A 55,488-nucleotide genomic window follows, 5' to 3' on the forward strand; every position below is an offset into this window, starting at 1 on the left:
CCCCCACCCTCCTCTCCGCCATGCGACGCGACCTGGGGCTGACCAAGTCCCAGGCCAAGGCGCGACTGGCCGACGAGAAGGCGGCGGCAGTCGTCGAAACGAAGGCGCGACGGATCGCCGGAGCGGCATACGGAGGCTCCTGGTTCGACGCGGAGAGCGGCAAGTTGACCGTCGCCGTGACGGCCGCCGCCCCCGACGCCACCGTCGACGCCGTACGAGAGAGCGGCGCGAACGTCCGTACCGTCACCGTCAAGCACAGCGCCCGACAGCTCGACGCGGTCAAGGCGCGTATCGACAGGCTGCCCGCGCCGGACGGCGTCAGCGGCTGGCATGTCGATCCCAGGACCAGCGCGGTCGTCGTGGGCGTCATCGGCGCGCAGCGCGCCGACAACGATGTCCAGGAGTTCGTCGAGCGGGCCCGCGCCGCAGGTCCCGTCACCGTCGAAGAGACCGCCGAGGCGCCAGAGACCTTCGCCGCCGGCACGGTCGGCGGCGACCCCTACTACACCGGCAACGTCCGTTGCTCCATAGGCTTTTCGGTACACGGCGGCTTCGTCACCGCCGGACACTGCGGCCAGGCCGGAGCCGCTGTCAGCGGCTGGGACCGGTCGCACATCGGCAACTTCCAGGGGTCGTCGTTCCCGGAGAACGACTACGCCTGGGTCAACGTCGGCAGCGGCTGGTGGACGGTGCCCGTCGTGCTCGGCTGGGGCACCGTCCCCGACCAGCTCGTCCGCGGCTCCGCCGAGGCACCCGTCGGCGCCTCCATCTGCCGGTCGGGGTCGACCACGCACTGGCACTGCGGCACCGTGCTCGGCAAGAACGAAACCGTCAACTACAGCCAGGGCGCGGTCCACCAGATGACCAGGACCAGCGTCTGCGCCGAACCGGGCGACTCCGGCGGCTCGTACATCAGCGGCGACCAGGCCCAGGGGGTCACCTCCGGCGGTTCGGGCAACTGCACCAGCGGCGGCACGACCTGGTACCAGCCGGTGAACGAGATCCTCAACCGTTACGGCCTCACCCTGCACACGGCATGATCGCGCGCACGCCCTGATCCAGCGCACCACGGTCAACGGGCTCCGTCACCGAGCCGGTGACGGAGCCCGGAATCGGACGGAACGCCCGATTCCGGAGCCAAGCGGGCCGGTCCCATAAGATGGGCATTCACCAGCCGGTGCTGCGGTGAAGGCCGCGCCAGGACGCTGACCGCTCGGGTGGGGAGACGTATGGCACAGGGCACCGAAGCAAGCCGGACCGTCATCCTGACCGTGGACGACGACCCGGGGGTCTCGCGTGCCGTGGCCCGCGACTTGCGGCGGCGTTACGGCGAGGGGTACCGGATCGTGCGCGCGGAGTCCGCGCAGAGCGCTCTGGAGGCGCTGCGCGAGCTGAAGCTGCGCGGCGATCTGGTGGCCGTGATCGTGGCGGACTATCGCATGCCGCAGATGAACGGGATCGAGTTCCTGGAGCAGGCGCTGGACGTGTACCCGGCCGCGCGCCGGGTGCTGCTGACCGCATACGCGGACACGAACGCGGCCATCGACGCGATCAACGTCGTCGACCTCGACCACTATCTCCTCAAGCCCTGGGATCCGCCGGAGGAGAAGCTCTATCCCGTACTGGACGATCTGCTGGACGCATGGCGGGCCGCCGATCACCGGCCGGTGCCGATCACGAAGGTCGTCGGGCACCGCTGGTCGGCGCGTTCGTCGGGGGTACGGGAGTTCCTGGCGCGGAACCAGGTGCCGTACCGCTGGTACTCGTGCGACGAGCCGGAGGGCCGGCGGCTGCTGGCCGCCGCCGGGCAGGACGAGCAGCGGCTGCCCCTGGTCGTCACCGCGGACGGCACCGCGCTCGTCGAGCCGGAGGATCCGGAGCTGGCCGACCGGGTGGGTCTGGCCACGACGCCGACGGCGGACTTCTACGACCTCGTCGTCATCGGCGGCGGTCCTGCGGGGCTCGGCGCGGCCGTGTACGGCGCCTCGGAGGGGCTGCGGACCGTGCTCGTGGAGCGGACGGCCACCGGCGGACAGGCGGGACAGAGCTCCCGTATCGAGAACTATCTCGGCTTCCCGGACGGCGTGTCCGGCTCCCAGCTCACCGACCGGGCCCGGCGTCAGGCGACGAAGTTCGGGGCCGAGATCCTGACCGCGCGCGACGTCACCGGTCTTGAGGTCAACGGTGCGGCGCGCACCGTGCGGTTCTCCGACGGCTCCGCGGTCGCCGCGCACTGCGTGATCCTGGCGACGGGCGTGACGTACCGGCAGCTGGCGGCGCCCGGAGTGGAAGACCTGACCGGATGCGGAGTTTTCTACGGCTCGGCACTGACCGAGGCCGCCGCCTGCCAGGGACACGATGTGTACATCGTGGGCGGCGCCAACTCCGCCGGGCAGGCCGCCATGCACCTGGCCAAGGGCGCCAAGTCGGTCACCCTGCTGGTCCGCGGCGCCTCCCTGTCCGACTCGATGTCGCACTACTTGATCCAGCAGATCACGGACGCGCCCAACATCTCGGTGCGTACGGGCACGGTCGTCGAGGCGGCGCACGGCTCGGGCCATCTGGAACAGCTCACCCTGCGCGACGTCGAGAGCGGGCACACCGAACTCGTCGACGCGCAATGGATGTTCGTGTTCATCGGCGCGGCCCCGCTCACCGACTGGCTGGACGGCACGGTGCTCAGGGACGACCGCGGGTTCATCGTCGCCGGGCCCGACCTGACCGCCGACGGGCGGCCACCGGCGGGCTGGGAGCTGGACCGGCCGCCGTACCACCTGGAGACCAATGTGCCCGGGGTGTTCGTGGCGGGCGACGCGCGCGCCGAGTCCGCCAAGCGTGTCGCCTCCGCCGTCGGAGAGGGAGCCATGGCCGTGATGCTCGTCCACCGGTATCTGGAGCAGTCGTGAGCGGGCAGCCGATGCCATGCGACGCGGCGGAACTCGGCACGCTGTTCCTGTTCGAGAAGCTGGACGCCGATCAGCTGGCGCGGCTGTGCCGCGAGGGCCGGGTGGAGCGGTTCGAGCCCGGCTATGTGTACCGGGAGGGTGAGCCGGCCACTTGCTTCTTCGTACTCCTCGAAGGCACGCTGGTGATGTCCCGGCGGGTCGGCGCCGACGACGTGGAGATCAACCGCACGTCCCAGCGCGGGGTGTACGCGGGCGCCATGCAGGCCTATCTGGCCATGCCGGATCAGTCGCGCTACAAGGGCTCTCTGCGGGTCACCGAACCCTCGCGGTTCTTCGTCCTGCCCGCCGAGACGTTCGCGGCGATCCTGGCGGACTGGTTCCCCATGGCCGTACATCTGCTGGAAGGGCTGTTCTTCGGCAGCCAGAACACGCAGCGGACGATCAACCAGCGCGAGCGGCTGCTGGCGCTCGGCTCGCTGTCCGCGGGGCTGACGCATGAGCTCAACAATCCGGCGGCGGCCGCGGTGCGGGCCACCTCGACGCTGCGGGACCGGGTCGCGCACATGCGCCACAAACTAGGGGTCATCGCCTCGGGTCCGTACCACCGTGAGGCGTTGAAAACGCTGATCGACATCCAGGAGAGCACGGCCGAACGGGTCGCCAAGGCACCCGCCCTGAGCCCCCTCGAAGCCTCCGACCGCGAGGACGCGCTCACCGACTGGCTCGACGATCACGGCATCGACGGCGGCTGGCAGATCGCCCCGACGTTCGTGCAGGCCGGGCTCGACACCGACTGGCTGGAGCGGGTCGCGGCAGCCGTCGACCCGGAGATGCTGCAAGGGGCCGTGGGCTGGCTCAACTACACCATCGAGACCGAGCTCCTCATGAACGAGATCGAGGACTCCACGACCCGTGTCTCGAACCTCGTGAACGCGGCCAAGCAGTACTCCCAGCTCGACCGGGCGCCCTACCAGATCTGCGATGTGCACGAACTCCTCGACAGCACGCTGCTGATGCTGTCCGGGAAGATCGGCTCGCGGATCACGGTGGACAAGGAGTACGACCGTACGCTGCCGAAGATTCCCACGTACCCCGGCGAGCTCAACCAGGTATGGACGAACATCGTCGACAACGCGGTCTCCGCGATGAACGGCGTCGGTGGCGAAGGCACGTTGACCGTGCGGACGGCCCTGGAGCGGGAGCAGTTGCTCGTCGAGTTCCGCGATACGGGACCGGGGGTGCCGGAGGAGATCCGCGGCCGTATCTTCGATCCGTTCTTCACGACGAAGGCCGTGGGCGAGGGCACCGGTCTCGGTCTGGACATCTCCTGGCGCATCGTGGTGAACAAGCACCACGGGCACCTGGAGGTGCACTCCGTGCCCGGCGACACCCGTTTCCGGGTCTTTCTTCCGCTCACGGCCGCGGATCCCGAGGCCCCTGCCGTGGATTCCGGGGCCTCTGCCGCGGATTTCGAGACCCCTCAGGAGGCGTCATGACCACTGCGGCCGGAATCGACCCCGCCGCTGTGCCGAGCGGCACCGGATGCGTCGAGTGCGGTGAGGTCGGCGGCTGGTGGGTCCATCTGCGGCGGTGCGCCCAGTGCGGCCACATCGGCTGCTGCGACAGCTCCCCCGCGCAGCACGCCACGGCCCACTTCCGTACCACGGGCCATCCCGTCGTGCGCAGCTTCGAACCTGGTGAGGCCTGGTTCTGGAACTACGCGACCTCCGAGCTGTACGAGTCCGGCCCCGCCCTCGCTCCCCCGGTCAGCCGCCCGCCGGACCAGCCCTCGCCCGGGCCCGTCGGCCGGGTTCCGGCGAACTGGGCGGACACGCTGCGCTGATTGAGAGAAGGCCGCAGGGATGATCGATCCGCCACCTCCGCAACAGACACCGTCGTACCCGGGATCGGCCGGGTCCGCCCGTTACCTGCCCATCGCCGAGCACGGGCTGATCGGCGATCTGCGCACCGTCGCGCTGGTGGGCACCGACGGCACGATCGACTGGTACTGCTGTCCGTCGTTCGACGCTCCGAGTGTCTTCGGCTCGATTCTCGACGCGGACCGCGGCGGGTCCTTCGAGCTGGCCGCCGCCGTACCGGCGACGACGAAGCAGTTCTACTTCCCGGACACCAACGTGCTCATCACCCGCTTCCTCACCGAGGACGGGGTCGGCGAGGTACATGACTTCATGCCGGTCGCCGACGAGACGACCGCGGCGGCCGAGGCCGACCGGCACCGGCTGATCCGGCGGGTGGTCTGCGTACGGGGATCCATCCCGTTCCGCGCCCGGATCGCGCCCAGGTTCGGCTACGGAGCTCAGCCGCACACCCTGCGGCAGCTCGACGACGGGGCGCTGTTCGAGTCCGAAGACCTCTCGCTCGCGCTGACCGCCACCGTTCCGGTCGAGTGCGACGACCTCGACGTGACCGCGGAGTTCAAGCTCAGCCAGGGCGAGAGCGCGGTCTTCGCGCTCGACCGGGTCAACGGCGGCATCGAGGCGCGCGGCTGCCCGCACTTCGAGGCGGAGGAGCAGTTCGCCGCCACGGTGGCGTTCTGGCGGCGCTGGCTGTCCGCCTCTCAGTACCGCGGCCGGTGGCGGGAGATGGTGCACCGTTCCGCGCTGACCCTCAAGCTGCTCACGTACGCCCCGACCGGCGCGATGGTGGCCGCCCCGACGACCAGCCTGCCCGAGCAGATCGGCGGCGAACGCAACTGGGACTACCGCTATCTATGGGTCCGGGACGCCGCCTTCTGCGTCTACGCACTGCTGCGGCTCGGCTTCACCAGCGAAGCCAAGGCGTTCATGGACTTCCTGTCCGAGCGCGTCGACCGGGACTGCGACGGGCCCTCGGGCCCCCTGCAGATCATGTACGGCATCGACGGACGCACCGAGCTGCCCGAGCGCGAACTGCACCACCTGGAGGGACACCGAGGCTCCGCACCCGTACGTGTCGGCAACGGCGCGGCCGGCCAGCTGCAGCTCGACATCTACGGAGCCCTCATCGACTCGATCTACCTCTACGACAAGTGGGGCGAGCCCATCTCCAGCGACCACTGGGACGCGGTCTGCGCCCTGGTCGACTGGGTCTGCGAGCACTGGGACCAGCCCGACGAGGGCGTCTGGGAGACACGCGGCGGACGCAAGAACTTCCTGTACTCCCGCCTGATGTGCTGGGTGGCCATCGAGCGCGCCATGCGCATCGCCAGGCGCCGCGGCCTGCCCGCCGATCTGTCCCACTGGGGGCGGGTCCGCGACACGATCTACCGGCGGATCATGAAGAACGGCTGGTCCACGACCCGGCAGGCGTTCGTCCAGCACGAGGACGACCATGTGCTCGACGCCTCGGTCCTGATGATGCCGTTGGCGAAGTTCCTCTCCCCCAGCGACCCGAAGTGGCTCTCCACGCTGGACGCGCTCAGCGCCGACCTGGTGTCCGACTCGCTCGTCTACCGCTACGACCCCTTGGCCAGCCCGGACGGTCTGCGCGGCGAGGAGGGCACCTTCTCCATCTGCTCCTTCTGGTACGTCGAGGCACTGACCCGGGCCGGCCGGCTCGACGAGGCCCGGCTGACCTTCGAGAAGATGCTCACCTACGCCAACCATCTCGGCCTGTACGCGGAGGAGATCAGCCACACCGGCGAGCAGCAGGGCAACTTCCCGCAGGCCTTCACCCACCTCGCCCTGATCAGCGCCGCGTTCAACCTCGACCGGGCGCTGGGCTGAATATTCGCCGGGCCGTGTCAGAGGCGCGTGCCAGGATGGTTCCGTGCCGACCACCGCATTCACCACGCCGTTCATCGGCCGCGAGGACGAACTCGCCCGTCTGACCCGGGTATTGGAGCGTGCCCGGGCCGGTGAGGCGCATGCCGTGCTGGTGGCCGGGGACGCCGGTGTGGGCAAGACGCGCGTGCTGGCCGAGGCCGCCGGGCACGCCGCGGAGAGCGGCATGACCGTTCTCACGGGGCACTGTGTCGATCTCGGTGACGTCGGCCTGCCGTATCTGCCGTTCACCGAGGTCGTCGGCGTGCTCGCCGCCGACGACCGGTTCTCTGCCGCCCTGGCGAAGCATCCCGTGGTCGGCCGACTGCTCGGCGACGGCGGCGGTGCCGTACGGGACGCGGGCAGCCGGCCGCAGCTGTTCGAGGACATGGCCGCTCTGCTGGCCGACCTCTCTGAGGTCAGTTCCCTGCTGCTGGTCCTTGAGGACCTGCACTGGGCCGACCAGTCCTCCCGCGACCTGCTGCGCTTCCTGCTCAGCCGGGGCATTCTTCAGCGGGCTGCGGGCGGCTCCCCCACCCACCGCCTGGCACTCTTCGCGTCGTACCGGGCCGACGATCTGCACCGCCGCCACCCGCTGCGCCCGCTGCTGGCCGAACTGGTGCGGCTGCCCGCCGTCGACCGCCTCGAACTGCGGCCGATGCCCGATCCCGAGGTGGCCCGGCTGGTACGCGCCCAGCGGGCCGCTCCGCTGCCGGACGCCACCGTCCGCCGTATCGTCGAGCGCGCCGAGGGCAACGCCTTCTACGCGGAGGAACTGCTCGCCGCCACCGCCGACACCCTGCCCGGCCCCGGCGGGTCCACTCCGGCATCCGCCGTGCCCAGTGGCCTCGCCGACGTCCTCCTCATCCGCTTCGAGCAGTTGTCCGGCACCGCCCAGCAGGTACTGCGCACGGCGGCCGTCGCCGGGCGCCGCGTCGAGCACGAGCTGCTGCGCGACGCCGTCGGCCTGCCCGAGCAGGAATTGGAGTCGGCGCTGCGCGAGGCCGTCGGCCGACAGCTCCTCGTCCCCGGCGAGGACGACACGTACTCCTTCCGGCACGCCCTCATCCGCGAAGCCGTCTACGCCGATCTGCTGCCGGGCGAACGGGTGCGGCTGCACCGACAGTTCGCCCGGCTGCTGGCCGCGCGGGGCCACAAGGCCGAGAGCGCGGCGGAGCGCGCCCACCACTCCCGCGAGAGCCACGACCTGGCCGACGCCCTCGCGGCCTCACTCGAGGCTGCCGACCACGCCGGGCGGATCGGCGCCCCCGCGGAGGAACTCCGCCACCTCGAGGCCGCCCTCGATCTGTGGCCGGCGGTGCCCCGCTCCGCACTGCCGGAGGGCGCCGGCGACACGGTGGCGCTCACCCTGCGTGCCTCGGCCGCGGCAGCGCACGCCGGCGAGACCCACCGGGCGGTCGCGCTCACCCGTTCCGCGCTCGCCCGGGTCGGCTCAGACACGGACGCCGAACTCGCCGTCCGCGTCCGGTACACCCTCGCGGGCAATCTGATACGGGCCGACAGCCTGAAAGCGGCGTTCAGGTACAGCAGCGAGGCACTCGACCTGATCTCCGCGGAGCCGGAGTCGCCGACCTGGGTGTGGGCCGCGGCCACCCATGTCAAGGCGGCGCATCAAGTGGGCGAGTACGAGGTCGGCCGCCAGGTCGCGCGCCAGGCCCTGCGCGTCGCCGAGGAACTCGGCGTGGCCGACGCGCAGGCCGATCTGCTGATCTCCCTGACGAGTCTCGAAACACACAATCGCCGCACTCCGCAAGGGCGTTCCCGGCTACGGGAGGCGCGGGAGCTGGCCCGTCGGGCCGGCAACGTGCCCGTCGAAATGCGCGCGCTGTTCAATCTCGCCATCGGTTCGTACGAATCCGGCGACCCGGACGAGTGCCTCGCCTGGCTCTCCGACGGACTGGAGCGCGCGGAGCGCACCGGGCTCCACTACTCGCCGTACGCACTGGAGATGCTCTACCTGCGCACCGTGGTGCTCTACACCCTGGGCCGCTGGGACGAATGCGTCCAATCGGCGGCCACAGAAGCCGAACGGCTGCCGACGGCGAGCGGTTTCGCGATCGGCCCCGCGCTGTACGTTGCTCTGGCCCGCGGCGACCGGACGGCCGCCGAGCGGGCCCGCGCCCTCCTCGACGGACCGTTCGACTGGATGGCCACCCTCGTCGCGGGCATTGTGCTCACCGACACCGCGGCCCAGCGAGGTGAGCCGGAAGCGGCCGTCGAGCGGGTGCGTACGACGCTCGAAGCGCTGACCGACGAATCCGGCGCGGAGCGGCCCGATGTCGCCGTCCGGCTCGCAGCCCTCGCCCTGTCCGCCGTCGCGGACGCGGCCGTTGAGCTGCGGCTGACCGGCGACGAAGCGGCCGCTCTCCGCTGGACGGACACGGCCACGGAACTGGTGGAGCTGGCCCGGGCCACGGCTACCAAGGGAGAGGACGGTGAACGGCAGGGCCCGGAGGGTCTGGCCTGGCTGGCCCGCGCGGAGGCGGAATGGGCACGGGCCACCAGCGGGCCGGATGTCGAAGCCTGGGAGAAGGCCGTCGCCGCGTTCGGCTACGGAGATGTCTACGAGCGGGCCCGTTGCCAACTCCGCATCGCGGAGGCGCTGTTGGCGGCGGATCGCCGTGAAGAGGCCGCCGAGCAGGCGCGCGCCACGCGGGACACGGCCGACCGGCTCGGCGCCGTTCCGCTGCGCGACAGTGTGGACGCACTCATCCGGCGGGGCCGCCTCGCGGAGACCCCACCCACGGCAGCCGGGGCCCCTGCGCTGACCGCCCGCGAGAACGACGTCCTGCGGCTCCTCGCCCACGGCCGCACCAACCGCCAGATCGGCGAGGAGCTGTTCATCACCGGCAAGACGGCGAGCGTCCATGTCTCCAACATCCTCGCCAAGTTGGGCGCCGCCAGCCGCACCGAGGCCGTGGCCCTCGCCTACCGCGAAGGTCTGATCGAGCCGGGGACGACCACGTCAGGCTGAACACTCGGACCGTCGGTGGCGCGAACGGGCCGCCGTCCCATCCCAGTTCATGCCCCGTGACGCAGCATCCGCATCTGCTCTTCCAGCGGGGCCAGACCGACATCCCGGCGACGTTCGTCGAGGGTGTCCGGGCAGCGGGTCGGGTACGGGCGGAACGTCGCCGGGTCGATGCGCGTGCCGTAGTACTGCGGCTGGCCCAGCTCGACGGCGCAGTGGTCGGCGATGTAGGCGTGGTGCAGCGCGGGGCAGCGGCCGTCCGCCGTGGCCTGGGCGATCAGGTCGCGGCAGCTGAGCTGGAAGTCGAGATCCGGGGCGTGCAGCAGGATCATCAGGGCCGCCGTCGACGCCTGAGCGCCCACCAGGTCGGCGGTCGGCCAGCCGTGCCGGCGGACGATCGCCTTGAGCGCCTCGGCGTTGTCCTTGCGGCAGTCGAGGATGCTGCGGCGCAGGCCGGGCGTGCGATTGCGCTGTGCCTGCCGCATGAGCCGCTGTTCCTCCTCCGCCCTGCGGACGAGTTCGCAGGCGAGGGCGGAGGCCAGCGCGGGAAGCACTGCCGTGCCCGAGCCCTGAGGTGCGTCGTGCGCCAGGCCGGTTTGCTCCTCGTGTGGCGCGTCCTGGGTCAAGTGCCTTGAAGCACCGATGCCGTTCATGAGGGCTCCCGAAGCGTCAGCGTGAACCACACGCTCTTGCCCGTGGTACCGAGGGCGGGCCGTGCGACACCCCAGTCGTCGGACAGCGCGGCCACGAGGGCGAGTCCGCGCCCGGACTCCTCGGCCGCACCCACCGCACACAGCCGCGGCAGGACCGGCGAACGGTCGGCGGTGGAGGCACGCGACGGCTGGGCGGGGACCACGGTGCGCAGAGGGCCGGCAGGCTCGCCGACCGCGACCGGGGCGACCTCCTCGGGCCGTGCCCGGCGGGCCGGCTCACCGACCGGGAGCGCTACAGACGCGGACGAGCAGCCACCCTCCAAAACGGCGGCGGCCAGCACCTTTTCGGCCCCCGCGGGGCCCTTGGCCGGACTCCTTGATTGTCCGTCGGTCACGGTGGCCATCCCGGTCTCGCATCACGGTGCGCGGCATCCCCGTACCTGCCGGGCGATCAACTCCCGTACTGCCGAGCACGGTTGACCGCCGTCGCCGCTGACTGTGCGACAGGTCACTCCGTCACTATGACGGCATCCACGCACAACTCGCAACACGCGTTCTGATAATTTCAGAACTATCCGCAACTCCCTGTCTCTGTCAGTGCCGACGTGGCACACTGCTGGCTGTGACGGCCGTTCCGGGAGGGTGGACGTGAGCGACAACCGCTCTGGCGGCAACGCGCCGACAGTCCTGCGGATGGTTCTCGGCAAGCGGCTTCGGCAGCTGCGGGAGCAGGCCGGGGTCTCGTTCGAGGACGCGGCACGGGCCATCGAGGTGACCCCTCTGACGGTCCGGCGGATAGAGAAGGCCGAGGTCGGCCTACGCATCCCGTACGTAAAGGAGTTGCTGCGCACCTACGGGGTTCCGGCGGCGGAGATCGACGACTTCCTCAACCTGGCCAGGGAGGCCAACCAGCCCGGCTGGTGGTACAAGTACCGCGACGTACTGCCCGAGTGGTTCAGCGCCTACGTGAGCCTGGAGAGCGAAGCCAGCGTCATCCGCCTCTACGAACCCCACTACGTCCCGGGCCTGTTGCAGACGCACGACTACGCCACCGCACTGATGCGGGTGGGGTTCCCCAACGAGTCGAAGGAGGACATAGAGCGCCGGGTCACCCTGCGCCTCAAGCGTCAGGACCTGCTCGCCAAGCCGGAGTCACCCGCCATCTGGGCCATCCTGGAGGAGTCGGTGCTGCGCCGCCCGGTGGGCGGACGCCAGGTGATGCGGGCTCAGATCGACCGGCTGGAGGAGGCGCTGGACCTGCCGAAGGTCCGGATCCAGATCATCGGCCTCGACACGGGAGCACATCCCGGCGCATACGGCCCGTTCCACTACTTCCGTTTCGGTTTCTCCGAGCTTCCCGACGTCGTCTACACCGAAAGCCTCGCCGGCGCGGTCTATGTCGATCAGCCCGCCGACGTCGTCACGTATCTCGAAGTTATGGACCGGATGTCCGTGCAGGCGGAACCGGTCGCTCGAACCAGGGACATCCTGGGTAAATTGCGCAAGGAGTTGGACGAATGAACGCCAAGGGCCCCATCTACAGCGGCATGCCGGCCACCGACCTGGGCACCGAGGGCTGGCACAAGCCCTGGAGCGGCACGAACGGCGGGAGCTGCGTCGAAGCCAAGCGGCTGCCCGACGGCAGCGTCGCCGTCCGCCAGTCCACCGACCCGGAAGGTCCCGCACTGATCTACACCCGGGACGAGATGCTGACGTTCCTGGAGGGCGCGAAGTCCGGCGAGGCGGACTTCCTGGTCGCCTGAGGCCACCCGGGAAACCCGCACGCGGACTCCCCTCGTGCGGGTCGCCCGGCCACACTGAGGAAGTCGGTCGTCCGGAGGGAGTGGTATGCACACGCTCCATCAGGCCGTCACCCAGTGTCGAACGCTGGTCGTCGACGGCCCTGAGGGCATCGGCAGGAGCCGTCTGCTCACCGAACTCGCCCGCCACGGATTCCTCATCAGACATGCAGGGGTACAGCCGCACCAGGTGGACCCCTGCCGCCCGTACCGTGAACTCCTCGCCGCACCGGGCCTGTTGGCGGTCGACGGCAGCATCATCCACGAACTCGTCTACGGGCCGCTGCGCCGGGGACACTCCCGGGTGACCTGGATCCAGGCCCTGGATTTCGCCGAGGCGATCGCCGAACGAGACGGCGCCCTCGTCCATCTGACGGCAGCTCAAAAGCAGACGGCGCCTCAGAACCAGCAGGACACGGAAGGCGCCCAGGCGGTCAGCGCGTACGAACGGGCATTCCGCACCCTCGCCCAGCACGTCGCCGTCGTCACCGTGGATGTCGGCGGCCTCGGCCCTCCGATCCGTGCGCCTGACTCGTCCCCTTTTCAACTGGGGCGATGCGCAGGGAAGTTGACGGTAAGTTGAGCACAGACCCGTGACGCACGGCAGGAGAATTCTGATGGCAGAAGCCCAGTCCCACCCCGACCAGGACGCCCTGTCCAAGATCGACACCACGGTGCCGCACTCGGCCCGCATCTGGAACTACTGGATGGGCGGCAAGGACAACTACGAGATCGACCGGGTGGCGGGCGACGCCTACCGCGAGACCGCGCCGAACATCGAGACCATGGCCCGCGCCTCCCGTGACTATCTGATCCGCACGGTGACCCTCGTGGCCGGCGAGCTCGGCATCCGCCAGTTCCTGGACATCGGCACGGGACTGCCCTCGTACGACAACACCCACCAGGTCGCGCAGCGTGTGGCACCCGAGTCCCGCATCGTCTACGTGGACAACGACCCGCTGGTGCTCCGCCACGCCCAGGCCCTGCTGACCAGCACCCCCGAGGGCGCCACCAACTACATCGACGCGGATCTGCGCGAGCCCGAGAAGATCATCGCGCAGGCGGGCGAGATCCTGGACTTCACCAAGCCCGTCGCGCTGATGCTCATGGGCATCCTCGGCCACATCCAGAAGTACGAGGAGGCCAAGTCGATCGTCAGCCGCCTCCAGGCCGCCCTCCCCTCGGGCAGCTACTTCGTGCACTACGACAGCACCGACACCGACGCCGCCCTCAAGGAGGCCCAGGAGGGCTACGACGACACGGGCGCCATCCCGTACGTGCTGCGCAGCCCGGAGCAGGTCTCCGCGTACTACGAGGGTCTCGAACTGCTGGAGCCCGGCATCGTGTCCTGCCCCCTGTGGCGCCCGGAGCCCGGGACGTCGCCCGAGCCCACGGACGTCTACGGGGGCGTCGCCCGCAAGCCGTGATGCGGCACGCTGATTGATCATCAGCCCCCGGCCGGCTGGATGTTCTGGTTGAGCCGGAACAGGTTCCCCGGATCACGGTCGGCCTTCACGCGGGCCAGTCGGGCGTAGTTGTCGCGGTAGCTCGCACGTACGCGCTCCTGACCCTCGTCCATCATCATGTTCACGTACGCGCCGCCCGCCGAGAACGGGTGCAGGGCGTCGAAGTAGTCGACCGTCCAGTGCTTGATGGCCTCGGCATTGGCCGGGTCGGAGTCCACGCCCGCGTAGACGGACGCCCAGCGTGCGTCGCGGTAGCTCCAGGCGGTGTCCGTCGGTGCGAGGTCGTGGACGGCGCCGTCGATCGGGTACAGGTGCATCGTCGACTTCCAGGTCGGCAGTTCGGCGCCGAACTTGGCGTGCGGGCCGATCGCGTCGCCGGGGATGTCGTTGACGAAGTCCGCGCGCCAGTACCACTGGTCGCCGGGCGGGTAGAGGCCGTCGAACGCGGACTGGATCGCGGGGTGCGGCATCGGCGCGGGGGCGTGCAGCAGGGGCGTGGGCAGTGCGTCGAGCAACGGTGCCATGACCCGTGCCGCCGCGTCCGTGTCCTCGCCGGCGTAGTACCAGACGACGCCGGCGATCTTGCGCAGGTGCAGTTCCTCGGGGAACGGCGGGGCCGGCGGGACGGAGCCGAAGAGGAAGAAGGCGTTGAGGTCGCGGGGCGCGTGCGGGATGAAGTCCCGGTAGGCGGTGAGGACTTCGGCGCCGAGTTCCACGGGCCAGAAGGTGGGCCCGGCGACGACCGTGCTCACCTCATGCAGGCGGAACAGGAACGAGGTGACGACGCCGAAGTTTCCGCCGCCGCCGCGGATCGCCCAGTACAGGTCGGTGTTCTCGTCCGCGCTCGCGCGCACGTGCGCGCCGTCGGCCAGGACGAGTTCGGCCTCCAGGAGATTGTCGATGGTCAGCCCGCACTTACGGCTGAGATGACCGAGGCCGCCGCCCAGGGTGAGACCGCCGACGCCGGTCGTGGAGATGATGCCGCTCGGCGTGGCCAGACCGTGCTCGTGGGTGGCGCGGTCCACTTCACCCCAGACGCAGCCTCCGCCGACGCGGACGGTACGGGCCCGTGGGTCGACCTCGATGTCCTTGAGCGGGGACAGATCGACGACCACACCGTCGTCGCAGGTCCCCAGGCCCGCGCCGTGGTGCCCGCCGCCGCGCACCGCGAGCGGCAGTCCGTGGTCACGGGCGAAGCCGACGGCATGGGAGACGTCCTTGGCGTCACCGCAGCGCGCCACGAGGGCGGGCCGCCGGTCGATCATCGCGTTGTAGACGGCGCGGGCCTCGTCGTAGCCGGAGTCGTCCGGCCCTACCAACTGGCCTGTGAATCCGGTGAGTTCCTGACGAGCTGCTTGTGCCGGAGTCATGGACATGCGTGTCCCCCGTTCCGGGTCAGGGGCCCTTCGACGGGCCCGATCCGCATGTTCTAGTCCGGCGCCCGGGACGCGGATATCCGTGACCGTCACCCAGCTCGGCGACGGCGGCTACCTAGGTCTCGGCGCTGGGGAGCAGGCCCAGCTCTGTGGCCTGGACGGAGACCTCGCGTCGGGTGCGGGCGCCCAGTTTGTCCAGTACGGCGGAGACATGGTTGTCGACGGTACGGACCGACAGCACGAGCCGCTCTGCGATCTCGGAGTTGGTGAGCCCCTGGGCGAGCAACCGCATGACCTGGAGCTGGCGCTCGGTGAGACCGGCGGGATTGTCGCGGGTCGCGGCGAGCGGACCGCGCGGGATGTGCCGTACGCCGAGCCGGCGCAGCTCACCGCGGAGCAGCCGGGCGAGCGGCCGCGCACCCAGCGCGTCCAGGGCGGACAGCGCGGCCAGCTTGCCCTCCGGTTCCGGGCTCTCGGCGAGCGCGGCGGCGTGTTCGTACGGGCAGCCGGCCGCCCGCCAGGCCCGCGCCGCCTCCCGCCACCGGCCGGCGCTCTGGAGGGCGTACGGATGGTCCGAGCCGTCCGGCGGGATGGGATGTCCGGCCTTGGTGAGCCAGTATCCGAGCTCTGCCCGGTACGGTGCGGCGGCCAGTGTGCGCGCCTGCTCGAAGGCTTCAGCGGCGGCGTCCACGACCGCAGGCCGGTCTCCACGCAGCCAGGCGGCCTCGGCCCTGGCCGCCGCGACCGGTCCGATGCGCTGGAGCTCACGCGTGTGTACGGCGATCTCCCATGCCTGGTCCAGCAGTTCGCCGGCGCCGCTCCCGCCGCGCCGGATGCGAACCCGCGCGAGAACGGTCAGTGCGGGGCAGCGGGCGGGTACGAACTCGTGGGCGCCGAGTTCGGCGTGCTGCTCGGCGTCGTCCCAGGCTCCGGCGGCGAACCGGCGCAGCGCCAGCTCGACGTGGAAGTAGCTGAGGAAGCCGAGGTGTTCGGCCCGGTCAGCCAGTTCCATGGCCGGGGCAAGGAAGCGGTCGGCCTCGGCGTACTGCAGGTTTTCCAGGAGGGACCAGATGAGGTTGGCGTACGAGCGGCAGGCGTGGTCGATCTCGCCGGCGGACAGGGCCACCTTCAGGCTCTCCTCCACCTGGGCGCGGCCGAGGGGGTCACCGGACCGCCAGCGTGCGGAGCCCACGTTGTTGAGGGCGTGCGCGAGGATCGCCGGGTCGTCGGTGCGGTGGGCCAGGGCGATGGCGCGTTCGCCGAAGTCGATGGCCTCGGCGTGGCGCTCGGAGAGCATGTGCAGCTGCGAGGTGTTGCTGAGGGCCAGGGCGAGCAGCCGGTCGTCGCCCGCCCCCTCGCCCACGACGATGGCCTCCCGCGCGGCGCGCTGCGCCTCATCGGCGTCGCCCGCCCACCAGTGGATCCGGGACAGCCAACGCAGGTCGGCGCCGAGCGCCCGGGTGTCACCGAGGGACCGGCGCAGGTCGACCGCGTCCCGCTCCGCGCTGACGGCCGCCTTGGAGTCCGCGATGGTGTAACTCTCGACGGCGTACCGCTCGAGCAGGGCGGCCAGTTCGGCCGCGCCGAAACGGTCGCGGTGCCGCAGGACGAGCCGCAGATGGGCCGCTGCTTCGCGGTGCGCTCCCGCCTCGGCGGCGTCGCGTGCCGCGTCGGGCCCGTACCGCACGACGGCTTCCTGATCGCCGGCTTCCGCCGCGTGGTGGACGACGCGGGCGGGGTCGGAGCCGGGGGCGGCGACGAGTGCGGCGAGCACGGCCCGGTTGAGTTCGATACGGCGTGCGGCGGGCAGCGAGTCGGCGATGGCGCGGCGGATCAACTCGTGGCGGAAGACCGTCCGTTCGGGGGTGTTGGTCAGCATTCCGCGCCGCTCGGCCGCCGCCAGCTCGGCCGCGCCGTCCGTGAGCAGCGCGTCGACCAGCGGGCGTTCGAGAGCGGAGGGCACCACGGCGAGCTGCTCCAGGGCGTCCCGGGTGCGGTCGTCGAGGCCGCGCAGCCGGGCCAGTACGGCGTCGACCACGGTCGGCGGCACGCCACCCGTGCCGCCGGCGGCCAGCACCTCGGCGACGAAGAACGGGTTGCCCGACGTCACCGCGTACACCTGAGCCGGGTCCAGCCGGCTGGCCGCGCTGAGCCGGCGTACGGCCTGGACGGAGAGCCGGGGCAGCGGGAGGCGGTGCACGCGCTCGGCTCGGGACACCTGGCCGAGGAGGTGGCGGACGGGGTGGGCGCGGTCCAGTTCGTCGTCCCGGTACGTCAGCACCAGGACGGCCGGGAGCCGCTCCACCCGGTGCACAAGGAACCGCAGCACATCGAGCGAGGCCTCGTCCGCCCAGTGCACGTCCTCGACGACGAGGACCGCCGGGTGCGGGGCGGCGGTCAGCTCCGCGCGCAAGGCGTCGTACACCCGGGCCCGGTCGCCGCCCTGAGTGAGCGCCCGCGCCAGCTCCGTACCGACGCTTCCGACGAGGTCGCGGAACGGTCCGAGTGGCCGCCGGGTCGCGAGGTCGTCGCACTCCCCCACCAGGACGCGAGCCCCGGCGGGCAGCACGCTCGGCATGGCCTTCACCAGGCTCGACTTGCCGATACCGGCCTCTCCGAAGACGAGCGCCACCGAACCGGCTCCGTCCGCCGCGTCCCGCGCGGCGGCGGCCAGTCGCTCCAGCTCGTGGTCTCTCTCGAGGACCCCCCGATCCACGGTGCGATTCTGGCACGTATACGGGCGTTCGGGACCGCACGCGTACGTATCTCCTGGCCCGCTCACGCGGGGGCGGCCGTACGAAGCGCCGTGCGGGGACGCTTCGTACGGCCGCTGTCACCGTGGGAGGACTACCTGGGAGTGGGGCCTACCTGTAGGTGATGTCCGAGTTGCTGTACTTGCAGTTCGTGCTGTCGGGGCCCGTTCCGACGGCGGAGTTGTTGTTGTACTTCTGGCAGGGGATGACCTTGCGGCTGCCGTCGTTGAGGATCGTGATGCCGCGCAGCGTCGCCACGTCATTGCGGTTGACGTTGATGCCGACCAGGCGGGCGGTGGATCCGGTGCCGGTCACCTCGATGTTGCTGAGGTTGACCTTGCGCGTGTGCTGCGTGGAGCAGTCTCCGCACGAGCGGTACAGCGTCTTGAACTCCTGCACGGCGAAGTTGGAGATGTTCACCGTGCCGGGCCCGTTGTGCTGGAAGACCTTGTCGGCGGCCTTCTTGGCGCCACCGCCGATCACGTTATACGTGGAGCCGCCACGGAACGTCGCGGCGTCCTCGCCGACGTCCGCCCACCACACGTTCTGCAGCGTGCAGTTGCCCTTGCAGTGGATGCCGTCGGCGCCGGGCGCGCCGATGATGACGTTCTTCAGCGTCGCGCCGGGCTCGAGCTCGAAGATCGGGTCCTGGCCCTCTTCCTGGCCGTCGCCGGCCAGGTCCCCGGTGCCGTAGAACTGCTTCATGCCGTAGTCCTTGGTGCCGGACACGGAGATGGTGGAGGAGGTGCCCTGGCTGCCGTTGGGGGTCGGCCAGGTGGCGGCGCTCGCCGGGGAGGCACCGGTGGTCATGATCATGCCAACAGCTAAGCCGAGTGCGGCCAGTGCGCCGGTCGCCGCGCGCCCGTGGGCACGCGATCGTGTCGCAGAAGTCATGTCCCGATTCCTTCTGTCGTGGTGAGGGGTTGAGTGTGGTGCGAGTGCGTGTTGCGGTGCCGGGCTGCCGTGGCGTGAGCCTCAGAGCTTCCCGGCGCCCGCCCCGGACGTCACCGAGGCGACGACGGACGACGCGGGCTCGGCGGTGTAGCCGTAGGGCGGACTGGTGAAGCTGCCGACCCGCGAGATCTCGGTGGCGGCTCCACCGAGGTCGTTGCCGCGCAGGTTGGCGTATCCGTCGACGTCGCTGCTGCGGTTCGTGGTGACCGCGATCTTCGTCGAGCGGAAGACGTTGTTCTCGACGAGCATCTGGGCGCCCATGCGCGAGTGGCAGGCGGTGTCGGCGCCGGACACGTAATTGTTGTAAAAGTGGCCGGTGCCGAAGCGCAGGCTGGGGATGCGCGAGTAGACGTTGCTGAAGTGGTTGTGGTGGTACGTCACCTTCAAGTGGCCGGTGTCTTCGGAGGCGTTGTTGTCGCTGTGGCCGACGAGTGAGCCCTTGAAGTGGTCCTTGAAGGTTTTCCAGGACACCGTCACGTGGTCGGAGCCGTGGTTGATGTCCAGCAGACCGTCGTAGTAGTCCTTGTCGTGATCGCGGTCCGCCGAGAAGGAGTTGTGGTCGATCCACACCTTCGTCGACTCCTGGACGGTGATCCCGTCCGAGGGCTTGAGCGGCTTGCTGATGTCGAGGTTCCGGACGACGACGTTGGTCGCCTCCTTGATCCGCAGCCCGCCGCCGGTGAACCCGGACGACGAACCGACGCCCAGCACCGTGGTGTTGGAGCCGATGTCGACCTGACCGCTCAGCGAGATCAGGCCGTTGACCCGGACCACCTTCGCCGACGCGCCCGTGACGGCCGTCTTGAAGGCGGCCAGATTCGACACGGTCACCGCGGTCACGTTGCCGCCGCCGGTGGTGCCGGCGCCGAAGCCGATGGGGGCGGTCTCGGCGGCGCCGGCCGGCTGGGGAAGGACGAGCACGGTGACGGTCGCCAGGGTGGCCGCGGCTGCCGCGGCCAGGGTGGATCTGTGCACTCGGGTACGTGGGGGACGAGTACGCATGCGGGTGCGTCCCTTCAGGAGAACCTGAGGATCATGTATGTGGCTGTAGTTCACTGATCTGATCGCTGCACGCAGACAGAGGCACACCCGATGCGCGGGGCATAGGGCTTTGATGTGTGCGGTTCCGCAGGTGGTACGGACCATGGCCCAGCTATCTCATATACGAGATACCTGATACCAGGTCACTGTTCTGAACGGACCGTAGAGGGTAAGCGCTTTCTGGTCAACGGTTCACGCAGAATGAGTTTCCAGACGCCTGGGAGCGCTTCCACACGTGTCGAGGTACGGGCTACGAAGCGGTGCGGGACTCAAGGTCGCGGCGGGTGTCGTTGCCGTAGACGCCGGTCTCGTCGCCCCGGATGCCGTACCAGAGCTGGAAGCGTGCGACGGCCTCGGTGAGCGTGGCGTCGTACTCGCCGCTGGTCGCGCCGTCCTGGTACACGTTCGGGATCTTCCGCAGCCGTTCCTGGAGTTCGGTCACTTCGGGGCCGGTGGCGCCCTGGCGAAGTACGCCGGGGCCGTCCGGATCGGCCGCCGCGGGCGGAGCGGCCGCCGCGGGCGGAGCGGCGGGCGCGGAGGCGGAAGGGGCCGGGGGCTGCTTGGTCTGCGATTCGGTGCTGCCCCTGTCCCAGGTGAGCAGCAGCGCGGCGGAGAAGCCCGCCAGGGCGATCGCCACGGCGGCGACGGCGAGCGCCGCACGACGCAGCCATGGCGTACGTCCGTCCCCCGCCCGAGGTTTGCGACGCGGGCCTGGGCGCTCCTCGTTCATGACAGGCGGCAGTTCCTGGGTGTCGTCCTCGGTCGTCCAGGCAAGCGCGTTGGGTCCGGGCGTCCAGGCGGGCTGGGTGGCCTCGGTCGCCGACTGCGGCGAGGTGGACTCGGCGGCCGGAGGGAACGGCGGGCTGTCAGCCGCCAAAGGAGGCGGGGCGGTCTCAGCCGCCGGAAGGAACGGAGCAGCCTCGGCCGCCGAAGGAGGCGGGCCGGCTTCGGTCACCGGAGGGAGCGGGGCCGTCTCGGCCGCCGATAAGGCGGTGGCTTCCTCCCGCTCCACGCGTCGCTCGCGCTCCACCGCGTCGACCAGCCGCACGAGTTCCGACAGGGCGCCTGTTCGGCGGCGGGGCAGGACGTTGGTGGGCTCGAGCGCCGGGCGGCTCGGCTGCGGTTCGGGGTCGTATGGTGTCGACACGCTGCTCTCCTACCGGTCGTACTGGGGATTGATACGCGTCATCGCGCCCGGAGGTTCAACGCCCGTGCCAGTCCATGGAGGGAGGCCGGTGAGAGCGCAGCCGAGCCGCGTCGGCGGGAACATGTCGACATGACGACGATGCGTGCATGGGTGGTGGCCGAGCCGGGGCCGATCGAGCGGGAGCCCTTGCGGTTCGTCGAGACGCCGGTTCCCGTGCCGGGGCCCGATGAGCTGCTCGTCCAGGTGGGCGCCTGTGGGGTCTGCCGTACGGATCTCCATGTCAGCGAGGGCGATCTGCCGGTGCATCGGCCGCGGGTGACGCCCGGGCACGAGGTGGTGGGGCGGGTGGCGGGCATGGGTGACGCGGTGACCGGATACGCGGCCGGGGACCGGGTCGGAGTGGCCTGGCTGCGCCGTACCGACGGCAGTTGCGGGTACTGCGCACGCGGGAACGAGAACCTGTGCCCGGACTCGGTCTACACCGGCTGGGACGCCGACGGCGGCTACGCGGAGTACACGACAGTGCCGGCCGCCTTCGCCTACCGGCTGCCCGGTGACCTCGACGACGTCGCCCTGGCCCCACTGATGTGCGCGGGCATCATCGGCTACCGCGCACTGCGCCGCGCCGCGCTGCCCGACGGCGGGCGCCTCGGCCTGTACGGCTTCGGCGGCAGCGCCCACCTGTGCGCGCAGCTGGCGATCGCCCAGGGTGCCACCGTCCACGTACGGACTCGCGATGTGGCGGCCCAGCGTCTCGCGCTCACCCTGGGCGCGGCCTCGGCGGCCGGTACGTACGATCCGCTGCCCGAGCCGCTGGACAGCGCGATCCTGTTCGCCCCGGTCGGCTCCCTCGTCCCCGTGGCACTACGGGCCCTCGACCGCGGCGGCGTCCTGTCCATCGCGGGAATCCATCTCAGCGAGGTCCCGCCACTCGACTACGAGCGGGAGCTCTTTTACGAGAAGGAGGTACGCAGCGTCACCGCCAACACCCGTGCGGACGGCAGGGAGTTCCTGACGCTGGCGGCGCGCTTCGGCATACGGGCCACCACCCGCACGTACCCGCTGTCGCAGGCTCAACTGGCGCTGCAGGACCTGAAGTCGGGCCGCTTCGACGGGGCGGCTGTGCTGGTCGACGACAGCACAGGGCAATACGCCTAGAGCGCGCCGAAGTCGGGGAGGGTGAGCGAGCCGTCCTCGGCGAGGTGGAATCCCGGGTTGTGCGCGATCTCCCAGGCGTGGCCGTCCGGGTCGGTGAAGGCGCCGGAGTAGAAGCCGATGGTGTTGGTGACGGCGGGCTTGGTGATGGTGGCCCCGGCCCGTTCGGCGGCGGTGAGGAGAGCGTCGACCTCGGCGTCGGAGCGTACGTTGTGTGCCAGGGCGATCCCGCCGAAGCCGGTTGCGGTTCCGTCCGTCAGCCCGCAGTCGGCCGCGAGCTTCTCGCGGCCCCACAGGACGAGGGCCAGGCCGCCCGCCTGGAAGAAGACGGTCTCTTCGACCTCCTGCCCCCGCCAGCCCAGGGCTTCGTAGAAGGTCCGGGAGCGCGTCACATCGGAGACTCCCAGCGTGACCAGACTGATGCGCTGTTCCATGCCAGGACATTAAAGGCCGTCGGGAGGGACGACAACACGACGGGACGGCAAGACGACAGGGGCGACAGCGCGACAGTCGGTCTCAGTCGGTCGGCGCCAGGGAGATCCGTATCCCCACCGTCCCCGTCTTCCCGCGCCGCAGTCGGCTGCCGAGCAGGACGAGTCGACCGGTGATGCCGTATTTGCGGGCGATGAGCGCGCGGTAGCGATCGGTGACGTCCTGGTCGCAGATCTCGGCGGTGGCGGGGATCTGTTCGCCGGTGGGGTTGCCGCGCGCGTCGCAGGGGCCCACGAGGACGTCGGCTCGGTTGCGGATCCGCTTGACCTTCCAGGCGTCCGCGGCCGACCAGGCACCGAGCGCCTCGCCGTCCCGCACGACCCATACGGGCGTCGCTACCGCCGTCCCGTTCTTCCGATAGCTGGTGATCAGCAGATACTTGGCGTCACCGAGCCGCTCGAACGCTGTGTTCTCCACGCCGGGAGTCTAGACCGCCGGTATGTACGGGCGGTGCGCTGCGCCGGCTCCTTCCGCCGTACGCTCCCCACGGCCCGTACACGCCGTGTCAGACTCCGGCGGGAGGGGGAGCCTTGGCTGACAACACTCTGTGGGTGGCGGCGTTGACCGCGGGTACCGCCGTGCTCGCGAGCTGGGTGACCAGCCGCGGTACCGCGCGGGCCGCGCGCATCCAGGCCGACGCGGCTGCCGCGACGGTGCAGGCGGACCGGCTGCGGGCGGCGCGGCGGGCGGCGTACGTCGACGTCATCGAGCAGGCGCAGCGCATGGGCGACCTCTACTGGAAGGTGACCGACGCGCACGGGATCACGGACGCCGGGGAGCGCCTTGGCGCGCTCGAGGAGCTGCGGCTACGGCTCCGTGGCGAGTACGCCGTGCTGCGGCAGCGTGTGTGGGTGGTGGAGCTGGAAGGCCCGGCGGAGGTGGCGTCGGCCGCGGACCGGCTCCGGGAGTCGACCAGCGAGAACTGGCGGGCACTTGGCGCGATGATCGCCGGTGAGGCGGGCGCGGCCCAGCGGTTCGACGACTGCTTCCCGCCCTTCTGGGAGTCGGTCGTGGCCTTCGTCGAGGTCGCTCGCCGCGCCCTCCACGAGACGCGTACGGACTGATTCCTCTCCGGCCTCCGGGTACTCGCTCAGCGACACACAAAAGCCTCTGATGAGGGGCTCTTCGCGTCAGCCTCTGATCTCTACTGGATACCCCCCTGGGTATTTCTGCTACGGTGGGATCTCCAGATACCCCCCGGGGTACATTCATTCTGTGAGGAGTCGCAGTCGTGTTCTTCGTCGACACCCTGGAATTCGAGGGGCTGGGCAACCGCAGTTACCTGGCCGGAGGCACACGGGCCGCCGTGGTGGTCGATCCGCCCCGCGACATCGATCAGGTCATCGCCGCTGCCGCCGGGCGCGGAGTGCGGATCGCCTTTGTGGCGGAGACCCACGTGCACAACGACTACGTCAGCGGCGGTCTGGAGCTGGCCCGGATCAGCGGAGCCCGTTACCTGGTGCCGGACGGGGCGTCGGTGTCGTTCGCCCGCACTCCTGTCGCCGATGGCGACACGGTCGCCGTGGACGAGGACCTGGTGCTGCGCGCCGTGGCCACGCCCGGCCACACCCCGCACCACACCTCGTACGTACTGGAGGAGGACGGCCGGCCGGTGGCGGCGTTCACCGGCGGCTCGCTGCTGATCGGCGCGGTCGGCCGGCCGGATCTGGTCGAGCCGCGGCTGACCGAGCGGTTGGCCCGCGCCCAGCACGCCTCGGCGCATCGGCTGGCGGACGAACTGGACGACGAGGTCGCGGTGCTGCCCACCCATGGCTTCGGCAGCTTCTGCTCCAGTGGGCAGGCCGAGGGGGACTCGACCACGATCGGCGCGGAGCGCAAGAACAACGACGCGCTGACGCAGGACGTGGACACCTTCGTCGCTCAGCTGCTCGCCGGACTGGACGACATACCCGCGTATTACGTGCATATGGGCCCCGCGAACGCGGCTGGACCGGCACCGGTGGACCTCACCCCACCGCGGCCCGCGGACGCCGAGGAGATCGCCTCCCGGCTGGCGGCCGGGGAGTGGGTGGTGGACCTGCGCAGCCGCGTCGCGTTCGCCGAGGGCCATGTCGCCGGATCGTTCAACTTCGAGGGCGAGGGCAAACTCGCCACCTATCTGGCCTGGTTGATCCCCTGGGGCAAGCCCGTCACGCTGCTCGCCGACACCGCCGGGCGGATCGCCGACGCGCAGCGCGAGCTGGCCAGAGTGGGCATCGACCGCCCTGCCGCCGCCGCGAACGGCGATCCTTCCGCGTGGATACGGGACGGGGAGCGGCTCGCTACCTTCCGGCGCGCCCGCTTCGCCGAACTCGCCGGCGTACGGGACGACGTGGTGGTCCTGGATGTGCGGCGTGATTCGGAACGGGCGCGCGGTTTCATCGAGGGTTCGGTGCATATCCCGATCCATCAACTGCCCGGCCGTGTGAGCGAGGTGCCGCACGGTGTGGTGTGGGTGCACTGCGCGGGTGGGATGCGTGCGGCGATCGCCGCGTCTCTGCTCGACGCCGCCGGGCGGGAGGTGGTCGCTGTCGACGACGGGTTCGAGGCCGCCCGCGATGCGGGACTCGTCGTCGTCCGTCCGGCGGCCGGTGACACCTCTGACGCGCGCCCTGCCTCCGCTTCCGCCTCCGCATGAAGGTGATCGATGCATGGGCGGGCGCAGGTCTGCCCGTCACCGGCTCCGGCGGCGGTGTCACGGCGTGAGCACACTCATCGTGGCGCTGGTCGCCGGAGGGGCGGTCGGTCTGGCGCTCGGTGCGCTCGGCGGGGGTGGCAGCATCCTGGCCGTACCCGCGTTGATCTACCTGCTCGGCTTCTCACCGGCTGCCGCCACAACCGCCGGGCTCCTCATCGTCACCGCCACCTCCGCCACCGCCCTGTACGCGCATGCCCGGGCCGGCCATGTCCGGTGGAGGGCGGGCGCGTTGTTCGCGGCGGCCGGGCTGCTGCCGGCCGCCGCGGCGGGGGCAACGGCGGCACGTCTGCCGCAGCCGCTGCTGACCGCCGCGTTCGCCGGCATCGCAGCCGTCGCGAGCTTGCGGATGCTGCGGCCGTCCGGCGGCACGGTCGTACAGGACGTGGCAGGCGTACGGGCCGGCAGGGCGGTCGGAGTTGGCGCGGGTCTGGGTGCGCTGACCGGGCTGCTCGGGGTCGGCGGGGGCTTCCTCGCGGTGCCGGCGCTCGTCACCGTGCTGGCCTTCGAGATGCAGGCCGCCGTCGGTACCAGCCTGCTGGTCATCACGACCAACTCCCTGGCCTCCCTGAGCCTGCGCGGCGCCTCCGCCTCGGCGCTGGACTGGGCGGTGGTCGCGCCATTCACCGCGGGGGCGGTGCTGGGTGCCTGGGACGGCAAGCGCCTGGCGGGGAAGGTGTCCGGTCCGTTGTTGCAGCGCGCCTTCGCGGTGGTGCTGCTGGCAGTGGCCGCGTTCATGCTCGCGGACGCCGTGGCATGAACGGACGTCGCTGTTTCGGTCGGCGCCCTGACCGGTACGTACCCGGCCCGGGGATCAGGCGAGCGAGAGGAAGAGCTTCTCCAGACGCGCCCGCATCTGCTCGCGGTCACCGTCGGCGGCCAGGTCCGAGGCGGCCAGGCAGTGCTGCAGACCGGTGGCGATGATCGCGAAGCCCGCCTTGTCCAGGGCCCGGGAAACCGCCGCGAGTTGGGTGATCACCTCCTCGCAGTCCCGGCCCTCCTCGATCATCCTGACCACACCGGCGATCTGGCCCTGCGCCCTGCGCAGTCGGTTGACCACCGTCTTCAGTTCATCGGCCGCCATCGCCAGTTCCACAGCCAGTCCTTCGCACTTCGACACACAAAATTCACATACCCCTACGGGTATCCTACCCGCAGGCCGACCCCTCGAAAGAAGAGGTACCTCCACGTGACCGCGACCACCGTCCTCGCCCCCGAACAGGCCCACGCCCGCCTGCACGAGCTGACCGTCATCGACGTCCGCACCCCCGGCGAGTACGCCTCCGGGCATCTGCCCGGCGCCCACAACATCCCCCTCGACCACCTCGACGAGGCGCTGTCCGCCCTCAGGAGCGTCGCCGATCGCGGTGACCTCCTCGTCGTGTGCGCCTCCGGCGCCCGCTCCAGCCGGGCCTGCGAACGGCTCGCCGAGCACGGCATCACCGCCGCCACCCTCACCGGCGGCACCAGCGCCTGGACCCAGCTCGGCCACGACATCCACCGGCCCGCGGGCGCCCGCGCCGTCTGGGCCATGGAGCGTCAGGTCCGCCTGGCCGCCGGTTCACTCGTCCTGGCCGGGCTGGCGGCCGGACGGCAGTGGCCGCGCGCCCGCCTCCTGTCCGCGGGCATCGCGGGCGGCCTGGTCTTCTCCGCAGTCACGGACACCTGCGGTATGGCGCGCGTCCTCGCCAAACTCCCCCACAACCGCCCGCGCGCGACCGACCTCGACGCGACGCTCGCCGCGCTCACCGAGTGAGGCGTCCCTGAGGCGGACCCCTGTCGGTTACGCACCGCGGCGGCGGGTACCCGCACGGCTCGAGTAGTACGCCGCCCCCCTCCGAGGTGACTCATGGACTCCGGCGTCGCGACGCCCGTCATGGCGCGCGGGAGTGGGCCCGTCGTCCCCGAGCCGCGCGGGCCGCTGTCCTCCGCCGTGCTGTCAGCACTCCTGCGGCAGCCACCGGGCGGCCCGCAGTCTCTGCACGAGGTCCCGCATTCAGATCCGTACGGCGAAGACCTCCAACTCGCGCTCTACGCCTGCTACGAACTGCACTACCGCGGTTTCTCGGGCGTCGACGCGGGCTGGGAGTGGGATCCGGAGCTGCTGCGGCTGCGGGCCGCCATGGAGTGCGTCTTCCATGAGGCGCTGCGTGCGGACGTGGTCGGCGGCGGCAGCCCCGACGACCTCGATCGCGAGTTGGACGACCTCCTCGCGGAGCCCCGGGAACCGCGCGGTGTCTCCCAGTACCTGAAGCGGGACGGCAGCTGGGAGCAGCTGCGCGAATACTTCGCCCATCGCTCCGTCTACCAGCTGAAGGAAGCCGATCCGCAGGCCTGGGTCATCCCGCGCCTGGAGGGCCCCGCCAAGGCGGCCCTCGTCGCGGTCGAGTACGACGAGTTCGGCGGCGGCCGGGCCGAACGCGTGCACGCCCGGCTGTTCGCGGACCTGATGGCCGAGGCCGGCCTCGATGCGACGTACGGCCGCTACGTGGACGCCGTCCCGGCCGTCACGCTCGCCACGGTGAACCTGATGTCGTACCTGGGCCTGCACCGCTCCCAACGTGCCGCGCTGGTCGGCCACTTCGCGGCGGCGGAGATCACCACCGCGCCCACCGCGCGCCGCATGGTCGACGCGATCGACCGCCTGGGCGCGGGCCCGGCCTGCCGGTTCTTCTACAGCGAGCACGTCGAGGCCGACGCCGTGCACGAACAGGTCCTGCGCCGCGATGTCATCGGCGGCCTGCTCGACGCCGAGCCCGGTCTCCTCGGGGACGTGGTCTTCGGTATCCAGGCGACCGGGCTGCTCGACCAGCACATGGAGCGGCACTTGCTGGACTGCTGGCGCGAGGGCAGGACATCGCTGCGGGGGCGTGGGCTGTGACGGCCCGTTTTCGAAGGCGGCCTTGTCGAAGGCGGTCCTGTCGAAGGCATCCAGTCGATGGCCGCCATGCCCAAGACGATGGCGTCACGGGCGGCGGCGTCGGTGGCTCGTGTCGCACCACGGGTACGTGCCGCTGCGCCGGCAGGCGCACAGCGCCACCACGAAACGGTCGGAGACGAGGCGGCGGCCGTCGTCGAGTTCGACCTCGACCGGGCCCTCGATGAGGATGGGGCCGTCCGGTACGACGACAACGCGTCGCGGGCCTCGCGGACCCTCAGAGTCGGCGTGATTGATCGGCACGGATCACCACCAGCTCCTCCGTGTCCTGTCCAGGGTCGATCAGCCCGTGGGCGCGGAGTTCGGCCGCGCGGGAGCGCAGCACGGGGCCGAACGGGACCGTGGCGCGGTCGACCACTGCGGCCTTGAGCCCGTCGTCACGCAGGCGGGCGAGCGTCTCGTCCGTGCCGCACAGAGCCGAGTGCACCATCAGCAGCATTCCGCCCGGCGCGAGGCATGGCGGGGCGGCGGCGCAGATGCGGTCCACCAGTGCCCTGCCGTCGGGCCCGGCGTCCCAGGCCAGGGCCGCCCCGCGCGATGCCGGGCTCCCGGGCGCGGGCACGTACGGCGGGTTGGCCAGGATCACGTCGAACGACTCTCCCGTGACGGGCCGCGTCAGATCGCCCCTGACCACACGCACCGGAGCCCGCCGGACCGTCGCGTTGAACCGGGCCGCCAGCACCGCCCACGGCGAGAGGTCCACCGCCGTCACCCGCCCCGCGCCCGCCTGTGCCGCGGCCAGGGCCAGCGCGCCGGTACCGGTGCCGATGTCCAGCACGCGGGCACCGGGTCGCATCGCAGCCGGCCGCAGGGCCCTGGCCAGCAGCCAGGTGTCGCCCTGCGGCGCGTAGACGCCGGGAGGTCGCAGCAGAAACACGGGGCACGGGTACCTCAGCCCGGCCCCCGGAAACCGTCACCGCTGCTCGCCGGCCTCCCCCGCGGTCCGTACTCGCTCGACGCACCACTCCTTGGCGGTTCGCGCGACCTGTTCCAGCGCGCCCGGTTCCTCGAAGAGATGGGTGGCGCCCGGCACCACATGCAGGGAGTGCGGAGCCCGCAGCCGCCCGGCCGCCTCCTCGTTGAGGCCGAGCACCTGGCGGTCCCGGCCGCCGACGATGAGCAGCACAGGTGCCCGTACGCGTTCCAGGGCGTCGCTCGCCAGATCGGGCCGTCCGCCTCGCGACACGACGGTCAGTACGCGCCCCGGCCGCTCGGCTGCCGCCACCAGGGCTGCCGCCGCGCCCGTACTGGCGCCGAACAGGGCGATCGGAAGCCCTCTCGCCTCGGGCTGTCCGTCCAGCCAGTCGATCGCTGCCACCAGGCGTCGCCCCAGCAGCGGGATGTCGAAGCGGTACTCGGCCGTCAGGGCGTCCTGAACGTCCTCGCGTTCGCTGAGCAGATCCATGAGCAGGGTGCCGAGTCCGGCCGTACGCAGTTCGGCGGCCACCATCCGGTTGCGCGGGCTGTGCCGTGAGCTGCCGCTGCCGTGCGCGAACAGCACCACCGCCCTGGCCTGCGCGGGAAGTACGAAGTCACCGGCCAGCGTCACCTCGTCGGCCGGTACCGCAACCAACTGGGAGATCATCGGGACCATCTTCTTCCTGTACTCCGCGACGCTTACTCCGCCCCCTACTCCACGGCCATGTCCCCCGGCTCGCGATAACGCAGCAGCACGCCCACCCCGTCGGTCAGCGGGACCCGGTCCGGGTCCAGCACGATCAGCTCGGCTCCGGTGCGGGCGGCGGCGTGCAGCAAGGCGGCGTCGGCCGGCTGGTCACGTACGGACTTCACCCCGAACGTCTCCAACTCCTCGGCCGACAAGGCGACTTGGTGCGGTTCCGCGCCCAGCCACAGCCGCTCCGGGAGCCGTGGGGAGCGGGTGAGCAGGAGGGCCCGGGCCCGGCCGCGTTGCAGGGCGGTGACGGCGGCGGGGACGCCCTCGGACTTCTGGCGGTGCCTGGCGCGCTGGGCGAGGAAGGTGTCCAGCTGGAGGCGGTCCGGTCCGCTCAGCCGGCCGTCCAGCGTGCGGGCCACTTCCCTCTCCATCAGGGGTCGGCCCGGGGTGGTGGTGTCGGCCGCTGTGCCGGGGGAGCTCTCGACAACAGTCGCGCGGTTCTGGAGGTGGATGGGCATGCGGTTGACCAGGACGCCCGAGAGCCAGGGGTCGCCCTCGTCCCGGCGAAGCACGACGACCTCGGCCCCGTGCCGCGCGGCGAGTTCGTCCACTTCCTCGGCGATACGGGACGCCGTGCGCGGCCACTCCTCGACCGGCACCACGCGGTCGAGCCGTGGTCCCGGCGCGACCCTGCTGACCGGCCACCGCCCGCTTTCGGCGACGACGGAGACGTACTCGCTCGTCTCGTCCTTCTCGTCCTTCTCGTCTGAGACGCCTCGGGTGAGGGCGACGGCCACGTACGGGATGTCCGGTGCGCGCTGCATCGCCAGCGGCAGGGTGTCGGGCAGGTCGTCGAAGCGGGCCGTGTCGCGTACGGGCGGGTCGGGCAGGTCCGCCACCAGGACGAGGCGACCGTGCGCGGCGAACAGGGCCTGCCCGTACCGGCCGGGCAGGTCACGGCCGGTGCCCACTGCCGCGTCCAGAACGGAGACGGTGGCCGCGTCCGTCCCCTGGTCGCGCAGCGAGTCCCGCAGATGGCGCCAGCGCAGATCGATCGCCTTGTCGGGTTCGTCGATGTCCCGGGAGGTGTCGAGGTGGACGCTCGCCCACGGTCCGGGGCGGGAGAAGAGCGGGTCCAGGAACGAGAGCTTCACGGTGGCTCCCTGAGCGGTGGTGCGGTTCGGCGGCACCTGGGACGGCGGGCGCGGAACCGGGTCACGTACGCGTCCTTGCGTGTACCCGCTCGGGCTCGGCGCCATGCGCGGGCGGCTGCTGGGTACTCGACGGGCCCGTACCCCGTACGTACGGCACGGGCCCGTACCCCGTACGTAGGACATGGCCGGCGATCCGGCAGCCGATTCCAGGAGGAGGATTCATGGGCGTGCAGAGCCTCTCTGGAACACTGTGTGTGCCTGAGGGTTTCAGGCTTTTCGGGCGCGGCGTGGCCGTCTGCGCTTGCCGTCGTGAGGTCCGAACCTCGGGGTGAGGGGGTGGACCTCGGTGGCGTGCGCGTGGTGGAAGCCGGTCCCCCCGGCGGCGCTGCTGCGCCGCCGACAGGTTCCGCGGGAGAGCCGCGCCCTCCACGCCGGATCAGGCTCCGGGCGGGGTGCGGCGGGGACTCCATGACCTGGCACCCGCCCCGGGAAGGGGGCCGCCGCCTGGGTGTCATGCCCCGCCGGACGCTGGACCACCCCGGTAGGGGTGGTGGCGGGGACCGTACGCACCTCGGGCGTACGGCGGGAAGTCTTCGTCCGGCGGGCCGGGGAGGGTCGGGCCGGTGTGGGGCGGGATTTGCCCGAGGTGGCCTTCGGCCCGGCCGGCCGGGGTGGTGCGGCTGCCTGGCGGCGGGCGCGGCGCAGTCGGCGGGTGACCTTCTTCGGGCGGCGCACCACAGCGACGGTGCCGTCGACGGTGGTGCGGATGGTGCGGGTGCCGGTGGCGCGCTCGGTCGTGGTGTGAGATTGGGCGAGCAGGCCGCGGGAGACGATCCGGCGGGCGGCCGCGTGATCCCGGTTCAGCGACAGGCCGCAGCCGGGGCAGTACGCCCAGGCCCAGCCGCGCTGATCGAGCCGGTCGGGCGCCGGGTGGTGGCCCAGCGGACCGAGGCAGCCGGGGCAGCCGGGGCAGCCGGCGGAGGTGCCCCGGGCCGGGACGGTGACCACCGCGATGCCCGCCTTGGCGGCTAGGTGCCTCATCGCCTCGGCGACGGTGCCGCGGACCTGCCCGGACAACCGCGCGTTGCCATTACGTTTGCCGCGGGCCTCCAGGGTGGCCAGGTCCTCCAGGTAGATGACGGTGGCGCCGAGCGCGACCGTCTGGTCGACGGCCCAGCGGGCCGCCGACCAGGCCAGCGCCTGGTTCAGACGGCGGATGCGGGCACACCCGCGCATGCTCGACCTGCAGCACCGCGGCCTTGTCCAGCAGGTCGGCCCAGGCCAGGTGCGGGGCACCGAGGCCGTCCGCGAGCGCGCGGTAGTGCTCGCGTCGGGTGGCGAGGTGTTCGCGGTGGCCGCGCAGCCGGTGCAGCTTCGCGCTGATCGCGGTGGCGTCGAAGATCAGGGGGCGGCCGTCGGTGACCACCCGCGCCTGACCGGCCTGTCCGGTCAGGCGGCCGACCGTGCCGGTGAGCAGGGTGTTCACCCCCCAGTCGAAGCCCACCGCCACGGTGTGCCCGGTGGGCGGGGCTGCGGCCATGGGCTGGGAGTGCGGCAGGTCGACGGCGATCCGGCCGCCGGGGGTGGGGCGCAGGGTCGGGGTGTGCAGCACCGCGTCCGGGCCGACGGTGGCGGGCAGGCGCAGGTCGATCACGTGCCAGGCCCACTCCCGCCCCGAGCCGGGGGCCACGCACAGCGGAAGTTTCACCCGCAGCCGGACCAGCCCCGCATCCACCCGCTCCAGGGTGACCTGCTGGCGGTCCATCGCAGCAAGCAGCACCTGCCCGGCGATCTCGGGGGGTTCCTCCAGCTCGCACAACCCGGCGGGCAGTTTCCCGTGCTCGGCCAGGTGGGTGCGTACCTGCCGGGTGCGGTTACGGATCTCCGCCCTGCTGACGCCGGCGGGCAGCAGGGCCCGTAGCGCCTCCCACTCCGCCCCGGTGCGGCGACGGGGGTCGTCGGGCCAGGTGACCAAGATGGCCGCCACCAGGGTGCGCCGGTGCAGGGCCAGGTGCAGGGTGCGCGCCGCGTACTCCTGTGCCGCCCGGCGCACCCGGTCCGAGACGTACACCCCTTCGGCGGGCGTGGCAGCCGCCGCCCAGTCCAGGCGGCGCATGGCCATCCATCCCTTGGACGGCAACGGCTCGCCCTGCCCGTCGACACCGGCGGCCAGCGCATCCAGCGAGTCCTCGTCCCACCGGGACGCCACCAGCGCCCGGGTCAGCTCGCGGCTCAATTCGGCGAGAAAACCCACCCGTTCATACAGCACGGCCTGGCCGAACCGCTCGCCGCTGCCCTCGACCACGCCACCGAAGCCGGTACACGTCGCCGTTGCCATCAACCGGCCCACGCCCGCCACCCCCTGCCGCACCGCCTCGAACAGCCCCGGACCGGGCACATCCCCGCATCCGATCGGCCTAACGATCGACCACCGCACAAAGACACGGCAGCCGGGCAACTCCGCGCGATTCGTACAGGAAAACGCAGCAAAACCGCCAACAGTTGAAGATCCTGCTCGATCCCGTCATCAGCAGGGCACCTGCGCCGCGGATCGACCCGGCCGCGCTGGAGGCCGCGTTGCGCGAGCGGGTCGACGGCGAGGTGCGGTTCGACGCGGGCAGCCGGGCCGCGTACACGACGGACGCCTCGAACTTCCGGCAGACGCCGATCGGTGTCGTCGTGCCGCGTACGCCCGAGGCGGGAGCCGAAGCGGTGGCGGCGGCCCGGGAAACACGGTGCTCCGGTGCTGTCGCGGGGCTGCGGGTGGGCAGCGAGTCGACGCTGGCCACCATGCTGCGCCGAGCTGGAACTCGTGCCGGTGGCAAAGGAGCAGACGCTGGTCGTGCCCGAATTCCCGAGTATCGACAAGGCTGCCGACGCCGCGCCGGAGATCCTGCCTCACCTCACCGGCCGATGGCGCTGGAGGGCGTCGATTCACGGCTGATCCGCAACGAGCAGCTCAAGCACCTCAACCCGAAGGCCATCGCCCAACTGCCCGCAGGGCGTGCCTTCTTGAGGGTGCAGTTCGGCGGGGAGTCGACGAGTCCGACGCGCGGGCGCAGGGGAAGGGAACCCCCACACCAGCCGCACCGCCCTCAGACGGCGGCGTGCACCAAGGCGTCCAGCTCCGCTGCGGAGAGTCCGGCGGCGAAGGCCGTGGCACCGGGCTGGTGCCGGCGACCGCCGCGGCCCAGGTAGCCGGCGTCAACCGGGTCGAAGCCGAGATCGCGGATCAGGCCCGCCACCACCGCCTTGGCCTCCTCGTCGTCCCCGGACAGAGGGATGGCCAGACGTGCGGGGTCACCCTTGGGACGGCCACGGTCGCGCAGGTTCTCCCAGTGGATGGCATTGAAGGCCTTGACGAGATCGGCACCGGTAAGAGCCCGTAGCTTCTCGCTGGATGTCGTCCGGTCCTCGTCCAGCTCGGGGTCGCGGCCGTCCCGCTCAGGGAAGTAGTTGCAGGCGTCGACGACCACCTTGTCGCGCAGGTCCGCGACGGGCAGCTCGTTGATCCGCCCGAAGGGGATCGCGACGACAACCAGTTGCCCGTACTGCGCGGCCTCCTGAGCCGTGACGGCCGTGATCGGACCGCTGATCTGCGAGACCAGGTCCTTCAGGGTCTCAGGGCTGCGCGAGTTGGCGATGGCGACCTCATGACCGATGCCGGCCAGCTTCCTGGCGAGTGTGGAGCCGACGCGACCGGCTCCTATGATCCCGATGCGCATGGTGTTTCCCCTGCCGGTCGGTGGTGTCTGCGGGCAGGCGCTGGAACCTCCCGCGATCTGCAGACGGAGTTTCCGGATAAGCGCCGCCGAAACGACCGCCGACAAGCGACGGGCGACAGCGACGGACGACAGCGACGGACGGTCATACGAGGCTCATGCCGCCGTCCCTGCCCCCCCCCGCACCCATTTGCGCCACCCAAAGTGACGCATCCATCACCTTGCGTGTGAATGGTCAGCACCAGCCCCTTGCGGGCGCACCGCACCCCTCACGCCCGAGACGAAACGGATGCACCATGCACGTGAAGCGCTGGGCTCCCGCGGTCCTCACCCTCCTCGCCCTGTCCGGGGTCTCCGCCGCGCCCGCCATCGCCGACGAGCGGCCCGGGCTGTCCTGGCCCGACCACGAATTCCTGCGGGCGGCACATCAGGGCCACCTCGCCGAGATCGCCGCCGGCCAGGACGCCCGGCAGGGCGCCACCACCGACTGCGTGAAGGAGACGGCCGCAACCCTGGTGGCCGACCACAACCGACTGGGCCGGCGCGACTGGGCCCTGGCCGGCAGGCTGGGCGTCCCCCTGCCCGGCATGCCTACGGACGCCCAGCGGCAGGAACTCGCCGCGGTCAAGGCGGGCGTCGGCAGCGCCGAGTACGACGAGGCCTGGCTCAGCTCCCGGCGGGCCGCACACCAGAGGGCCCTGGAACTCATCGACCGGCAGCTCGACTGGGGCTCGAACCCCGAGGTCAAGGCCGCGGCGAGGGCCGCCCGGCCGGTGGTGGCCGGGCATCTGCGGATGCTGCGGGCGGCAGACACCTGCCGTACGGAGCCGAGTCCCGCGGCCGTACAGGCGGAGGCCGGCGGTCAGGGGACCACCCGCGACGACCGGGAGGCCATTCTGGGTGTCGCCGCGCTGGGCAGCGGTGGCGTGCTCTTGATCATCGGCTGGCGCATGGCGGTCGCGCACCGGCGTTCCACGGATGAGCGCTGAGACGATCGCCGAGAGGGGAGTGCCACTGATGGGGAGTGCCTCTGATACGGACAGGCCCGCATCGCCGCCCGCCGCCGCCGGCCCCTCTGCCATCCTGGCCCGGTGCAGAAGCCGAGCCCTGTCAGCCCCGACGCCCCCACCCCGATACGCACTCCCCTCCTCACCCAGCAATGGCTCGACCTCGCCTTCGTGCACTGGGCCGTCGAACCGGCCGTCGTGGCCGGGCTGTTGCCGAGGGGAACCGTTCCCGACACGCATGACGGGGTGACGTACGTCGGGCTCGTCGCCTTCCGGATGCACCGGGTCGGCTGGCTGCGGCTGCCCGGGGTGCCGTATCTGGGGACCTTCCCGGAGACCAATGTGCGCCTGTACTCGGTGGACGCGCACGGGCGCCGAGGTGTCGTCTTCCGCTCGATGGACGCCTCGCGGCTGATCCCGGTGGTGATGGGCCGCCTCGGCTTCCGGCTGCCGTACCTGTGGTCCCGGATGACCGTCCGCTCCGCCGGCGACATCGTGACGTACACCAGTTCCCGCCGCTGGCCCGGCCCGCGCGGCGCATACAGCCGGATCACCGTACGGGCCGGTGAACGCATCGAGGAACCCACCGAGTTGGAGCACTTTCTCACCGCCCGCTGGGGCATGCACAACGCCTTCTTCGGCTCGGCGTCCTACCTCCCGAACGACCACCCGCGCTGGCCGCTGCACCGCGCCGAGCTGCTCACCTGCGAGGAGAACCTGATCACCGCGGCCGGACTGCCGGCCCCTGGTGACGCCCCGGCAAGCGTCCTGTACTCCCCCGGCGTCCCGGTTCTCCTCGGACGTCCGTCCCGCCCGGCGGGCATCCCGACTCCGTAATGATCACCGAACGGCGAGGCGGAGCGAACCCAGCCATGCAACCAGGAGTCGGCCCACCTCCTCGGGGCGTTCCTGCTGCACCCAGTGGCCGCAGTCCTCGAGGATGTGGGAGGAGACCAGGCCGGGGAGGGTCGTCGGGAAGGCCTTGACCGCGTCGGCCAGCCAGGCGAGGGAGGCGTCTTTTTCGCCGGCCATGAAGAGGGACGGCTGGGTGATGGGGGCTCCGTCCCACTCGGCGAGGTCCTCCCAGTCCCGGTCGACGTTGCGGTAGCGGTTGAGCGCTCCGGTGAGTCCGGTGCGTTCGAACTCGCCCGCGTAGTAGTCGAGTTCCGCGTCGGTGAGCCAGGAGGGCCGGTCCTTCACGAATCGGTCGGAGAGCTGTCCGCCTTCGGGGACGAAGAAGACGCTGCCGTCTCCTGACGGGGGCATCGTGTCGGCCGACAGCGTGGCGTAGAAGCCCGCCAGCCAGCCCCGTACGTCCGGCTCGATCTCCGCCTCCGCCCGGCCGGGCTCCTGGAAGTAGCCGACGTAGAACTCCTCGTCCCCGCCGATCATGGCGAAGGCGTCGGTCGGCCGGATCGCGTTCCGTGGTGCGTACGGGACGCCGAGCAGTCCCACGGCGGTGAAGACGTCCGGCCGGAGCAGGGCGGAGTGGGCCGCGATGGTCGCGCCCCAGTCGTGGCCCACGATCACGGCGGTCTCCTCGCCGAGGGCGCGTACGACCGCGACGTTGTCCTCGACGTGTGCCGTCATCCGGTACGCCGCCACGTCGTGCGGCTTGGAGGAGCGCCCGTACCCGCGTACGTCGACGGCTACGGCACGGTAGCCCGCCGCCGCGAGCGCGGGGAGTTGGTGACGCCAGGAGTACCAGGACTCGGGGAAGCCATGCACCAGGAGAACCAGCGGGCCCCTCCCCTGCTCGACGAGATGGATACGGCCACCGGGGACGTCCACCAGCCGATGCTGCGCGCCTGCGGGTGTGTACGGGTCGGTGACCTTCGGCATACGTCCTCCTCGGGGTAGGGGATCAACCACTGATCTCGATCATTGTGGGCACGACTGCGAAGGCGCGACCAAAATTGCCGCTTCGGCAACAACACCGTCTGTCGACCGCCCCTCTGAGCAGCATGGGTGAACTCCGGTGCGGTATCGCGCCCCGCAAGGGGCGCGGGGCGGTGTCAATTTACGGCTCCGCCGCGTGGGCACAACAAGCCACGACGCACCCCAGCCTTATCACCGCCCTCCCAGCGGAGCGCCAACGTCGAGATCCGGCCAGCTCAGAAGAGTGGGCGGGTCCGGTGAACCGGACGGTATGCCGGCACGTACTGATGGAGGGCGTCCACCCTGCGTGGGTGCCCGCGCGGATGACGCTGTGTCAGGACAGGCGTACGGGAGCCATGGATGAGGCATGCACGACGGAACGTTCAGCGGTTCGCGCGGTTCGCCGCCATCGGCGGGCTGGTCTGCGGAGGGCTGATGGTCTCGCAGGCCATGGCGAGCGAGACGTCGGCCGAGCCGGACCGGCCGGGCGCCGTGAGCCAGGCCGCCGACATGGGCCGGGGACTCGTCTCCGAGCTGGGCACCGAGCGTACGGCGGGTACCTGGATCGGTGCCGACGGGCGCCCGATGGTCGCGGTGACCGACGAGGAGGCGGCGGCCGACGTACGCAGGGCGGGCGCCGGGGCCAAGATGGTGGAGCACAGCATGAGCGAACTGCGGTCCGCCACCGCCACGTTGAAAAACTCGCCCCGGGTGTCCGGCACCTCGTGGTCGATGGACTACGCCAACAACCAGGTGGTCGTCCGCGCGGACCGCACCGTCTCCGCCGACGAGTGGTCACGGCTGACCAAGGTCGCCGAGAGCATCGGGAAGTCCGTACGGATGGAACGCATCGACGGCACGTACACCACCCGCCTGAACGGCGCCGAGCCGCTCTTCGCCGGTGCGGGCCGCTGCTCGGCGGGCTTCAACGTGACCAACGGCCGGGCCGACTTCATTCTGACGGCGGGCCACTGCGGGCCCGAGGGCACCACCTGGTTCTCGGACACACAGGGCACCCAGCAGGTCGGGACGACCACCGACGTGGAGTTCCCCGGCACTGGTGACTACTCCCTCATCCGGTACGACACCGGCACCGTGCTCGAGGGCCCCGATGTGGTGGCCGTCGGCGACGGCCAGGGCGTGCGGATCACCGGTGCGGCCGACCCGGCTGTCGGGCAGAAGGTCTTCCGCAGCGGGAGCACCACGGGGCTCCAGTCCGGCGAGGTGACCGGCCTGGACGCGACGGTGAACTACCCGCAGGGCACGGTCACCGGGCTGATCGAGACAACGGTGTGTGCCGAACCGGGCGACAGCGGCGGCCCGATGTTCGCCGACGGCACGGCGCTGGGCATCACCTCGGGCGGCAACGGGGACTGCGACAACGGCGGCACGACGTTCTTCCAGCCGGTCACCAAGGCGCTGGACACCCTCGGTGTACAACTGGCCGCCGATCCCGATGCGGCGGGCGGCCGGCAAGCCTCACCGTCGGCCCGTGACGACAACGCGGGCGCGGGCAACGACGCCGACAACGGGGCGGGCGCGGCCGTGCCGCCCGGCGGGGCCTCGACCGCACCCGGAGGCGTGGGGTCGGTGGAAACGGTGCCCGAGGGCGGGACGGACGACGACGCGTCGTCGCTGGTCGCGCGGATCGGGGAATACCGGAATCTCGGGCCGGGGCTGCTGGTCATCGCCGGAAGCCTGATCGCGCTGGTGGCGATCCAGATCCGTATGGAGCGGGGGCGCAGGCAGTACCGCAACGAGTACTCGCAGAGCTGGGGCTGACATGAGCGCCGTACGGTGAAGGGTTTACTGGAGGGATGACACTTTCCGGCCCACCAGTGCCTGATGACCACGACCGCGCTCCTGTCATTGTCAGCACCGTCGGCTCCTTCGCGCGGAGTGTGCTGGACGAGCGGCATCCGGCCCTCATCGAGCGGGTACGGCAGTCCACGCCGTACCCGCCCAAGCAGCAGCGCGCGCTGGACGCCCTGTTGGCGGAGATCACCGAGGGCGTGATCGAGCCCCTGGACCACGGCGAACCGGGTGCCGAGGTGTGGCGGGACGAGCCCTACCACGGGCAGCGCTGGCCGGACGTCCCCTTCCTGTGGGCGGAGAGCTTCTTCTACCGCAAACTCCTGGCCGCCCTGCGCTACTTCACGCCCGGCCCGTGGCAGGGTGTCGACCCCTTCGCCCCGTTCAAGAACGCCGAACTCGCGAGCTCCAAGGTCGACGACGAACTCTCCGCGCTCGACCGCCTCCCCCAACTCCCCGCGGAGGAACAGGACCGCACGGTCCTGCACTCCTCCCTGTGGGGCAACCGTGCGGATCTCGGCTTCCAACTCTCCGCGGGCGCCGAGGGCTTGGGCGATCGCGTACCCGGCCTTGTGGTGGACGACTCGGCCGCGCTGTGGCAGCTCCTGGCGGTGGCTCGGCCCGGCAAGGTGTGCCTGGTGGCGGACAACGCCGGACCCGAGCTGCTCCCCGACCTCGTACTCGCCGACCACCTGCTGACCACGCGCCGCGCGGCCACGGTGGTGCTGCACCTCAAGCCGTACCCGTACTACGTCTCCGACGCCACCACCGCCGACGCCCTCGCCTGCCTGGACCGGCTGTCCGCCGCCTCCGGTCACGCGGCGGACGTCGGCAAACGGCTGCGGCAGGCGATTATGAGCGGCCGCCTGATCCTGCGTACCCATCCGTTCTCCTGCGCACCACTCCCTTACGCGGACATGCCGGGCGACCTCCGCGACGACTTCGCGTCCGCCACGCTCACGATCATGAAGGGCGACCTCAACTACCGCCGCCTGGTGGGCGACCGGCACTGGCGCGCCACGGTCCCCTTCGCCGAGGTCACCGCGTACTTCCCGGCCCCGGTGGCGGCGCTGCGCACCCTCAAGTCGGACGTCGCCACGGGCCTGCCGCCCCGTACGCTGGAGCAACTGGACGCGACCGGGGAAGCCTGGCGTACGAGCGGGACGCACGCTCTGGTCCAGGTCGGCGTCTGACCGTTCGCCTCGACAGCCCGGAACCCGGCGGCAGTTCGTGCTCGCCCGCGAGTTGGCGTCGTGGGCGTTCGATTTCTGGCAGGCTCAGGGGCGTGTGTGACAGGTGGCGATGGGCTGGAGGCGTGTGATGGAAACGCTCGACTCGCAGGATCCTCTGGCCGTCGAGGTGACCGAGGCGATCCGTGCAGGTGACGTGGCCGCGCTGCGGCAGTGCCTTGCCGAGCATCCCGGGCTTGCCACCGCGCGGATCGTCGAGCGCGGCGCTGGTGCCGGGATCCGGACCCTGCTGCATATCGCCGCGGACTGGCCCGGTCACTTTCCGCACGGTCCCGCGGTGGTCGCCACCCTCGTGGCGGCGGGTGCGGATCCCAACTCCCGTTTCAAGGGCGCCCATTCGGAGACCCCGCTGCACTGGGCGGCGAGCTGCAACGACGTCCCCGTGCTCGACGCGCTCGTCCAGGCGGGCGCCGATATCGAGGCGCCAGGTGCCGTGATCGGCGGCGGCACACCGCTCGCCGACGCGCGCGGTTTCGGCCAGTGGCGGGCCGCGCGCCGACTCGTCGAACTCGGGGCGCGTACGACGATTGAGGACGCCGCGACGCTTGGTCTGCTGGACCGGGTGAAGGTCTTCGTCGAAGGCCCCGGAGACGAGGGCACCGAAGGCGACGGCACCGGAGCCGAAGGCCCCGGACCGGCCGACGACAAGCCGGCGGATCCGGAACCGGTCGACCGCGACGCCCTCACCCGCTCCTTCTGGGGCGCCTGCCACGGCGGCCAACTGGCCACCGCGGAGTACTTGTTGGCCCACGGCGCCGACCTCGACTGGATCGGCTACGACGACCAGACGCCGCTCGACATCGCCCGCGCCGCGGACGCCGACGCGGTCGTGCGCTGGCTGCGCGAGCAGGGGGCGAAGTCGCGCGCCCAACTGCCGTGAGCGCAGGCGCGCTCAGCGCGCTTCCAGCGACAGCAGCCAGGTCAGTACGAGCATGGTCTCCAGGTGGCGTTCGGGATCGGGGCAAGTGCCGTCCGTCAGTTGGCTGATCTGGCGGAGGCGGTAGCGGACGGTCTGCTCGTGGACGTGGAGGCGTTCGGCGGTGAGTACCGCGTTGTCTCCGCAACGGAGGTAGACCAGCAGGGTTTCGAGGAGGGGTTCCCGGCGGCGGGGAGGGAGTTCGAGGAGCGGACCGAGCAGGGTGGTCGCGGCGGCTTCGAGGAGGTCGCCGGACTGGAAGGCGGTCAGGACGGCCAGGTGGTCGACGCAGCGCAGCGGCGCCTCCGCGGCCAGCACCCCTCGGTCGACCAGGTCCAGTGCACGCCGCGCCCAGTGCAGCGACACCGCGCCCTGGTCGACGGGGACGACGGGCCCGAGGACGGCGCCCTTGGCCTTGGGTAGCCAACCTCGCCCGGAGATACGGGGGTTGGGCACGATGAGGTACGGCGCGGCGGGGTTGCGGTCGGCGAGGACCTCGGGTGGCAAAACGTGGGTCTGCGGGTGGTCGCCCGGTGGCAGGGCGAGCACGGCGAGGGTGGGCGGCAGCCGCCATCCGGCCGCGGCGGCCAGTTCGGCGAGCGGCCGCGGTGCCTGTCCCGGCTCGGCGATCAGCGCGTCGCGGAGCCGGTCCCGCTGTACGTCGACCGGGGTCTGGCCGCATACGTCGTCGAACCCGCGTGAGGCCGCCGCGATCGCCATGCTCATCAACTCGAAGGCGTCCTCCGTGAGTTTCGTCAGGACGGGCTCCGGCCACTTCTCGCGGTACGCGTCCTCGATGAGCCGGCGGCACGCCACCCGCCCTGCGAGGTCGAGCGCGTCTCTCAGTACGTCGAGGGGGCGGCCGAGGCGGCCGTGCTGGGCGCCGATGGCCTCATACAGGGCGATGAGCTCGACGACGGCGGCGGGGCTGGGCCGGGTCACGTCGTGGAGTGAGACGAAACAGCTCACGGTCTGGTCGATGACCTGCCGTACCGAAAAGCCGCCCGTGCCCTCCGCGATGTCCATGTAGTCCGGCAGCCCGGAACGTACGGCCTCCTCCATCTCGTCGACGACGGCCCGGACCTGCCGCAGCAGCATCCGGCGCAACCCGATGGGGAGCGGTTCGGCGTCCTGTGCGTTCGCGAGGGTCAAGGTGCCTCCCGTGGATACCCGTGGGGCTGGACAATCATGCGGGACTCCTGTGACGTACGCCAGATTTCGCGCGCGAGCGCACGGCGAAGGTGTCATCCGCCTTACACTCCGGACCACGACGACTCACCTCCTCGTGCTACCAAGGGAGTTGCCACGTGCCAGCTGCCGAGCCGTTCTTATCCAGGCACCCGTGGCATGAGCTGCCGCCGGCCCTCGCCCCGCGTCTGCGCGACCGGCTTCCGGAGCTCACCACGGAGATGGTGCAGGCGATCCGCCGGGAGGTACGCGGCTACCGGCAGCCGATCGGCTCCGCCGTCGCGCGTGATCTCGCCGAGGCGGTGCGTCTGGCGGCCACCCAGTTCACCGAGCTGGTCGAGGAGCCGGACGCACCGCAACAGCACTATGTGCCGCGCTTCAGAAGGCTGGGCAGGCTGGAGTACCTGAGCGGGCGCGGCATGGACGGGCTGCAGGCCGCGTACCGTATCGGCGCCCGGGTGGCCTGCCGTCGCTATGTGGACGTGGCGCGGGACGCGGCGCTGCCGGGAGAGCTCGCCGTTCCGCTGAGCGAGGCGGTGCTCACGCACATCCATGTGATGGCCGGGGAGTCGGTGGCGGGCTTCGAGGAGGCGCGGGCCGGTGCCGCCGACGACGTGCTGCGCAGCCGTCGGCTGCTCGTGGCACGGCTGCTGCAGCGCCGCCGCGATCCGCTCGCGGAACCGCTGCCGGACCTGGCCCGCAGAGCCGCCTGGCCGCTTCCGGAGCGGGTCCGCTGCGTGCTGCTGCCCACCTCCGTGAAGGTGCCCGGCCTCGACGCCGATGTCCTGCGGGTGACCAGGGACGACGAGCTGCACTTGGTGGTGCCCGACGAGCGGCTGCTGACGGTCTTTCAGGGCACTGAAGCGGCGGTGGGCCCGGCCGTCCCCTTGGACGAGGCCTGGGTCTCGCTGCACTGCGCCCGCCTCGCCCGGCGCCTTGGGCGGACCAGCGCCCAGGACCACCTCGCGGAGCTGCACCTGTTGCACGGCTCCCCGATCGGAAGTCTCCTGGCCGACCAGGTACTTGAGCCCTTACGGGGCCTACCGCCGGGCAAGGCTGAACGCCTCACGGACACGCTGGACGCGCTGCTCGCCTCCACCGGGCGTACGGCCCCGGAAGTCGCCACCGCGCTGGGCATCCATCCGCAGACGGCCCGCAACCGGCTGCGTCAGCTGACCGCCCTGTACGGCGAGCGGCTCGACGACCCGGCGTTCCGCTTCGACGCGCAGCTCGCGCTGCGCAGCAGGTCGGCGCAGCGCTCCTCGCCGCACTGACAAACTTCCGTACAAAATTCAGCAGTTGAACGAGAAGCGGTACTGACTTTCTGTCAGCATGCTCAGCCGCATGAGACATGCGAGCACCCGCACCGCGAAACGACTCGGACTGCTTTCCGGCGCCGCCGCCCTGGCGGTGACCGGTGCGAGCCTCCTCCCTCAGCAGGCTCAGGCAGGCCCCGGGGACTTCCAACGCGGTCCGGACCCCACCGAGCAGTCCATCACCGCCGAGCGCGGCCCCTTCGCCACGGCCCAGACCACGGTCGACGGCCCGACCTTCAAAAAGGGGACCGCCTACTACCCCACCGACACCAGCCAGGGCACCTTCGGAGCCGTGGCGATCAGCCCGGGGTTCGTGTCGCCGGAGGCCGTCGTCAGCTGGTACGGCCCGCGCCTGGCGTCCCAGGGCTTCGTCGTACTGACCCTGGAGACCAACTCCGGCACCGACCAGCCCGACGACCGGGCAACCCAGCTGGTCAACGCGCTGGACTTCCTGGTCCAGAGCAGCTCCGTGAAGGACCGTATCGACCCCAACCGCCTTGCGGTGATGGGTCATTCGATGGGCGGGGGCGGCTCGCTCAAGGCCTCGGAGCTGCGGCCTTCACTCAAGGCCGCCATTCCGCTCATGCCGTGGAACAACGACAAGACCTGGCAGGGCGACCGGGTACCCACGATGATCATGGGTGCCCAGAACGACGCCATCGCGTCACCGGCCTCGCACGCGAAGCCGTTCTATGACAGCCTCATCTCCGCACCGGAGAAGGCGTACCTGGAGTTGAGGGGCCAGGGCCACATGGTGGCGATCTCCCCCAACGTGACGATCGCGAAGTACAGCATCGCCTGGCTGAAGCGGTTCGTCGACGAGGACGTGCGCTACGAGCAGTTCCTGTGCCCGGCTCCGGCGCCGAACCAGCAGATCAGCGAGTACCGGAACACCTGCCCCACGGGGTAGGGAGCTACCCGGACCGGCTCTGATCTCGGGATTGCTCCTGATCTCGGGGCTGGTCCTGGTCTCCGGACTGAACCCGGTCTCCGGGCCGGTCCGGGAGCACGATCTCCGCCCAGAGGGAATCGTGGTCGGAGAAGTCGCTGTGCACGGTGTCACTCCACTTGACCGTGACGGACAGCGGGACGAAGAGATAGTCGATCTTCTTCACTCCGTAGGTCGCCTCACCGGCGCGGCAGGGCACCGTCCAGTTGTTCATGTAGTTCCCGCAGGGACTGCCCGCCTCCTTGAACTCCCCCGTCGCCCCGCCCTCGTAGTTCCGGTGGTAGAAGCTGTCGGTGGGCGGCTCCTCGGCGGTCGTGTTGACGTCGCCCATGAGGAACTTCCGGTAGCCGCGGTAGGTGGTGGCCAGGAGCCGCTTCGCCTCGGCGGCCTCCTTCTCCCGGGCTTCCTGAAGCAAGGGAGCGGAACCGCTCGACATATGGATCGAGCACACCGCCAGGAGCCGTTCCTGCGAGCGTATGCAGAGCATTTCGCGCTGTTCGCGGCCGACCGGTGAACCGAGGTCGTGTCCACCGCCGGTCGTCGGAGTGAAGCCGAGGTCGTCGCGGTAAAGGAGGGCGTTGCCGAATTCCGAGTCGTGCCAGCACGACGCCGGGGTGCCGGCCTCCGGCACCACCGGGTCGAACACCGTGGAATAGCCGGGCAGTTGGCTGTCGAGCCGCTCCGTCCAGTCGCGGCATCCCTCCTGGATGGTCACGACGGCCGGCCGGCGTTCTTTGACGGTGCGTACGAAGTCGTCGGGGGCCTCCTCGCCCGCCGTCCCGTACTTCGAGTTGCCGCCCGCCATGTTGAAGGTGCCGATCCGGTACGTCGTCGCGGACGGGCCCGCCTGTATGGGCGCCGGGCCCGGCGGTGCCGGATCCGGGTTCGCGCGTAGGGGCGCCGCGCTCGGGGACAGTCCGAAGAACAGGAGCACGAGAGAAGCCGCCGCCATGACGACCCGCCGACGGGACGAAGGCGGGGCGATTCGTGTCGACGCTGCCATGAACGCAGTGCCCCCCTCTTGCCTACCGCTGCCCCACAACCATGGCACAGCGCCATCCTGCGCTGGAACAACAGGAGTTCTGGTCAGGTGATCCACACGGCGGCCGAAACTCGCCGTTACCGCGGGTCTGCGGACATACGCGGCCCCCGTCACCCCGGAGGTATCGCTCCAGGGCCACAGGGGCCGGGGTCAGGCCGGGGTCACTGCTGCGGCGGGCGGTCCTGGCGCTCACTGCCGAACTGGTCCTTGAGCTTCTCCTGGGCGGTGTCGACCTGGCCGCTGTGCTTGCCCTGGGTCCGCTCGTCCACGAAGTCGCCGCCCTTGTGGACGCCCTTGGACGTCTGCTCCGGGTGGCCCTTCAGCATGCTCTTGATCTTGTCCATCATGGACATGAGACATCCTCCTGATCAGCTCACCCCCACCTATCCAGGGTCACGTCAGGTGGGGGGTTTCGCATCCCAGGGAGGTGGTGGGCTACGCGCTCGTACGGCACTCCGGGTGGCCCCAGCCGTCAGGATTCTTGGCGATCGTCGCGCCGACCTCGTAGGAGCGGCCACAGCGGCAGCGGCCCGGGAACTTGGCCTTGAGCGTGCGGGCCGACGAGGCGCCGGAGGTGCGCTTCTTGGGAGCCGCGGCCTTCTTGGCGCCGGATGACGGGGGCGGCTCCGGTGATCCCTGTTCGCTGCCCGCGGGTTCCTGGACGAACGCGGCCTGGCTCGCGGCGCGGTCGGCGAAGTCGTTGAGCGGGTCCCCGCCGACCTGGTGCGCGGGTACGTAGCGGAAGTCCACCTCGCGGCCCTCCAGCAGCTCGTCGATCCGTACGACGAGGTCCTGGTTGGCCACCGGCTTGCCCGCCGCCGTCTTCCAGCCGTTGCGCTTCCAGCCGGGCAGCCAGCTCGTGACGGCCTTCATCGCGTACTGCGAGTCCATCCGGATCTCCAGCGGCACGCCCGGCTCGACGGACGCCAACAGGCGCTCCAGCGCGGTGAGTTCGGCGACGTTGTTGGTCGCCGTTCCCAGCGGTCCGGCCTCCCACGCGACGGGGGTTTCCGTCGCGTCAGCGATCACCCAGGCCCAGCCGGCGGGTCCTGGGTTGCCCTTCGATGCCCCGTCGCACGCGGCGATAACGCGTTCAGCCATGCGTCCGATCATGCCAGAGCGCTCCGCTGGGTTCGCCGCTCCAAGGTGCGGGTCCGTTGTGGCTGGTCGCTCCCCCACTCCCGGCTCCGCTCGCGCGAGCACAGCAGATCACCGTCCGTCCCCCATGGCTCGCTGTATGTTGAGGCACTGTGGGAGACGAAGGAAGCGCACCGGTGTCATCGCCGCAGCGGGCGCGCGCGCAGGCGTCCGCTATCAGCTCGGGGAAGCCGGTCCCCGAGGCCGAGGCCGCACCGTCCTCGCGGCTGCGGGCACTGTTCGACGGGCCCCGGCTCTCCCCCGGCCAGCGGCGTATCGCTCAGTATCTGATCGAGCACATCACCGAGGCGGCGTTTCTGTCGATCACGGAGCTCGCCGACCGGGCGGGCGTGAGCCAGCCCTCGGTGACGCGTTTCGCGACGGCGGTGGGGTTCAGCGGCTATCCCGCGCTGCGGGAGCGGCTTCAGTCGATCGCGCTCAGCACGCTCGCGTCCGCGCCCGACGCCGCCGAGGAGGTCCGTCCGAACGAGCTCCAGGCGGCCGTCGACGCCGAGATCGACAACCTGGAGAACCTGCGGCGCGACCTCGCCGATCCCGGGCGAGTGATCGAGATCGGCCGCGCGCTGTCGCAGTCGACGCCGCTGACGGTCCTGGGCCTGCGGATCTCGGGCTCGCTGGCCGAGTACTTCGCGTACGCCGCCCGCCGTATCCACCCGGACGTCCGGCTCGTGACACGGGGCGGCAGCGTCGCGTACGACGCACTGCTGCAGTCGCGCGAGGCGGGCGGGACCTGGCTGCTGGCCTTCTCCATGCCACGGCACGCACACGAGACGCTCACGGCCCTGCGGGTGGCCAAGCGCGCGGGCCTGCGCGTCGCCCTGATCACCGACCTGGCGCTCGGCCCGCTGGCCGACGAGGCGGACGTGGTCTTCGCCTCAGGCACCGGCCCCCGCCTCGTCTTCGACTCGTACGCCGCGCCGGGCGTGATGTCCGCGGCCCTCCTCCAGGCGATGACCGACGCGGACCCCGAACGCACACAGGCCCGCCTGGACGAGTACGAACAGGGCGCGGAACAGCACGCGTTCTTCCTCAAGGACTGAGTACGGACAAGCGTTAAAGGTCCGATGTCCACCGGAACGCGGTGGTCGCCTCCCCCAAGGCATGATTCGGCCGTATTCAACGAGGTCTGCACATGAATTTTTTCATACGCTTGCGTACCCGACGGTATATATGAATACTGCTCGCTGATCGGGAGTCCCCCGAACCGCCCGCCGCCTCGGAAGCGATGACGACGATGTCCCTGACGTACTCACCGATCAGCACGGACTGGCCCCGCCAGGTAAAGACGCCCGGCAACCGGGACTGGGAGCGATCGGCGGCCAAGTGGCTGCGCGAACTGGTGCCGTCCCGCTACGGCGGCTATCCGCTGCTGATCCGCGAGCCCGTTCTGCTCGCCCGCCATGCGCAGATCCAGCTCCAGCAGGAGATCCGGGTCGTCCGCACCGCGCTGCACAGCGCACGGGCCGAGCTGCCCTCCATGGGGATGCCGGAGTCCGTCATCGAGCACACCATCAAGCTGTACGCCGCGGAACTCACGCAGCTGAACCACATCGCCCGCGGGGTACGCGTCGTCGCCCAGGCACTGGTGGACGCCAACAGCGGACGCACCGGACGCTGAACCGGACGGCACTGAGTTCCCCGACCACAGCGCACTGAGTGCCATTTCGCCCTGGCCGATGCTAGGTTTCCGCACATGACCGTTGCGAAGCCGCCGATGCGGGACGCGCTCGTGGCGGCGGCGTTCCGGTTGTTTCTGGAGCGGGGGTACGAGCAGACCACCGTCGATGACATCGTGACGCTCGCCGGGGTCGGACGGCGGTCCTTCTTCCGGTACTTCCCGTCGAAGGAGGACGTGGTCTTCCCGGACCACGAGCGCTGCCTGGCCGATATGACCGAGTTCCTGGCCCGCGGCGGCGACGAGCACGACCCGGTGACGCGGGTCTGCGACGCGGCACGGCTCGTACTGCGCATGTATGCGGAGAACCCGACGTTCTCCGTTCAGCGCTACCGCCTCACCAAGAAGGTTCCGGGGCTGCGCACATACGAACTCTCGGTGGTCTGGCGATACGAGCGGGCCCTCGCCGAGTATCTGCGCCGGCGTTTCGCGGGGCGGCCCGACGGGACGCTGCGGGCCGATGTGATCGCCGCGGCCGTCGTCGCCGCGCACAACAACGGGCTGCGGTCATGGTTGCGTTCGGACGGCGAGAGCGACGCGAGCGCGGAGGTCGACCACGCGCTCGCCCATGTGCAGCGGACTTTCACTCCGGGCGCCGGGCCCGAACCCGCACAGGACGTCGAGGACGTCGTCGTGCTCGTCTCCCGGCGTGGGGCGCCGATGTGGCGGGTGGTCCAGGAAATCGAGGCGACGCTGGACCGCCGTACCGACTGACCGCCCGACCACCTGCAGGAAAATCGAGGGAACTGAGTGCCTTTACGGGTGGCACTCCGTGCCATACGCTGGATTCCATGTGGCGCACAACAGTTGTGTGCGCATCAGCACTTCAGATTCCGGCCCAGTGCAGGGAGATGACATCGTGTTCCACCCGGGAAGCCGGACCACGGCAGGCGTACTCGACGCGGCGACGGAGACGGCGACAACCACGAAACCGGCCGAAGAAAGGCTTCACTTCCAGCGCTGCCGCTGGTGCGGGACCGCCATGTTCCACCGGCTGCTCTGCCCGGTCTGCGCGGGCAGCGACCTGCGGACGGAACGCAGCGCGGGCCTGGGCGTCGTACGCCACGCCACCATCGTCCACCGCAACACCCCCGCCGCCCGCAATGTGTCCCTCGTCGAGCTGGCAGAGGGTTTCACCGTGCGGGGGCGGGTGCAGGGCCCGCTCATCGCGATCCGGGTCGGCGACCGCGTACAGCTGACCACGTCCGCGGACCCGGTGCGCCGTGAGCCCGTGTTCAAGCTCTGCGAAGAGCCGTTCTCCGGCTGGTTCTGACCGGGTCCTGACGCGCGCGGGCGGGCTCGCGCGGGAACACTGGCAGGGTCAGCTGCCCGCGCGGAGCGTGGAGGAACCCATGCAAGCCAAGGACGTTCTCGTCGACGCGTACGGTCGCATCCAGGAGGAGGTCCACGCCGTCGTCGACGGACTCTCCTCGGACGAGCTGAACGCCCGCCTCGACGACGAGGCCAACTCGATCACCTGGCTCGTCTGGCATCTCACCCGCGTCCAGGACGACCACATCGCCGACGCCTCCGGCCTCAAGCAGCTCTGGCTCGCGCAGGACTGGGCCGACCGCTTCGGCCTGAAACTCCCCCGCAGGGACACCGGTTACGGCCACACCGCGTCGAAGGTCGCGAAGGTCCGCGTGGACTCGGGTGAGCTGCTCCTCGGCTACCACGACGCCGTTCACGAGCAGACGCTGGGCTTCCTGCGCGACCTGGACGACGACGAGCTCGACCGCGTCGTCGACGAGAGCTGGACCCCGCCCGTCACCCTCGGCGTCCGCCTGGTCAGCGTCCTCTCCGACGACTTGCAGCACGTCGGGCAGGCGGCGTTCGTACGGGGCGTCCTGCGAGCGCGATGAGGGCTGTGTGGGCCGTGTATTCGGCTGCTCCGGGGACACTCGCGTGAGATACGGGTCTGTCGGCCATGCCGACGAACACGGGACCACGTACGCAGAGGAGTCGGGAACCATGCGGCACGACGAGCTGATCTCAAAGGTGCGGGAGCGGGCGGAACTGCCCGACCGGGGTTCGGCCGAGCGGGCCACGCGGGCGGTGCTGTCGACGCTGGCGGAGCGCATACCCGTCGGGCTGGCAGACCATCTGGCCGCCCAACTGCCCGCGAAGCTGGCCGAGTCGATACGGGTGGCCTCGCCGGCCGGGAGCGATGAGCGGCGCGCCTCCGGAGAGCGCTTCGACCTGATCGCTTTCGCGGGGAGGGTCGCCTGGCGGGCCGGAGTGCCCGAGGATGACGCCATTCGCGAGGCAGTCGCGGTCTTCGAGGTCCTGGACGCGGCGGTCGCCCCCGAGGAGATGGAGAAGCTGGCGCGCGTCCTGCCGTCGGACATCCGGACGCTGCTGCCGGTCGCCCGGGCCGACATCACCGAGGTGTAGCGCGGCGCCTCAGCGGACTTCGGCGGGCCTCCTGGCAATGGAGCCCCTCAGGCTATGTCGTCCCGGGCGACCGCGGAGTTCACGTCCGTCGCGATGTCGAACGTGTCCGAGAGTCGGGTCAGGCGCAGTAGGCGTCTGTGGCGTGGGTCGTCCAGGACGAGGAGCAGGCGGCTTCGCTCGCCCCGCAGGCGGTTGCGGATGCGGCACAGCAGGGACAGGCCGCTGCAGTCCAGGAACGTGACTTTCCGCAGGTCGAGTACCAGCCGAGGGGGCCGGGTCTCGCACACGGCGTCGAGGGAGGTCACCAGCTCGGTCGTGGCCAGCAGGTCCAGCTCTCCGGAGAGTTCGATGACCGTGCTGCCGCTGAGCGTTCGCTCCCGGAGGCCGTACGTCGGTTGCTGCACCATCGTCCCCAACCCCTTCGGGGGCCGGCTACCCCCTGTGGGCCACACCAATCGAGTCGTACACGCGAGGCCCCTCCCGTCCGCGTCCTTCCGCGTCTCTCCTTCCGCTCCTTTCGCATGGCCCACGATCGCCGGGGTACTCGGCGTTCGCCCGGCCCCCTCACCACCAGGGAGAACGCACTCGGAGGGCGGAAGGAGTGGAGTTCATGCGATTCCGTGACCGACAGCAGGCCGGTGCGGCCCTTGCCGAACGGCTGCTCGTGCGCCGGGAGGAGGGCGCCCTGCCCGATCCGGTCGTGCTCGCCCTGCCCCGCGGTGGCGTCGTGGTGGCCGCCGAGGTGGCGCGGGCGCTCGACGCCCCGCTGGATGTACTGGTCGCCCGGAAGATCGGAGCGCCGTTCCAGTCGGAGCTCGGCGTCGGCGCGATCGCCGGGGAGGACGAGCCGTTCTTCGACGAGCGGGCGCTGGACCGGCTCGGGCTGAGCAAGGCGGCCCTCGAACCGATCGTGGAGCAGGAGCGGGACGAGCTGCACCGGCGCGAGCAGCTCTACCGCAAGGGCCGCGCGATCCCCGAACTGACGGGCCACACCGCTGTCGTGGTGGACGACGGCGTGGCCACCGGAGTCACCGCACTCGCCGCCCTGCGTTCCGTACGGCGCCACGATCCCGGCCGCGTCACGCTCGCCGTCCCGGTGTGCTCGCCGGAGGCGGCCCTGCTGGTGCAGGAGCAGGCGGACGAGGTGGTCTGTCTGCACGAGCCGGTGGCGTTCATGGCCGTCGGGCTCTGGTACGAGGAGTTCGACCAGGTCACGGACGACGAGGTGCTCGACGTCCTGCACGGGTTGTCGTGACCGGACAGAGAATCCTGCTCACCGGGTGGTTCAGCTTCCTGGACGGGGAGGCCACGGCCGGTGACGTACTCGCGCTGCGGCGGGTGGAGCAGGCGCTGGACCGCGCAGGACTGCCGTACGACACGGTGTGGAGCCCCGGTTTCCATCCCGAGGCCCTGCATTTCGCGGACGTACGGCCGGATGCGTACTCCCATCTGGTGTTCGTGTGCGGGCCGCTGGCCGGATCCCAAGTGGCCTGGCTGCATGAGGAGTTCAGGGCTTGCCGGCGTATCGCGGTCGGTGTCTCCGTGGTCGACCCCGAGGATCCCGCCGCCACCGGGTTCCACCTCGTGCTGCCGCGGGACGCTCCCGGTGCGGTTCCGGCGCTGGACCTGTCGGCGAGCGCCCCGATCGGCCGGCCCACGCCCGTCGTCGGGGTGATCCTCACGCACGGCCAGCAGGAGTACGGGCCGCGTCGGCGGCACGCCGAGGTCGCCGAAGCCGTGACGCGGTGGCTCTCGGGCAAGGACTGTGCTCCGGTGGAGCTGGAGACGCGTCTCGATACGCGGGACTGGCGGCTGGACTCGACACCCGAGCAGTTCCAGTCCGTGCTCGCCCGCCTGGACTGCGTCGTCACCGACCGGCTGCACGGGCTGGTGCTCGCGCTGCGGACCGGGATCCCGGTGCTTGCGGTCGATCCGGTCGCCGGGGGCGCCAAGTTGACCGCTCAGGCGCGCGCCTGCGACTGGCCGGCGCTCGTTCCGGCCGAGCGGCTGGACGCCCGCCAACTGGACCGCTGGTGGGACTGGTGCCTCACCTCGGGGCGGGCCGCGGCTCGGCAGAGCAGGGACGAACTCCTGCACGGGCCGTCCCGGAGCAGCTTGCAGGGGCTCGTCGATGCGCTGGCGGCCCGCCCTCTCCGGTCGGGGCGGTCGTCCCGTTAGTTCGTCCCGTTAGAAGCCGGTGGCGACGTCACCAACACGTGGTTAGTTCGCCGGAGCGCGGGGCACTCGTGGTCACCGAACACCGCCCGTCGTAGAGGGAACGAAGATGGCGACTGGCCGACTCCCCGATCACGAACAGCGCATTCTGGACGCGATGGAAGCCGACCTGCGACGCGACCGACGGCTGCGTCGCAGGCTGCGCACCGTACGGCTCAAGCGACGACTGAACCCCGCACGGGTCGCCGAGTACCGGCCCCGCATACCGACCGTCGTGCTCCTGCTGTCGCTGTCGGTGCTGCTGATGGTGGTGGGTATCCGTACCTCCGAGCCGGTCGTGATCTGGGCCTTCGCCGCGCTGTGGCCGCTGACGCTGTTCGGGGTCTTCCGGCTGTTGTGCCGGTGGACGGAGGCATGAGCCGGGCCCCGGGCCCATGAGCCGGGGCCCGGCCCATGGGCCCGGGCCGCGCGTCAGCGCTGGTAGAGCCCGACCAAGGTGCCGCTGGCCAGTTGCTGGCGGTCGAGGACGTTGTGCACGTCCTCGGCGGTGGCCTCGTCCGGGATGGAGACGGGGCCGGGGAGGGCGTACACGCGGAAGAAGTAGCGGTGCGCCTGGTCGCCGGCCGGGGGCTGTGGGCCGCCCCAGCCCGGTTCGCCGAAGCCGTTGGTGTGCTGGTGGCCGCCCGGGGGTTTCTCGTCGGCGTCCAGGCCCTGGCTGCGCGGATCGATTCCCGTCACCAGCCAGTGCATGAAGGTCCCGGACGGTGCGTCCGGATCTTCACACACGAGAGCCAGCTCCACGGCCTCGTCGGGCACTCCGGACCAGGTCAGCGGCGGGGAGACGTTGTCGCCCCGCTTGGCGTAGCGGCCGGGGATCATCGCGTGGTCATTGAATGCGGTGCTTTCGAGTTCGATTCCAGCCATGCGCGCCGCAGTACCCGCAAGGAGCGTGGCCACACCTGGCGCGGCCGGAACGGTGCGGTCCGCCCGCGGCGTCAGCGGCGCCCCGCGCGGGGAACCCGGGATGCCACCCCCTCCGGCCACTTCCCGGCCACCTCGGCCCCGTTGCCGCCAAGAGTCGAGAGCCTGCGTCCGGCGAGCGGGATGAGGAGGAACGACCGGCCATGAGCACACGCGAGCGGCACACCCCGGTGTTCCCCGAGCAGACCGAAATCACGTACCACGACGGCGACTTCGGGCGGATGCGCAGTCGTACGGTCGGCCGCAGGCAGCCGCCGATGCCCGAGGTCGTACTCGTCCAGGGCATGGGCGTGTCCGACTATCTGCTGCCCGGTCTTGCGGCCTTCGGTGAGTGGACCCGGGCCCATCGGGTGGAGCTGCCGGGATTCGCACGGCGGCGCAGCCGAGGAAGCCGAGTACCTGGGTGCCCGGCAGGTCGGCGGCCGGACCGAGGGGCGAGGCGGCGAGGGAGTCGTTGAGCGGGTCGGGTGCGTCGGCGGGGCCGACCAGCGTGCGCGCGGAGAGCAGCCCGAGCCGAGGATGGGCGTCCAGCAGCCGGGCCGCCGTGTCCAGGGCACCCGGTTCCCACCAGGAATCGTCGTCGCTGAATGCCACGTAGGGCATGTCGAGGGCGCGTACGGCGTCATTGCGGGCGAGGGCCCCGCGATTGACCGGCAGGGCGAGCACCCGTACCTCGGGGAACCGTTCGGCGATCATCGCGCGCGTCCCGTCACTCGACGCGTTGTCGGCCACGATCACGGGCGGCTTCTCCGGCAGGGCGAGCAGCCGGCGCAGCGTGACGGCGAGGGAGCCGGCCCGGTCGCGGGTGGCGATGACGACGCCCACGGGCCGGTCGTTCCCTGTCATCGGGGGCTCCCTGCTCACTCGTGCGATCCTGTGCGTCCTGTGCGTCCTGTGCGCTGTACGCGGTAGCCCGGTGTGCCCGCCTCAAACCCTCGGCGGCAAGTCAGCAGGAATAGGGAGGTTCTTCGCCGTTCGTCACAGGGTGTCCGGGGAACTCGCGTGGCATGCAGCAGCACAGCAACCCAGACCCCGATCCGCTGCGGACTCCCGGCCTGGAGCCCGGTGGCGGCGTTCCGCCCGGCGAGACGCCGCCCGCCGAGAGCAGTACGCCCGGTGCAGGACCGC

57 protein-coding genes and 2 pseudogenes (1 of these 59 only partly in view) are annotated in these 55,488 nt (G+C 71.0%); 34 read left to right on the forward strand and 25 right to left on the reverse strand.

The window, feature by feature from the left end; genetic code table 11:
* The 6 genes from G6048_RS13560 to G6048_RS13585 all read left to right on the forward strand — a co-directional run.
* Positions 1-1,040: S1 family peptidase (locus tag G6048_RS13560; RefSeq protein WP_165339771.1), on the forward strand; the 1,040-nt coding region annotated here is incomplete at its 5' end.
* Between the two features lie 189 nt (positions 1,041-1,229).
* Positions 1,230-2,906, forward strand: a complete 1,677-nt coding sequence (locus G6048_RS13565; protein WP_165339772.1) for an FAD-dependent oxidoreductase — start codon at positions 1,230-1,232, stop codon at positions 2,904-2,906.
* Positions 2,903-4,402: an ATP-binding protein gene (locus G6048_RS13570; RefSeq protein WP_165339773.1), complete on the forward strand. Its 1,500-nt coding sequence runs from the start codon at positions 2,903-2,905 to the stop codon at positions 4,400-4,402. Before G6048_RS13565 ends, G6048_RS13570 begins: the two co-directional genes overlap by 4 nt.
* A complete protein-coding gene (locus tag G6048_RS13575; RefSeq protein ID WP_165339774.1) occupies positions 4,399-4,749 on the forward strand; it encodes a UBP-type zinc finger domain-containing protein in 351 nt (116 codons plus the stop codon). The genes G6048_RS13570 and G6048_RS13575 overlap by 4 nt, the downstream gene beginning before the upstream one ends.
* A gap of 19 nt (positions 4,750-4,768) precedes the next feature.
* Positions 4,769-6,631, forward strand: a complete 1,863-nt coding sequence (locus tag G6048_RS13580) for a glycoside hydrolase family 15 protein (protein WP_165339775.1) — start codon at positions 4,769-4,771, stop codon at positions 6,629-6,631.
* Between the two features lie 43 nt (positions 6,632-6,674).
* Complete coding sequence (locus G6048_RS13585) at positions 6,675-9,662, forward strand: helix-turn-helix transcriptional regulator (RefSeq protein ID WP_165339776.1); 2,988 nt, start codon at positions 6,675-6,677, stop codon at positions 9,660-9,662.
* A gap of 47 nt (positions 9,663-9,709) precedes the next feature.
* On the opposite strand, the gene G6048_RS13590 is transcribed toward G6048_RS13585, so the two are convergent.
* Together G6048_RS13590 and G6048_RS13595 are read right to left on the reverse strand one after the other, a co-directional pair.
* A complete protein-coding gene (locus G6048_RS13590) occupies positions 9,710-10,312 on the reverse strand; it encodes a DUF6624 domain-containing protein (protein ID WP_235989715.1) in 603 nt (200 codons plus the stop codon).
* Positions 10,309-10,707 carry an ATP-binding protein gene (locus tag G6048_RS13595; protein WP_165339777.1) on the reverse strand — a complete coding sequence of 133 codons (399 nt, stop codon included), beginning with the start codon at positions 10,705-10,707 and terminating at the stop codon, positions 10,309-10,311. The genes G6048_RS13590 and G6048_RS13595 overlap by 4 nt, the downstream gene beginning before the upstream one ends.
* Before the next feature lie 298 nt (positions 10,708-11,005).
* Between G6048_RS13595 and G6048_RS13600 the strand changes: the two genes are divergently transcribed.
* From G6048_RS13600 to G6048_RS13615, 4 genes are all read left to right on the forward strand, one after another.
* A complete protein-coding gene (locus tag G6048_RS13600; RefSeq protein WP_165339827.1) occupies positions 11,006-11,833 on the forward strand; it encodes a helix-turn-helix domain-containing protein in 828 nt (275 codons plus the stop codon).
* A complete protein-coding gene (locus G6048_RS13605) occupies positions 11,830-12,075 on the forward strand; it encodes a DUF397 domain-containing protein (RefSeq protein WP_165339778.1) in 246 nt (81 codons plus the stop codon). The genes G6048_RS13600 and G6048_RS13605 overlap by 4 nt, the downstream gene beginning before the upstream one ends.
* A gap of 85 nt (positions 12,076-12,160) precedes the next feature.
* Positions 12,161-12,694, forward strand: a complete 534-nt coding sequence (locus G6048_RS13610) for a hypothetical protein (RefSeq protein ID WP_165339779.1) — start codon at positions 12,161-12,163, stop codon at positions 12,692-12,694.
* A 34-nt stretch (positions 12,695-12,728) separates the two neighbouring features.
* Positions 12,729-13,538 (forward strand): SAM-dependent methyltransferase, encoded by an 810-nt coding sequence (locus tag G6048_RS13615; protein WP_165339780.1) that lies wholly within the window; start codon positions 12,729-12,731, stop codon positions 13,536-13,538.
* A 20-nt stretch (positions 13,539-13,558) separates the two neighbouring features.
* Here the strand turns inward: G6048_RS13615 and G6048_RS13620 are convergent, their stop codons facing one another.
* The 5 genes from G6048_RS13620 to G6048_RS49465 form a co-directional block, all read right to left on the reverse strand.
* Positions 13,559-14,953 carry an FAD-binding oxidoreductase gene (locus G6048_RS13620; RefSeq protein WP_165339781.1) on the reverse strand — a complete coding sequence of 465 codons (1,395 nt, stop codon included), beginning with the start codon at positions 14,951-14,953 and terminating at the stop codon, positions 13,559-13,561.
* A gap of 115 nt (positions 14,954-15,068) precedes the next feature.
* On the reverse strand, positions 15,069-17,669 hold the full coding sequence (locus G6048_RS51345) for an ATP-binding protein (protein ID WP_165339782.1): 2,601 nt from the start codon (positions 17,667-17,669) through the stop codon (positions 15,069-15,071).
* 148 nt (positions 17,670-17,817) lie between these two features.
* Complete coding sequence (locus G6048_RS13630; protein ID WP_165339783.1) at positions 17,818-18,600, reverse strand: pectate lyase; 783 nt, start codon at positions 18,598-18,600, stop codon at positions 17,818-17,820.
* 81 nt (positions 18,601-18,681) lie between these two features.
* Positions 18,682-19,662, reverse strand: coding sequence for a pectate lyase family protein (locus G6048_RS13635; protein ID WP_165339784.1), 981 nt, complete (start codon positions 19,660-19,662; stop codon positions 18,682-18,684).
* A gap of 289 nt (positions 19,663-19,951) precedes the next feature.
* Entirely contained in the window at positions 19,952-20,848 is an 897-nt protein-coding gene (locus G6048_RS49465) for a peptidoglycan-binding domain-containing protein (protein WP_328825872.1), read from the reverse strand.
* 138 nt (positions 20,849-20,986) lie between these two features.
* Between G6048_RS49465 and G6048_RS13645 the strand changes: the two genes are divergently transcribed.
* Positions 20,987-22,006 (forward strand): zinc-binding alcohol dehydrogenase family protein, encoded by a 1,020-nt coding sequence (locus G6048_RS13645; protein ID WP_206341569.1) that lies wholly within the window; start codon positions 20,987-20,989, stop codon positions 22,004-22,006.
* On the opposite strand, the gene G6048_RS13650 is transcribed toward G6048_RS13645, so the two are convergent.
* The gene (locus G6048_RS13650) at positions 22,003-22,437 is read right to left on the reverse strand and encodes a VOC family protein (RefSeq protein WP_165339786.1); all 435 of its coding nucleotides are present in this window, start codon (positions 22,435-22,437) and stop codon (positions 22,003-22,005) included. The genes G6048_RS13645 and G6048_RS13650 overlap by 4 nt on opposite strands.
* Positions 22,438-22,519: 82 nt before the next feature.
* Complete coding sequence (locus G6048_RS13655) at positions 22,520-22,912, reverse strand: PPOX class F420-dependent oxidoreductase (RefSeq protein ID WP_165339787.1); 393 nt, start codon at positions 22,910-22,912, stop codon at positions 22,520-22,522.
* A 113-nt stretch (positions 22,913-23,025) separates the two neighbouring features.
* Between G6048_RS13655 and G6048_RS13660 the strand changes: the two genes are divergently transcribed.
* The 3 genes from G6048_RS13660 (at position 23,026) to G6048_RS13670 (ending at position 25,950) form a co-directional block, all read left to right on the forward strand.
* The gene (locus G6048_RS13660; RefSeq protein ID WP_165339788.1) at positions 23,026-23,559 is read left to right on the forward strand and encodes a hypothetical protein; all 534 of its coding nucleotides are present in this window, start codon (positions 23,026-23,028) and stop codon (positions 23,557-23,559) included.
* A gap of 167 nt (positions 23,560-23,726) precedes the next feature.
* On the forward strand, positions 23,727-25,133 hold the full coding sequence (locus G6048_RS13665; protein WP_165339789.1) for an MBL fold metallo-hydrolase: 1,407 nt from the start codon (positions 23,727-23,729) through the stop codon (positions 25,131-25,133).
* A 64-nt stretch (positions 25,134-25,197) separates the two neighbouring features.
* A complete protein-coding gene (locus tag G6048_RS13670; RefSeq protein ID WP_165339790.1) occupies positions 25,198-25,950 on the forward strand; it encodes a sulfite exporter TauE/SafE family protein in 753 nt (250 codons plus the stop codon).
* A 54-nt stretch (positions 25,951-26,004) separates the two neighbouring features.
* On the opposite strand, the gene G6048_RS13675 is transcribed toward G6048_RS13670, so the two are convergent.
* Entirely contained in the window at positions 26,005-26,286 is a 282-nt protein-coding gene (locus G6048_RS13675) for a metal-sensitive transcriptional regulator (protein WP_165339791.1), read from the reverse strand.
* 93 nt (positions 26,287-26,379) lie between these two features.
* Between G6048_RS13675 and G6048_RS13680 the strand changes: the two genes are divergently transcribed.
* A complete protein-coding gene (locus G6048_RS13680) occupies positions 26,380-26,946 on the forward strand; it encodes a rhodanese-like domain-containing protein (RefSeq protein ID WP_165339792.1) in 567 nt (188 codons plus the stop codon).
* A 93-nt stretch (positions 26,947-27,039) separates the two neighbouring features.
* A complete protein-coding gene (locus tag G6048_RS13685; RefSeq protein ID WP_235989717.1) occupies positions 27,040-28,071 on the forward strand; it encodes an iron-containing redox enzyme family protein in 1,032 nt (343 codons plus the stop codon).
* 84 nt (positions 28,072-28,155) lie between these two features.
* Here G6048_RS13685 and G6048_RS13690 read toward each other — a convergent pair whose 3' ends face one another.
* The 6 genes from G6048_RS13690 to G6048_RS51350 form a co-directional block, all read right to left on the reverse strand.
* Positions 28,156-28,371, reverse strand: coding sequence for a CDGSH iron-sulfur domain-containing protein (locus tag G6048_RS13690; RefSeq protein ID WP_165339793.1), 216 nt, complete (start codon positions 28,369-28,371; stop codon positions 28,156-28,158).
* Entirely contained in the window at positions 28,346-29,005 is a 660-nt protein-coding gene (locus G6048_RS13695) for a HemK2/MTQ2 family protein methyltransferase (protein ID WP_165339794.1), read from the reverse strand. Before G6048_RS13695 ends, G6048_RS13690 begins: the two co-directional genes overlap by 26 nt.
* Before the next feature lie 36 nt (positions 29,006-29,041).
* Entirely contained in the window at positions 29,042-29,713 is a 672-nt protein-coding gene (locus G6048_RS13700) for a dienelactone hydrolase family protein (protein WP_165339795.1), read from the reverse strand.
* A gap of 44 nt (positions 29,714-29,757) precedes the next feature.
* On the reverse strand, positions 29,758-30,897 hold the full coding sequence (locus G6048_RS13705) for a baeRF2 domain-containing protein (RefSeq protein ID WP_165339796.1): 1,140 nt from the start codon (positions 30,895-30,897) through the stop codon (positions 29,758-29,760).
* 267 nt (positions 30,898-31,164) lie between these two features.
* Positions 31,165-31,938 (reverse strand): zinc ribbon domain-containing protein, encoded by a 774-nt coding sequence (locus tag G6048_RS13710; protein ID WP_328825890.1) that lies wholly within the window; start codon positions 31,936-31,938, stop codon positions 31,165-31,167.
* 49 nt (positions 31,939-31,987) lie between these two features.
* Positions 31,988-33,295 (reverse strand): hypothetical protein, encoded by a 1,308-nt coding sequence (locus G6048_RS51350; RefSeq protein WP_328825877.1) that lies wholly within the window; start codon positions 33,293-33,295, stop codon positions 31,988-31,990.
* Between the two features lie 128 nt (positions 33,296-33,423).
* Between G6048_RS51350 and G6048_RS52215 the strand changes: the two are divergent.
* Positions 33,424-33,655, forward strand: a pseudogene (locus G6048_RS52215) (hypothetical protein); the annotation flags it as partial.
* 337 nt (positions 33,656-33,992) lie between these two features.
* Here G6048_RS52215 and G6048_RS13720 read toward each other — a convergent pair.
* A complete protein-coding gene (locus tag G6048_RS13720; RefSeq protein ID WP_165339799.1) occupies positions 33,993-34,622 on the reverse strand; it encodes an NADPH-dependent F420 reductase in 630 nt (209 codons plus the stop codon).
* Positions 34,623-34,915: 293 nt separating this feature from the next.
* On the opposite strand from G6048_RS13720, the gene G6048_RS13725 reads away from it, so the two are divergent.
* Entirely contained in the window at positions 34,916-35,608 is a 693-nt protein-coding gene (locus G6048_RS13725; protein ID WP_165339800.1) for a DUF4142 domain-containing protein, read from the forward strand.
* Between the two features lie 102 nt (positions 35,609-35,710).
* Positions 35,711-36,463, forward strand: a complete 753-nt coding sequence (locus G6048_RS13730; protein ID WP_165339801.1) for a YqjF family protein — start codon at positions 35,711-35,713, stop codon at positions 36,461-36,463.
* Between the two features lie 3 nt (positions 36,464-36,466).
* Here G6048_RS13730 and G6048_RS13735 read toward each other — a convergent pair whose 3' ends face one another.
* Positions 36,467-37,468 carry an alpha/beta fold hydrolase gene (locus tag G6048_RS13735; protein WP_165339802.1) on the reverse strand — a complete coding sequence of 334 codons (1,002 nt, stop codon included), beginning with the start codon at positions 37,466-37,468 and terminating at the stop codon, positions 36,467-36,469.
* A 396-nt stretch (positions 37,469-37,864) separates the two neighbouring features.
* Here G6048_RS13735 and G6048_RS13740 point away from each other — a divergent pair, with 396 nt between their 5' ends.
* The 3 genes from G6048_RS13740 to G6048_RS13750 all read left to right on the forward strand — a co-directional run bounded on the left by G6048_RS13740 (position 37,865) and on the right by G6048_RS13750 (position 41,446).
* Entirely contained in the window at positions 37,865-39,286 is a 1,422-nt protein-coding gene (locus G6048_RS13740) for a S1 family peptidase (RefSeq protein WP_165339803.1), read from the forward strand.
* A 35-nt stretch (positions 39,287-39,321) separates the two neighbouring features.
* A complete protein-coding gene (locus tag G6048_RS13745) occupies positions 39,322-40,509 on the forward strand; it encodes a damage-control phosphatase ARMT1 family protein (protein WP_165339804.1) in 1,188 nt (395 codons plus the stop codon).
* 127 nt (positions 40,510-40,636) lie between these two features.
* Positions 40,637-41,446: an ankyrin repeat domain-containing protein gene (locus tag G6048_RS13750; protein WP_165339805.1), complete on the forward strand. Its 810-nt coding sequence runs from the start codon at positions 40,637-40,639 to the stop codon at positions 41,444-41,446.
* A gap of 12 nt (positions 41,447-41,458) precedes the next feature.
* On the opposite strand, the gene G6048_RS13755 is transcribed toward G6048_RS13750, so the two are convergent.
* Positions 41,459-42,634, reverse strand: coding sequence for a helix-turn-helix domain-containing protein (locus tag G6048_RS13755; protein ID WP_165339806.1), 1,176 nt, complete (start codon positions 42,632-42,634; stop codon positions 41,459-41,461).
* A 155-nt stretch (positions 42,635-42,789) separates the two neighbouring features.
* Here G6048_RS13755 and G6048_RS51360 point away from each other — a divergent pair, with 155 nt between their 5' ends.
* Together G6048_RS51360 and G6048_RS13765 are read left to right on the forward strand one after the other, a co-directional pair.
* Positions 42,790-43,944, forward strand: a complete 1,155-nt coding sequence (locus G6048_RS51360; RefSeq protein WP_165339807.1) for a helix-turn-helix domain-containing protein — start codon at positions 42,790-42,792, stop codon at positions 43,942-43,944.
* Positions 43,945-44,014: 70 nt separating this feature from the next.
* Positions 44,015-44,896: a poly(ethylene terephthalate) hydrolase family protein gene (locus tag G6048_RS13765; RefSeq protein WP_165339808.1), complete on the forward strand. Its 882-nt coding sequence runs from the start codon at positions 44,015-44,017 to the stop codon at positions 44,894-44,896.
* A 4-nt stretch (positions 44,897-44,900) separates the two neighbouring features.
* On the opposite strand, the gene G6048_RS13770 is transcribed toward G6048_RS13765, so the two are convergent.
* The 3 genes from G6048_RS13770 to G6048_RS13780 all read right to left on the reverse strand — a co-directional run bounded on the left by G6048_RS13770 (position 44,901) and on the right by G6048_RS13780 (position 47,090).
* A complete protein-coding gene (locus G6048_RS13770) occupies positions 44,901-45,938 on the reverse strand; it encodes an endonuclease/exonuclease/phosphatase family protein (RefSeq protein WP_165339809.1) in 1,038 nt (345 codons plus the stop codon).
* A gap of 200 nt (positions 45,939-46,138) precedes the next feature.
* Complete coding sequence (locus G6048_RS13775; protein ID WP_165339810.1) at positions 46,139-46,330, reverse strand: antitoxin; 192 nt, start codon at positions 46,328-46,330, stop codon at positions 46,139-46,141.
* An 82-nt stretch (positions 46,331-46,412) separates the two neighbouring features.
* A complete protein-coding gene (locus G6048_RS13780; protein WP_165339811.1) occupies positions 46,413-47,090 on the reverse strand; it encodes a ribonuclease H family protein in 678 nt (225 codons plus the stop codon).
* A 161-nt stretch (positions 47,091-47,251) separates the two neighbouring features.
* Between G6048_RS13780 and G6048_RS13785 the strand changes: the two genes are divergently transcribed.
* The 6 genes from G6048_RS13785 to G6048_RS13810 all read left to right on the forward strand — a co-directional run bounded on the left by G6048_RS13785 (position 47,252) and on the right by G6048_RS13810 (position 51,204).
* The gene (locus G6048_RS13785) at positions 47,252-48,175 is read left to right on the forward strand and encodes a MurR/RpiR family transcriptional regulator (protein ID WP_165339812.1); all 924 of its coding nucleotides are present in this window, start codon (positions 47,252-47,254) and stop codon (positions 48,173-48,175) included.
* Positions 48,176-48,369: 194 nt separating this feature from the next.
* Entirely contained in the window at positions 48,370-48,753 is a 384-nt protein-coding gene (locus G6048_RS13790) for a hypothetical protein (RefSeq protein ID WP_165339830.1), read from the forward strand.
* A 96-nt stretch (positions 48,754-48,849) separates the two neighbouring features.
* Positions 48,850-49,524 (forward strand): TetR family transcriptional regulator, encoded by a 675-nt coding sequence (locus tag G6048_RS13795; protein WP_206341574.1) that lies wholly within the window; start codon positions 48,850-48,852, stop codon positions 49,522-49,524.
* Between the two features lie 142 nt (positions 49,525-49,666).
* Positions 49,667-50,083 carry a Zn-ribbon domain-containing OB-fold protein gene (locus G6048_RS13800; RefSeq protein ID WP_408056135.1) on the forward strand — a complete coding sequence of 139 codons (417 nt, stop codon included), beginning with the start codon at positions 49,667-49,669 and terminating at the stop codon, positions 50,081-50,083.
* A gap of 79 nt (positions 50,084-50,162) precedes the next feature.
* Positions 50,163-50,672 (forward strand): mycothiol transferase, encoded by a 510-nt coding sequence (locus tag G6048_RS13805; RefSeq protein ID WP_165339815.1) that lies wholly within the window; start codon positions 50,163-50,165, stop codon positions 50,670-50,672.
* Positions 50,673-50,781: 109 nt separating this feature from the next.
* Positions 50,782-51,204, forward strand: coding sequence for a DUF2267 domain-containing protein (locus G6048_RS13810; RefSeq protein WP_165339816.1), 423 nt, complete (start codon positions 50,782-50,784; stop codon positions 51,202-51,204).
* A gap of 47 nt (positions 51,205-51,251) precedes the next feature.
* Here the strand turns inward: G6048_RS13810 and G6048_RS13815 are convergent, their stop codons facing one another.
* On the reverse strand, positions 51,252-51,611 hold the full coding sequence (locus tag G6048_RS13815; protein WP_165339817.1) for an STAS domain-containing protein: 360 nt from the start codon (positions 51,609-51,611) through the stop codon (positions 51,252-51,254).
* 203 nt (positions 51,612-51,814) lie between these two features.
* Between G6048_RS13815 and G6048_RS13820 the strand changes: the two genes are divergently transcribed.
* The 3 genes from G6048_RS13820 to G6048_RS13830 all read left to right on the forward strand — a co-directional run bounded on the left by G6048_RS13820 (position 51,815) and on the right by G6048_RS13830 (position 53,797).
* Positions 51,815-52,459 carry a phosphoribosyltransferase gene (locus tag G6048_RS13820; protein WP_165339818.1) on the forward strand — a complete coding sequence of 215 codons (645 nt, stop codon included), beginning with the start codon at positions 51,815-51,817 and terminating at the stop codon, positions 52,457-52,459.
* Positions 52,456-53,382 (forward strand): polysaccharide pyruvyl transferase family protein, encoded by a 927-nt coding sequence (locus G6048_RS13825; RefSeq protein ID WP_165339819.1) that lies wholly within the window; start codon positions 52,456-52,458, stop codon positions 53,380-53,382. Before G6048_RS13820 ends, G6048_RS13825 begins: the two co-directional genes overlap by 4 nt.
* 106 nt (positions 53,383-53,488) lie before the next feature.
* Positions 53,489-53,797, forward strand: a complete 309-nt coding sequence (locus G6048_RS13830; RefSeq protein ID WP_165339820.1) for a DUF3040 domain-containing protein — start codon at positions 53,489-53,491, stop codon at positions 53,795-53,797.
* 53 nt (positions 53,798-53,850) lie between these two features.
* Here G6048_RS13830 and G6048_RS13835 read toward each other — a convergent pair whose 3' ends face one another.
* Entirely contained in the window at positions 53,851-54,303 is a 453-nt protein-coding gene (locus tag G6048_RS13835; protein WP_165339821.1) for a YbhB/YbcL family Raf kinase inhibitor-like protein, read from the reverse strand.
* A 393-nt stretch (positions 54,304-54,696) separates the two neighbouring features.
* A pseudogene (locus G6048_RS13840) lies at positions 54,697-55,206 on the reverse strand (glycosyltransferase family 2 protein); the annotation flags it as partial.
* A gap of 161 nt (positions 55,207-55,367) precedes the next feature.
* Between G6048_RS13840 and G6048_RS13845 the strand changes: the two are divergent.
* Positions 55,368-55,488: the 5' portion of a DUF6480 family protein gene (locus G6048_RS13845; protein ID WP_165339822.1), read on the forward strand. It continues 116 nt past the right edge of the window; 121 of the gene's 237 nt are visible here — the first part of the coding sequence; the start codon lies at positions 55,368-55,370; the stop codon falls past the right edge of the window.

It is taken from the genome of Streptomyces ureilyticus, from assembly GCF_011045025.1.
In the GTDB taxonomy this organism is placed as follows: domain Bacteria; phylum Actinomycetota; class Actinomycetes; order Streptomycetales; family Streptomycetaceae; genus Streptomyces; species Streptomyces ureilyticus.

Bases quoted from the DNA above. Each gene is read 5' to 3' on its own strand.
- G6048_RS13740 (WP_165339803.1), top strand. From the start codon at position 37,865: ATGAGGCATGCACGACGGAACGTTCAGCGGTTCGCGCGGTTCGCCGCC.
- G6048_RS13575 (WP_165339774.1), top strand. From the start codon at position 4,399: ATGACCACTGCGGCCGGAATCGACCCCGCCGCTGTGCCGAGCGGCACC.
- G6048_RS13750 (WP_165339805.1), top strand. From the start codon at position 40,637: ATGGAAACGCTCGACTCGCAGGATCCTCTGGCCGTCGAGGTGACCGAG.
- G6048_RS13830 (WP_165339820.1), top strand. From the start codon at position 53,489: ATGGCGACTGGCCGACTCCCCGATCACGAACAGCGCATTCTGGACGCG.
- G6048_RS13810 (WP_165339816.1), top strand. From the start codon at position 50,782: ATGCGGCACGACGAGCTGATCTCAAAGGTGCGGGAGCGGGCGGAACTG.
- G6048_RS13700 (WP_165339795.1), bottom strand. From the start codon at position 29,713: ATGATCTCCCAGTTGGTTGCGGTACCGGCCGACGAGGTGACGCTGGCC.
- G6048_RS13745 (WP_165339804.1), top strand. From the start codon at position 39,322: ATGACACTTTCCGGCCCACCAGTGCCTGATGACCACGACCGCGCTCCT.
- G6048_RS13820 (WP_165339818.1), top strand. From the start codon at position 51,815: ATGCGATTCCGTGACCGACAGCAGGCCGGTGCGGCCCTTGCCGAACGG.
- G6048_RS13790 (WP_165339830.1), top strand. From the start codon at position 48,370: ATGTCCCTGACGTACTCACCGATCAGCACGGACTGGCCCCGCCAGGTA.
- G6048_RS13610 (WP_165339779.1), top strand. From the start codon at position 12,161: ATGCACACGCTCCATCAGGCCGTCACCCAGTGTCGAACGCTGGTCGTC.
- G6048_RS13650 (WP_165339786.1), bottom strand. From the start codon at position 22,437: ATGGAACAGCGCATCAGTCTGGTCACGCTGGGAGTCTCCGATGTGACG.
- G6048_RS13720 (WP_165339799.1), bottom strand. From the start codon at position 34,622: ATGCGCATCGGGATCATAGGAGCCGGTCGCGTCGGCTCCACACTCGCC.
- G6048_RS13635 (WP_165339784.1), bottom strand. From the start codon at position 19,662: ATGCGTACTCGTCCCCCACGTACCCGAGTGCACAGATCCACCCTGGCC.
- G6048_RS13775 (WP_165339810.1), bottom strand. From the start codon at position 46,330: ATGTCCATGATGGACAAGATCAAGAGCATGCTGAAGGGCCACCCGGAG.
- G6048_RS13805 (WP_165339815.1), top strand. From the start codon at position 50,163: ATGCAAGCCAAGGACGTTCTCGTCGACGCGTACGGTCGCATCCAGGAG.
- G6048_RS13685 (WP_235989717.1), top strand. From the start codon at position 27,040: ATGGACTCCGGCGTCGCGACGCCCGTCATGGCGCGCGGGAGTGGGCCC.
- G6048_RS13815 (WP_165339817.1), bottom strand. From the start codon at position 51,611: ATGGTGCAGCAACCGACGTACGGCCTCCGGGAGCGAACGCTCAGCGGC.
- G6048_RS13600 (WP_165339827.1), top strand. From the start codon at position 11,006: ATGGTTCTCGGCAAGCGGCTTCGGCAGCTGCGGGAGCAGGCCGGGGTC.
- G6048_RS13565 (WP_165339772.1), top strand. From the start codon at position 1,230: ATGGCACAGGGCACCGAAGCAAGCCGGACCGTCATCCTGACCGTGGAC.
- G6048_RS13835 (WP_165339821.1), bottom strand. From the start codon at position 54,303: ATGGCTGGAATCGAACTCGAAAGCACCGCATTCAATGACCACGCGATG.
- G6048_RS13710 (WP_328825890.1), bottom strand. From the start codon at position 31,938: ATGAGGCACCTAGCCGCCAAGGCGGGCATCGCGGTGGTCACCGTCCCG.
- G6048_RS13620 (WP_165339781.1), bottom strand. From the start codon at position 14,953: ATGTCCATGACTCCGGCACAAGCAGCTCGTCAGGAACTCACCGGATTC.
- G6048_RS13615 (WP_165339780.1), top strand. From the start codon at position 12,729: ATGGCAGAAGCCCAGTCCCACCCCGACCAGGACGCCCTGTCCAAGATC.
- G6048_RS13630 (WP_165339783.1), bottom strand. From the start codon at position 18,600: ATGACTTCTGCGACACGATCGCGTGCCCACGGGCGCGCGGCGACCGGC.
- G6048_RS13645 (WP_206341569.1), top strand. From the start codon at position 20,987: ATGCGTGCATGGGTGGTGGCCGAGCCGGGGCCGATCGAGCGGGAGCCC.
- G6048_RS13770 (WP_165339809.1), bottom strand. From the start codon at position 45,938: ATGGCAGCGTCGACACGAATCGCCCCGCCTTCGTCCCGTCGGCGGGTC.
- G6048_RS13580 (WP_165339775.1), top strand. From the start codon at position 4,769: ATGATCGATCCGCCACCTCCGCAACAGACACCGTCGTACCCGGGATCG.
- G6048_RS13735 (WP_165339802.1), bottom strand. From the start codon at position 37,468: ATGCCGAAGGTCACCGACCCGTACACACCCGCAGGCGCGCAGCATCGG.
- G6048_RS13795 (WP_206341574.1), top strand. From the start codon at position 48,850: ATGCGGGACGCGCTCGTGGCGGCGGCGTTCCGGTTGTTTCTGGAGCGG.
- G6048_RS13590 (WP_235989715.1), bottom strand. From the start codon at position 10,312: ATGAACGGCATCGGTGCTTCAAGGCACTTGACCCAGGACGCGCCACAC.
- G6048_RS13725 (WP_165339800.1), top strand. From the start codon at position 34,916: ATGCACGTGAAGCGCTGGGCTCCCGCGGTCCTCACCCTCCTCGCCCTG.
- G6048_RS13780 (WP_165339811.1), bottom strand. From the start codon at position 47,090: ATGATCGGACGCATGGCTGAACGCGTTATCGCCGCGTGCGACGGGGCA.
- G6048_RS13605 (WP_165339778.1), top strand. From the start codon at position 11,830: ATGAACGCCAAGGGCCCCATCTACAGCGGCATGCCGGCCACCGACCTG.
- G6048_RS13765 (WP_165339808.1), top strand. From the start codon at position 44,015: ATGAGACATGCGAGCACCCGCACCGCGAAACGACTCGGACTGCTTTCC.